The 52,845-nt window shown below is 60.1% G+C and carries 24 protein-coding genes and 2 tRNA genes; 9 read left to right on the forward strand and 17 right to left on the reverse strand.

The genetic code is table 11. The features are described 5' to 3' along the window. Positions 1–5: 5 nt before the first annotated feature. Positions 6–968, reverse strand: coding sequence for a zinc-binding dehydrogenase (locus H8S59_RS07000; protein WP_187520937.1), 963 nt, complete (start codon positions 966–968; stop codon positions 6–8). Positions 969–1,110: 142 nt separating this feature from the next. Here H8S59_RS07000 and H8S59_RS07005 point away from each other — a divergent pair, with 142 nt between their 5' ends. Both H8S59_RS07005 and H8S59_RS07010 read left to right on the forward strand, forming a co-directional pair. Then, positions 1,111–3,192 (forward strand): carboxy terminal-processing peptidase, encoded by a 2,082-nt coding sequence (locus tag H8S59_RS07005; RefSeq protein ID WP_176469791.1) that lies wholly within the window; start codon positions 1,111–1,113, stop codon positions 3,190–3,192. A 405-nt stretch (positions 3,193–3,597) separates the two neighbouring features. Further along, the gene (locus H8S59_RS07010; protein WP_187520938.1) at positions 3,598–5,373 is read left to right on the forward strand and encodes a bifunctional diguanylate cyclase/phosphodiesterase; all 1,776 of its coding nucleotides are present in this window, start codon (positions 3,598–3,600) and stop codon (positions 5,371–5,373) included. 185 nt (positions 5,374–5,558) lie between these two features. Here H8S59_RS07010 and H8S59_RS07015 read toward each other — a convergent pair whose 3' ends face one another. From H8S59_RS07015 to bamJ, 4 genes are all read right to left on the reverse strand, one after another. Then, positions 5,559–5,918, reverse strand: coding sequence for a hypothetical protein (locus H8S59_RS07015; protein WP_187520939.1), 360 nt, complete (start codon positions 5,916–5,918; stop codon positions 5,559–5,561). After that, complete coding sequence (locus H8S59_RS07020) at positions 5,915–6,262, reverse strand: helix-turn-helix domain-containing protein (protein ID WP_187520940.1); 348 nt, start codon at positions 6,260–6,262, stop codon at positions 5,915–5,917. The genes H8S59_RS07015 and H8S59_RS07020 overlap by 4 nt, the downstream gene beginning before the upstream one ends. A 135-nt stretch (positions 6,263–6,397) precedes the next feature. Then, entirely contained in the window at positions 6,398–6,850 is a 453-nt protein-coding gene (locus H8S59_RS07025; RefSeq protein ID WP_027899635.1) for a YkvA family protein, read from the reverse strand. 381 nt (positions 6,851–7,231) lie between these two features. Beyond that, entirely contained in the window at positions 7,232–7,981 is a 750-nt protein-coding gene (gene bamJ, locus H8S59_RS07030; RefSeq protein WP_087265420.1) for a BamJ family beta-barrel-assembly machinery protein, read from the reverse strand. Positions 7,982–8,508: 527 nt separating this feature from the next. Here bamJ and H8S59_RS07035 point away from each other — a divergent pair. Further along, positions 8,509–9,276, forward strand: a complete 768-nt coding sequence (locus H8S59_RS07035) for an ATP-binding cassette domain-containing protein (RefSeq protein ID WP_187520941.1) — start codon at positions 8,509–8,511, stop codon at positions 9,274–9,276. Between the two features lie 63 nt (positions 9,277–9,339). On the opposite strand, the gene fhuF is transcribed toward H8S59_RS07035, so the two are convergent. The 3 genes from fhuF to H8S59_RS07050 form a co-directional block, all read right to left on the reverse strand. Further along, positions 9,340–10,095 (reverse strand): siderophore-iron reductase FhuF, encoded by a 756-nt coding sequence (gene fhuF, locus H8S59_RS07040; RefSeq protein ID WP_187520942.1) that lies wholly within the window; start codon positions 10,093–10,095, stop codon positions 9,340–9,342. 55 nt (positions 10,096–10,150) lie between these two features. Next, complete coding sequence (locus H8S59_RS07045; protein ID WP_187520943.1) at positions 10,151–10,399, reverse strand: hypothetical protein; 249 nt, start codon at positions 10,397–10,399, stop codon at positions 10,151–10,153. A 122-nt stretch (positions 10,400–10,521) separates the two neighbouring features. Beyond that, entirely contained in the window at positions 10,522–11,856 is a 1,335-nt protein-coding gene (locus H8S59_RS07050; protein ID WP_095093471.1) for a lysine N(6)-hydroxylase/L-ornithine N(5)-oxygenase family protein, read from the reverse strand. A 619-nt stretch (positions 11,857–12,475) separates the two neighbouring features. Between H8S59_RS07050 and H8S59_RS07055 the strand changes: the two genes are divergently transcribed. From H8S59_RS07055 to fhuB, 4 genes are all read left to right on the forward strand, one after another. Further along, the gene (locus H8S59_RS07055) at positions 12,476–14,164 is read left to right on the forward strand and encodes a cyclic peptide export ABC transporter (RefSeq protein WP_187520944.1); all 1,689 of its coding nucleotides are present in this window, start codon (positions 12,476–12,478) and stop codon (positions 14,162–14,164) included. Between the two features lie 178 nt (positions 14,165–14,342). After that, the gene (locus tag H8S59_RS07060; RefSeq protein WP_214658232.1) at positions 14,343–16,682 is read left to right on the forward strand and encodes a TonB-dependent siderophore receptor; all 2,340 of its coding nucleotides are present in this window, start codon (positions 14,343–14,345) and stop codon (positions 16,680–16,682) included. A 182-nt stretch (positions 16,683–16,864) separates the two neighbouring features. Next, a complete protein-coding gene (locus H8S59_RS07065; RefSeq protein ID WP_187520945.1) occupies positions 16,865–17,776 on the forward strand; it encodes an ABC transporter substrate-binding protein in 912 nt (303 codons plus the stop codon). Beyond that, entirely contained in the window at positions 17,769–19,775 is a 2,007-nt protein-coding gene (gene fhuB, locus H8S59_RS07070; protein ID WP_187520946.1) for a Fe(3+)-hydroxamate ABC transporter permease FhuB, read from the forward strand. Before H8S59_RS07065 ends, fhuB begins: the two co-directional genes overlap by 8 nt. Positions 19,776–20,597: 822 nt before the next feature. On the opposite strand, the gene H8S59_RS07075 is transcribed toward fhuB, so the two are convergent. From H8S59_RS07075 to H8S59_RS07115, 9 genes are all read right to left on the reverse strand, one after another. Further along, positions 20,598–21,572: an alpha/beta hydrolase gene (locus tag H8S59_RS07075; protein WP_187520947.1), complete on the reverse strand. Its 975-nt coding sequence runs from the start codon at positions 21,570–21,572 to the stop codon at positions 20,598–20,600. Then, a complete protein-coding gene (locus tag H8S59_RS07080; RefSeq protein ID WP_187520948.1) occupies positions 21,569–33,946 on the reverse strand; it encodes a non-ribosomal peptide synthase/polyketide synthase in 12,378 nt (4,125 codons plus the stop codon). The genes H8S59_RS07075 and H8S59_RS07080 overlap by 4 nt, the downstream gene beginning before the upstream one ends. Beyond that, on the reverse strand, positions 33,946–46,782 hold the full coding sequence (locus H8S59_RS07085) for a non-ribosomal peptide synthase/polyketide synthase (RefSeq protein ID WP_187520949.1): 12,837 nt from the start codon (positions 46,780–46,782) through the stop codon (positions 33,946–33,948). Before H8S59_RS07085 ends, H8S59_RS07080 begins: the two co-directional genes overlap by 1 nt. Before the next feature lie 132 nt (positions 46,783–46,914). Continuing rightward, complete coding sequence (locus H8S59_RS07090) at positions 46,915–47,901, reverse strand: TauD/TfdA family dioxygenase (protein ID WP_187520950.1); 987 nt, start codon at positions 47,899–47,901, stop codon at positions 46,915–46,917. A gap of 14 nt (positions 47,902–47,915) precedes the next feature. Beyond that, a complete protein-coding gene (locus H8S59_RS07095) occupies positions 47,916–48,650 on the reverse strand; it encodes a thioesterase II family protein (RefSeq protein ID WP_095093479.1) in 735 nt (244 codons plus the stop codon). A 3-nt stretch (positions 48,651–48,653) separates the two neighbouring features. Next, complete coding sequence (locus H8S59_RS07100) at positions 48,654–48,872, reverse strand: MbtH family protein (RefSeq protein WP_095093480.1); 219 nt, start codon at positions 48,870–48,872, stop codon at positions 48,654–48,656. Between the two features lie 354 nt (positions 48,873–49,226). Then, on the reverse strand, positions 49,227–49,952 hold the full coding sequence (locus tag H8S59_RS07105) for a hypothetical protein (protein ID WP_187520951.1): 726 nt from the start codon (positions 49,950–49,952) through the stop codon (positions 49,227–49,229). A gap of 483 nt (positions 49,953–50,435) precedes the next feature. Beyond that, positions 50,436–50,512, reverse strand: a tRNA-Asp gene (locus tag H8S59_RS07110). A 20-nt stretch (positions 50,513–50,532) separates the two neighbouring features. Next, positions 50,533–50,608 (reverse strand) — tRNA-Val (locus H8S59_RS07115). 161 nt (positions 50,609–50,769) lie between these two features. Between H8S59_RS07115 and rdgC the strand changes: the two genes are divergently transcribed. Continuing rightward, positions 50,770–51,690 carry a recombination-associated protein RdgC gene (rdgC, locus tag H8S59_RS07120; protein ID WP_027901105.1) on the forward strand — a complete coding sequence of 307 codons (921 nt, stop codon included), beginning with the start codon at positions 50,770–50,772 and terminating at the stop codon, positions 51,688–51,690. A gap of 159 nt (positions 51,691–51,849) precedes the next feature. Then, positions 51,850–52,815 carry a bile acid:sodium symporter family protein gene (locus H8S59_RS07125; protein ID WP_187520952.1) on the forward strand — a complete coding sequence of 322 codons (966 nt, stop codon included), beginning with the start codon at positions 51,850–51,852 and terminating at the stop codon, positions 52,813–52,815. Positions 52,816–52,845: the final 30 nt, after the last annotated feature.

The following is a 52,845-nucleotide window of genomic DNA, read 5'->3' on the forward strand; positions in this document are numbered from 1 at the left end:
AGCCTTTAAACCAGACTCTCATCAATCACCAGCACCAGCTTGCCATTGACCTTATTGGTCGCCAGCTCGGCATAAGCCGCTTCTGCGTCCTTGATCGGGTAGCTGCGGGCCAGTTGCGGTTTGAGGCGGCCTTCGGTGAACAGTGGCCAGACGTGCTGCCCCAGATCATGCAACAGGTCAGCCTTGAACGTGTCATCACGGCTGCGCAGGGTCGAACCCAGCAACTGAATGCGTTTGCCCAGTATCTGCGCCATGTCCAGTTGCGCCTCGCGGCCGCCCATCAAGCCGATCAGCACCCAGCGACCATCGACACCCAGCAGTTTGACGTTCAGCTCGGCATAGTTCGCGCCCACGGGATCAAGGATCACATTGAACGGCGCGAAGTCCTTGAGGCTGTCCAGGCTTTCATTGCGCACCACGCCGCCCTGAGCCCCCAATTCTATGCAGTACTCCAGACGGTCTGCCGAACCCACACTGACCCAGACCGGATTGCCAAACGCTTTGCAAAGCTGAATACCAGCTGAACCAACTCCACTTGCACCGGCGTGCAACAACACTTTCTCGCCGGGCTTGAGACCCGCCAACTGAAACAGGTTAAGCCATGCAGTGGCATAGACTTCCGGAATAGCGGCGGCCTCGGCCAGTGACAGGCCTTCAGGGACCGGCAAGACATGCCGCCCATCGACCACCGCTTCTTCCGCCATCGCCCCGCCAGCCAGCAGCGCACAGACTCTGTCGCCCACTTGCCAGGAAGCGCCGGGCCCGACTTCAGCGATCACGCCAGAACACTCCATCCCGAGAATTTCGCTCGCCCCGGGCGGTGGCGGATAGAGCCCCGCACGCTGTAATAAATCGGCCCGATTCAATCCCGCAGCCGCAACTTTGATACGAACTTGCCCTACATCCAGAGCCGGACTTGGCTCATCGACCCATTCCACACGACCTTCAACGCCTTGCAATGCCTTCACAGTGCCTCCATAGTGAGTCTGGACTGAGCCCGAAGCTGAAACAGCACGGGCTTTCTTGCATTATGCGACCGGATCCGACGGAACCGGCGACTTCCAAAGACGGCCTAATATGCGTTATCAATTGTCCCCGCGTCGAATCAGCATGAAGCATTTCTTACCAAGTACCGCCCTTGCGCTGGTTGTGGGTCTCAGCATTTTGCCGATGTCCGCCAGCTCCTTTGCCGCCAACAGCTGGGATAATCTCCAGCCGGATCGCGACGAAGTGATCGCCAGTCTCAACGTGGTTGAGCTGCTCAAGCGTCACCATTACAGCAAACCGCCCCTGGACGACAAACGTTCGGTGATCATCTATGAAAGCTACCTCAAGCTTCTGGACCCGGCGCGCAGCTACTTCCTCGCCAGCGATGTCGCCGAGTTCGACAAGTGGCGTACCCAGTTCGACGATTTCCTGAAAAGCGGCGACCTGAATCCTGGTTTTACCATCTACAAGCGTTATCTGGACCGCATCAAGTCGCGTCTGGATTTCGCACTGGCTGAATTGAACAAAGGCGTCGACAAACTTGATTTCACCGCCAAGGAAAGCCTGCTGGTAGATCGCAAGGACGCCGCCTGGCCGAAAAACGAAGCTGAACTGGATGACCTGTGGCGCAAGCGCGTCAAGGACGAAGTCCTGCGCCTGAAGATCGCGGGTAAAGACCCGGCCAAGATTCAGGAGACGCTGACCAAGCGCTACAAGAATCAACTGGCACGTCTGAGTCAGACCCGCGCTGAAGATATCTTCCAGGCGTACATCAACACCTTCGCCATGTCTTACGATCCGCACACCAACTACCTGTCTCCGGACAGCGCGGAAAACTTTGACATCAACATGAGCCTGTCGCTGGAAGGCATTGGCGCCGTGTTGCAGAGCGACAACGACAACGTGAAGATCGTGCGTCTGGTACCGGCCGGCCCTGCCGCCAAAACCAAACAGGTTGCGCCTGCCGACAAGATCGTCGCCGTTGCTCAGGGCGACAAGGAAATGGTCGACGTGATCGGCTGGCGTCTGGATGAAGTCGTGAAGCTGATTCGCGGTCCGAAAGGCTCCGTTGTGCGCCTCGAAGTGATTCCGGCCAGCAATGCACCGAATGACCAGACCAGCAAAATCGTTGCTATCACTCGCGAAGCGGTGAAGCTGGAAGAACAGGCCGCGAAGAAATCCATCCTGCATCTGAAACAGGATGGCCGCGACTACAAGCTTGGCGTGATCGACATTCCGGCTTTCTATCTGGACTTCAAGGCTTACCGTGCGGGTGATCCGCAGTACAAGAGCACCACCCGTGACGTGAAGAAACTGCTGACCGAACTGCAGGCCGAAAAGGTCGATGGCGTGGTTCTGGATCTGCGTAACAACGGTGGCGGCTCGCTGCAGGAAGCGACCGAACTGACCAGCCTGTTCATCGACAAAGGCCCAACTGTTCTGGTGCGTAATGCCGACGGCAAGGTTGATGTACTTGAAGACGAAGACACCGGCGCTTTCTACAAAGGCCCGATGGCACTGTTGGTGAACCGCCTGTCTGCCTCGGCCTCGGAGATTTTCGCCGGCGCCATGCAGGACTACCACCGCGCGTTGATCATCGGCGGCCAGACCTTCGGTAAAGGTACCGTGCAGACCATTCAGCCGCTCAATCACGGTGAGCTGAAACTGACCCTGGCCAAGTTCTACCGGGTTTCCGGGCAGAGCACCCAGCATCAGGGCGTCGTGCCGGACATCAACTATCCGTCGATCATCGACACCAAGGAAATCGGCGAGAGTGCGCTGCCTGAGGCAATGCCATGGGACAGCATCAAACCGGCGATCAAACCGGCTGTTGATCCTTTCAAGCCGTTCCTGGCCCAGCTTCAGTCGCGACATGAAACCCGTTCGGCGAAGGATGCAGAATTCGTGTTCATCGAAAATCGGCTGGCCCTGGCCAAGCAATTGATGAATGAGAAAACGGTCAGCCTCAACGAAGCGGACCGTCGCGCCGAGCACGCCTCGATCGAAGCCAAGCAACTGGCGCTGGAAAACGCCCGTCGTAAGGCCAAAGGTGAAGAGCCGCTCAAAGAACTGAAGAAAGAAGATGAAGATGCCCTACCGGTAGAAGACGAGAACGCCAAACCGGAGGACGATGCATATCTGTCCGAAACCGGTCGTATTCTGATCGACTATCTGGGTTTAAGTGCTTCGGTCGCCAAGAAGTAAACAGGTCCTTGCAGGAGCGCACGGAGGTTACGACGCCCGCGATCGCGGTGTGTCAGGCGAATGTAATCGCTGCCTGGCGTTGCTCGTGAGCTCCTACAGGAATTTGCAAATTCTGTAGGAGCGAGCTTGCTCGCGATAGCTCCAGTACAGGCAATATATTTATCGCCTGACAGACCGAATCGCGAGCAATGTGGATCGCCACCCCGGTCACTTCTACATGTCCCATGTTTGTCGCGCAACAGCGCAGTGTCAGGAAAACTGAGTGACCTCGTACAAAAATTCGGATTGAATCCTGAGGAATGGCGATCTGATGGCAATCGTCATCAAACAGTCATGAAGCTGTCGTGAAATAAGGGGCTCAAGCGCACTGTCGTTTGGCCCCTTTTTTCTTGCCTCGAGATTGCCATGACCATGACAGAACAGCTGAGCGCACTGAGCTCGATTCTCGCTCACAGCGATCTGCACAGCCTGTTCCAGCCAATCGTGTCGCTGACCGAACGAAGAATTCTGGGTTATGAAGCCCTGACGCGGGGCCCCTCGAACAGCGCCCTGCACTCCCCTGTCAACCTGTTCGCGGTGGCCCGTCATGCCGGACGCTTGAGCGAGCTGGAGATGGCCTGTCGCGAAAGTGCCTGCCGTCGATTCAGTGAACAGCAACTTGAAGGCAAGCTGTTTCTTAACATCTCGCCGGAATCCCTGTTGGAGTCCGCGCATCCGCCCGGTCGCACGCTGGAGTTGCTGCAAAGGTATGGCATCGCGCCCAACAAGGTCGTGATCGAGCTGACCGAACAAACCCCGACGGAAGATTTCGAGCTGCTGTACACCGCTTTGCATCACTATCGAGACATGGGATTTTCCATCGCCATGGATGATCTCGGAGCTGGATACTCCAGCCTGCGCTTATGGTCAGAGTTGCGTCCCGAGTACGTAAAGATCGACCGGCACTTCATCGACGGCATTCATCAAGATGCCGTCAAACGTGAATTCGTCGGTTCAATGCTGCAAATGGCCAAGGCTTCACGCGCCTCGGTCATCGCCGAAGGCATCGAACTGCCGGAAGAACTCGCGGTATTGAGCGAGATGGGTGTAGATCTGGTGCAGGGTTACCTGCTGTGCCGCCCGCAGGAGCAACCTCCCCGCGACACCCGCACGCTGCTCCCGAAACTGGACGCTGTAGCCATGCCCACCTTGACCGATGAAGGCAGCGACCTGAGCGCTTTGCTCAATGAACAACCGGCCGTCGAGCAAAGCACTCCCACCGCTTCGGTGCTCGAAGTATTTCGCAAGCAGGCGGCGCTGAACTCCATGGCCGTTCTGGATGATCAGGGTCGACCGTGTGGCATCGTGCACCGGCATTCATTGTCAGAAGTCCTGCTCAAACCCTTCGGCACCGAGCTGTTCGCCCGCAAGCCTATCAGCCGTTTGATGAGCGATGACTTTCTCGCGGTTGAACTGAATCAGTCGCTGCAAAAGGTCAGTCGTTTATTGACCAGCCGCGCCCGACAGCGCATCGAAGAAGACTTCATCATCACCTTGAACGGCAGCTACCTGGGGCTTGGCCGAGTGATCGATGTACTCAAGTTGATTACCGAACTGAAGATTCAGCAGGCCCGTTATGCCAACCCGCTGACACTGTTGCCCGGCAACGTCCCGATCCAGCAATGCCTGACCCGCCTGCTACAGCAGGGCCGCGAGTCGATGATTTGCTACGTGGACATCGACAGCTTCAAACCCTTCAACGATATCTATGGTTACGGCCGTGGCGACGAAGTCTTGCTGTGCCTGGCGCAATGCCTGAATGACCGTATTGACCCTAGCCAGGACTTCGTCGGCCACATTGGCGGCGACGACTTCCTGATGGTGTTGGGCTCCGAGGACTGGCGGAAGCGCCTGAACATACTGCTGGAAGACTTCCAGAATCAGTGCCGCCGCTTCTATCGCGTCGAGCATCTGGAAGCGGGCTGCTTTATCGCCTCCAATCGTCAAGGCCAGCGCCAGGAATTCCCCTTGCTGTCGCTGTCGATTGGTGTGATTCACTTGCACAGCGAATCCTGCAGCGAGCTCGATGCAAGCCAGTTGGCCGAACTGGCGTCAGAGGCCAAGCATCATGCCAAGGACATTATTGGCGCGAGCGTGCATGTGATTGATACGCGGGAGTTGGGGTTGGCTCAGGTGGGGTGATGGGCTGTGCAATGCCAAGGCGGTGCGGTGGTTGTCGTGGGACCGGCTTTAGCCGGGAAGGCAATGTTTCGGTACAGGAGTTCTCATTGCCTTTACAGGCCTCTTCCCGGCTAAAGCCGGTCCCACGTCAGGAAAATTGCAGGCAGCCAGAGATCTCACACAGGAGATCTTATTCCAAGCCGCAGCTACTCGGGATAACTGAACTCAAACACCCGAACCACTTCCGATGCATGCCACGACGCGGCAGCAACGCCATCGGACGGCCCTGAAAACCGCCCCAAACGCTCAGCACACTCAAAAAACCCGGTACGCGGCAATCGACTCGCGCCCTGGCTGATCACCAGCGAACTACGCAACGGCTGCTCGGCCTTGGCATCAATGGCCGCGAGGTGTTCCAGGGCAGCAGTCAGGGTCTGCATCGCCGGAGTTGGAAATTGCAGACGCTCCAGCAATGCGCGATAGGTCAACAGATGGCGCTGGCGACGTGCCTGATCCAGCTCGGCCAGCAACCCGTCCCAATGCTGACGACTGATGCGCACACTCATGCCTCACCCCGCCAGCCCGTCAAACCCATTTCCCAGGCAAGGCTGCGAAGAATTGCGGCGTCAGGTTTACGATCGCCACGTTCGATCATTTCCAGATACGACGGACTGATCCCAACAGTTCTTGCCAATTGCGCGACTTCAAGCCCTTTGGCGGCACGTAGCGCCGCCAACTGATCAAGACCCGGCAGTTCGGCAACCTCACCAACAGACACGGCCGGTGCGGGATTTGGCTGAGCCTCTGAGTGACCAGAGATGCCGGCGGCCTTGAGCAACGCCTGATACTGGGCCCACGGCAGAACCGCGTACTCGGGCTCACCATCGCGAGAAATAACCTGCAGATCCATACAACCCCCATGTAGGACAACTACACACATCGAGTAGGTTTATTTCCATGGCCGCAGTTTAACAGCGGTCATGGGCTACTTGCCCACTCCAAGTGCGCTCCCCAGCCTCCTGATCGGGTTGAGAGGACTGATCCGTCAATCCTTGGCTTTTTCCTGCTCAAGCAAGGCAGCAGTGGCAGGCAGACGCTCGACTACAATCAGCTTTTCCGGTGATTGACGTGCACGCCACTCGCGGAACGCATTCAGCTCGCCATCGAGGCTTTTCATGATCCAGGCAAGAACGGCAATGTCGTCGAACATACCGAGCCCGGGTATCCAGTCGGGGATCGCGTCCAGCGGGCTCAGGAAGTACATCAGACCGGCCACGATCGACAGCAGCGCCTTGGGGCTGATCGATCGATACTCGCCCCGCCAGTAAGCCAGACACAACGCCTGCAACAGGCGCAGGTCGTCCTTTATCTTGCCAAGGCGACTGCCTTCAGCAGAACCTTTTCGCGCCACGGCGAATAACAAGGCTGGCAAGCGTCCGGCAGCGATCAATCGTCGCGCCATAGGCAGATATCGAAGCAAATTCCACGGTGCTTTCATGTCAACTCCCGTTGAACGACGTTTGTTGCCGATAAACACCGTCCCTACAAAGCCGGTGTCCGGTACTCAAAAAGGTTATCCACACAACTTGTGGATAACCTTGTGAACAGAGGCGTTTTTTCTGGCCACAACCCTTGTTTTACGGGGTCCGGAGTCAAATCGGGCGTTTTTTAGTCACATAAAAAAAGCTATAAAAATCGTTGACTTAAGCCTGCCCAGAAGTTACCCACAGCCACTGTCACAAAAATGTTGGATCGTCAGACAAAGCACATGGCTTCTGTCGTCGGTTCTGTTACTCCGACTGCGCCCATACGAATCCGTTCGACCAGAAACGACAACGCCCCGTCGAAACGGGGCGTTGTGGTCAAACCGGTGCGTCGCTTACTTGGAAGCGGGAGCCGCCGGCTCTTCTTCGGCGTCAGGTGCACCTGCGGCTGCAGGGTCCTTGATGCCCAGCAGTTCCAGGTCGAATACCAGAACCGAGTTGGCAGGGATCGTCGGGCTTGGGCTCTGTGCGCCGTAGGCCAGATCGCTCGGAATGTAGAGCTTGATCTTCTCGCCAACGTGCATCAGTTGCAGACCTTCGACCCAACCCGGGATCACGCCGCTAACCGGCAGATCAATCGGGCTGCCACGCTCAACAGAGCTGTCGAAAACCTTGCCGTCAGTCAGCTTGCCTTCGTAGTGAACAGTCACTACGTCAGTTGGCTTAGGCTGAGGGCCATCGGCTTTCTTGACGATTTCATACTGCAGGCCCGAAGCGGTAGTCACTACACCTGCCTTCTTGCCGTTTTCTTCGAGGAATTTCTTGCCGGCCGCTGCCGACTCTTCGCTCATTTTGGCCATACGCTCTTCGGCACGCTTTTGCAGCGCTGCGAAGGCTTCAACCAATTCTTCATCCTTGAGCTTTTGATCTTTCTTGCCGACGGCATCTTCGATACCAAGGGCTACTGCTTTGGAGTCAAGGTCATCCATGCCTTCCTGAGCCAGGCTTTTGCCCATGTTCAGACCAATGCCGTAAGACGCTTTTTGTGCCGGGGTTTTCAGCTCAACAGTGCTGGCTTGCTTATCACAACCTGCGAGTACCAGACCGACCAGGGCAATCGCCGCTGCCAACCGATGCTGTTTCATTCTGATTCCTTGTTCATGCGCCAATAGGGCAAACGAGTAAAGCCGCGAGCTTATCAGGGTGCCGCGATCAATGGCTACCGGCATGAGAGACAGAAAATGCAGATAAGTTCAGGTATCCAAAGGTTTTCTTGGCAAGAGCGTGGGATGTTCAGTTGGGGTTCAGGTCTGGGGGGCAATCGGGCTGGCATAGGCCCAACCTTCGTTTAGTGCATTTTGTGTACATATCCGTTTTTGTTGTAACGGCTGGTATTGGTTGCGCCCTTCGTTCAGACAGCGCACGCGCACAAGAAGGCCGCGATCAGTCGCTGATCATTTCAGTGTCGATGAGCGGCGTCGAAGGTCGGTGTGATCGACCCGGGATGCCGTTTCTCGCGCTCAGCAAGATAACAGCAGGCGAAAGACTGCGCGTTAACGGGCCGAGAATATGCAGGCTGCAAGAACCTGCCGACTACCATTCTCAACATTGATTATCATTAGCATTAAAACCTATACTCTTCCCCCGCGATTCAATCGGTCAGGGTGACTTAATGTTCGATCTGGAAAACGTCAGCCTCAACGTCACCGAGCGCACTCTGCTCCACCCCCTCAGCATGCAACTGCCCCATGGCGAGATGATCGGCCTGATCGGTCACAACGGCTCGGGCAAATCGACCCTGCTCAAACTGCTGGCCCGTCAGCTGCAACCTTCCTCAGGAACGATCAGCCTGGACGGCAAGCCGCTGAGCAGCTGGAACGGTCGCGATTTCGCCCGTCAGGTCGCTTACCTGCCCCAACAATTGCCGCAGACCGACAGCTTGAATGTCCGCGAACTGGTCGCTTTCGGGCGTTACCCCTGGCATGGGGCGCTGGGTCGCGTAACGCGCGAAGACAACATGCACATTGATCGTGCGCTGGAACTGACCGACACCGACACCTTTGCCGAACGGATGGTCGACCAGTTGTCCGGTGGCGAGCGCCAGCGGGTCTGGTTGGCCATGTTGCTGGCGCAAAACAGCCGTTTCCTGCTGCTCGACGAGCCGACGTCTGCACTGGACATCGCCCATCAGGTGGAAGTGCTCGGCAGGGTCAAGACCCTTAGCCGCGAACTCAACCTCGGGGTGCTGGTGGTCTTGCATGACGTCAATATGGCGGCTCGTTATTGCGACCATCTGCTGGCACTGCACGGTGGACGTTTGCTGGCCCAGGGCAGCCCAAGCCAACTGATGCGCAGTGAAATCCTGCAAGACATTTATGGCATTGCGATGGGCGTGCTGCCCAACCCTGTCGACGGCTCACCGATCAGCTACCCGATCTGACTGATTGAGGTGAATCATCGAGCGCAGCGCGGTGGCTTACCGCCCGGCAGCGCCTAAGGGCGGCTAGAGGGTAATCATTTCCGGCGGCGGCTCGTCGATCAAAGGACAGTTATCACAATGAGCCAGCGTGTCCAGACGATAGCGAATGCAGCAGACTCGCCGTTGACGCCAGCGTCCGTCTGCGCGCAGGTCACAGGACACGGGTTCGTAGCGAATCGGTAAAAACAGCGGATTGCGTGAACCGTCCGGGCGCCGTTCGGTTTCCAGCAGTGCCTTGCCATCCGCCAATAGATGCGGCGGCAGCGGCACTCGCGCCATTTCACCGATAAACCACTCGAAATAGTTACCAGCGTTGCTCCACAGCACTTTGGGTGAGAGCTTGACCTCACTGGCCAGGCCCTGCACAAAAGGCTGCAAATGGGTGTCGATCAGGTCGCTGAAACGTTGGAACGGATCGCTCGGAGGGCTACTGAACACCTCGCCGTCGCCCGTCAGCTTGAAGGCTTCAGGCAAGCCCTGTGCATCAAGCACCACCTCGACGTCAGCAAAGTCCAACGGCAGGCGACGGCCAAGTACCAGAGCAGCAGCCACCACCGGCGGAATCAGTTTGACCAGATAATACTTCGACCATTGTGACGCCAGGGCGCGACGATCCTGGCCCGCGTGTTCCGGTGAAAAACGCTGCAGCACAGGCTCCAGATACTCAGGCTGCAACAGCCGCGTGGAAGCAATCGAGGGCCGAGGGTCATCACGCGTTACCAGCACGTCGCGATAGCTTGCGAACTGCCCCATGAACAGCGGCGCAAGGGCAGCAATCATGCTTGCGCCCCGCGCTGCCTGGCGTCGGGAGTGATTACGCTCAGGTGAAATAACGTCAACATAACTGGCATTGCTCGAAGAACACTTCGCGGCTCAGCAGCATCAGCGCAGCCAATGCCCACAGTGCGAAATTCAGTTGTGACGGCTCGCGATCATGCGGCACCCGCCAGACGTCGCCGTCACCCGCCACTTCAAGCAGCGGCTTATCGTCGACCATCAACACAAGGAAGCGCTCGCCTGCATAGGCGAACAGTCGGCGCCCGTCGGGCAGTAACAGCGTTCCATTGGTAGAGTTGCAGGACATGGCAGGACCACCTCGGGCCGCGAAAAAGATGCGCATTGAAAACAGCGCCCCCGTCTCGTATGACGCGCAGGGGCGCTGCGGATTTAGTCCGGATGTGTAAATCACACCGCAGTCAGAGTCGCTCAGGCACTTTGTGCCGCCCGGCTCTTCGTATCGCGATTGATGCTTTTGCCACCCTGTGGCTGATCGAAAATCGATGCAGCGATTTCCGCAGCACGCATCGGCAACACCGACAGCAGCGTGTCGCTGAGGCCGTGGCTGTCCTGGCTGAAGCCCTGCATGTAGATGCTCGCACGCAGACGCGGATCGGTTTGCAAACGGTAATCGCGACCCACTTCATAGTCGCCAAGGTAATCCTTGAGCGGCGCGAGCAGCTCGCGATGGGAGCTGCGCTGATAACCGGTAGCCAGAATCACCACGTCATAACGGCGTTGCTCGGTCGCGCCGGTGGCGCTGTCGCGCAGGGTCAGTTCGATGCCGTTGCTGTCGGCACCGGCCAACTCGACAGTGCGCCGGCTGAGAAACGCATGACGCTGCTGATTGGCAACTTTCTGTCGGTAAAAAATCGAATAGATCGACTCGATCAGATTGAGGTCCACCACCGAATAGTTGGTGTTGTGGTATTCCTGGATCAACTTTTCACGCTCTGCCTGCGGCTCGTTGAACACCAGATCGGTATAGCTCGGCGCGAAGATTTCGTTGACGAAAGGGCTGTCATCCGCTGGTTTTAGCACCGCTGCACGCAGAATCATGTCGACCTGCGCTGACGGGTAGCTGTCATTCAGGTCAATGAACGCCTCGGCCGCACTCTGCCCGCCGCCAATCACCGCAATGCGCATCGACGGGTTCTTCAGGCATGGCTGTCTGGCGATACTTTCCAGGTAGCGCGAGTGGTGAAACACGCGCGCGTCGTTACGTAGATGACTGAACGCCGCCGGGATGCGCGGCGTCCCACCGGTACTGACGACTACGGAGCGCGTCAGACGGAAACGCTCCTGACCCCGCACATCGGTGGACAGCACTTTGAGCAGTTCTATGCCATCAGGACCTTGCACGGGCTCAACGCGGGAAACTTCTTCGCCATAGGCGCACTGCTCGGAAAATTGTCGGGCCACCCAGCACAAATAGTCGTTGTACTCCATACGGCACGGATAAAGTGTGCCCAGGTTTATGAAGTCGATCAGTCGGTCGTGCTTGTGCAGGTAATTCACGAAACTGAAAGGGCTGGTCGGGTTACGCAAGGTGACCAGATCCTTGAGGTAGGAAATCTGTAACTCGCTCTGGGTGACGAGGGTGTTGCCATGCCAGCGGTAGTCGTGCTGTTTGTCGAGGAAAAGCGCCTGATAATTGCGCCCCTGCTGCAGAGCCTGTTCCTGCAAAGCAATCGCCAGCGCCAGATTAGACGGACCAAAGCCAATGCCAAGTACGTCGTAGGTCGGTGAGATCAACTGAGTCATGATGCCAGTGTCCTGTTTCACGGTAGCTGTGGAGCACGACGCGGGCCGGAATAAATCTTCCTCACCCTGAGGGTGGCGTTACTCCGCCTTCACGGCGCAGCCTGCCTTTTCCAACACCTGCGCATCGGCCAGAAGAAGCGCTTTCAAAAGTGCATTCAAAGGTAGTGACGAGAGCGCTCAGAAAAACTTTAGTAATGTTTCTCATTTGCGTATCGGGCCGCAGAAGTGGCGCGCCAGGCTAAAGCGCAGTCGCCCCCCCTCGCAGGGAGTGTCGGAATGCCGCATTCCCGGATAAATTCGGTGCCGGTCAGGGCAGTGCCGACTGCGCTAGAGCGCGGTGTCAAAGACACCGCTGCCCCGCTTGAGAAACACCGCATAAACCTCTGAATTCATGCTGTTTTTTTGCAGCAGCGAGCCTGTTCGTGAAAGGTCTGACTCAGACGAAGAATCCCGCACCATAAAAGGCGAATTGCCAGCATGCAATTTTTCTTAAATTTTCCTTCGCTCGCTCGTCTTAACAAAAATGATTCGGCTTGGCTTCCACTCTCAGGGCCAACGCACCGATCAGCCCTTGAATTCCAGCGTGCCCGACGGTGGCCGCAGAGCCTAGGAAAAAATGATGCAGACTCCCCCACAAAGCACCCTTGGTGAGCTTTTCAAGCTACTGCGGCCGTTCTGGCCACAGTTGCTGATGGCGACGGTCCTCGGCATCATCGGCGGCGCCAGCATTACTGCGCTACTTGCCACCATCAACCACAGCCTGAATGCCGAAGGTGGCATGCAATCAGGCTTGCTGGCAGGGTTTGCCGGCCTCTGTGTGCTGGCGCTGGTGGGATCGATCATTTCTGACATCGGCACCAACTATGTCGGGCAGCACTCCATTGCACGGTTACGTAAAGAGCTGGGCAGCAAGATCATCTCCGCCCCTATCGAGCAGATCGAGCGCTATCGCAGTCATCGCCTGATCCCGGTACTGACGCACGACATCGATACCATCAGCGACTTTGTGTTCGCCTTTGCACCGCTGGCGGTATCGCTGACGGTCTGCCTGAGCTGCCTGGGCTACCTAGCGGTCTTGTCGCTGCCGATGTTCCTCACCACGGCGGTCGCCATCATCATTGGCAGCGCCATCCAGTTTCTGGTGCGCAGCCGTGGCATCCGTGGGTTCTTTCAGGCCCGCGAAGAAGAAGACGAACTGCAAAAGCACTACCGTGCCCTGGCTGAAGGCGCCAAGGAACTGCGTATCAGCCGCCCGCGCCGCTTCCAGCACTACAACGAGCGCCTGCAAGGCACCATTGATCGCATCTGCGATATCCAGGTTCGTTCGATCAACCTGTTTGTGGTCGCCAAAGGCTTCGGCTCCACCCTGTTCTTCATCGTCATAGGCCTGGCTCTGGCCTATGAGTCAATCTGGCCGAGCACCGATAGAGCCACCCTCAGCGGCTTTATTCTGGTGTTGCTGTACATGAAAGGTCCGCTTGAGCATCTGGTCGGCAACCTGCCCATCGTCAGTCGTGCCCAGGTTGCTTTCCGGCGCATTGCCGAGCTGTCGATTCGCTTCTCTTCTCCGGAGCCCAACCTGCTGTTGCGCGACGATGAGCGCAAGACCCTGGACATTGAGCAGATCGAACTGCGTGACCTGAGCTACCACTACCCTACCGAAGACGGCAGCACCGGTTTTGGTGTCGGTCCGCTCAACCTGACCATCCAGCGCGGTGAGATTCTGTTTATTGCGGGCGAAAACGGCTGCGGTAAAACCAGCATGATCAAACTGCTGTTGGGCCTTTATGTGCCACAGAGCGGCCAGGTATTGATTGATGGCAGACCTGTCGACGACAGCAACCGCGACGACTATCGCCAGCTGTTCACGACTATTTTTGCCGACTACTTCCTGTTCGAAGACCTGCTCAAGGACAGTGCTGAAATCCCCGCCGAAGCCAACCGCTATCTGGAGCGGCTGGAAATTGCCCACAAGGTCTCACTGAACGACCACAGCTATTCCACCACCGACCTGTCCACCGGTCAGCGCAAACGTCTCGCTCTGGTTCAAGCCTGGCTCGAGAAGCGCCCGGTGCTGGTGTTCGATGAATGGGCCGCAGACCAGGACCCTGAGTTCCGGCGCATTTTCTACACCGAGTTGCTGCCGGAGCTGCGCGCCCAGGGCAAGACCTTGATCGTGATTTCTCACGACGATCGCTACTTCGATGTCGCCGACCGATTACTGCGGATGAGCGCGGGAAACATCGTCGAGGTCCAGCGCAAGAACAAGGACACCTCGTCAACCAGCCCCGACGTCGCACTCACCTGATCCGTCACGGCGCCCCTGATTACAGTGGCGCCGTAGTTGTAAAAAGCTGTCTGTCATCGCCAACACCAAAAAACTAAAAAACTAAAAAAGTTTTATTAAAAACCAGTATCCAGGAGCGTAAAAATTGATTGGTAAAAGCAAGCCCCCAACCCTCAAACACCCAACCAGCCATCTGGCGATGTTGATCAGCAGCGCCGCCCTGGGTCTGGCATTGACCGCCACCGACGCAGTTGCCGCGCCGGTGCGCATCGATATTCCGGCGCAACCGCTGGGTTCGGCGCTGATCAGTCTCGGTACACAGTCTGACTTGCAAATCGTGTTCAACCCGGTTCAATTGCAGAACCTGCGCAGCCCCGAGCTGCACGGGGAAATTGAACCAACGCAAGCACTGAACTCGCTGCTCCGTGGGACGGGCATCCAGTATCAGATAGAAGGCAGCCGGGTCACCTTGCTTGCCGCGGCACCGACCAGCGGCCAGCTGACCATACCCGACCAGATCATTTCCGGTCGCGCGGCGGTGCCAGAGGGTTACGAGAGCTACGTTCCGAAAACCAGCAACAGCGCCAGCAAGACCAATACGCCGCTGATCGAGATCCCGCAGTCCATCTCCGTGGTCACCCGCAAGCAGATGGAAGACCAGGGCGCGCAAACCGTCACGGATGCGTTGCGTTACGTCCCGGGCGTCAAAGTCGAAGCCTATGGTCTGGATCCGAAAGGTTTCGACTGGCTGTACATTCGCGGCTTCAACGGTCAGTCCACCAGCGACTACCTCAATGGCCTGCGTCAGCAGAACAACAGCTATGCGTTCTTCCGCAGCGAACCTTATGCGTTTGACCGTATCGACGTGGTAAAAGGCCCCTCTTCGACCCTGTTCGGCCAAGGTGACGCTGGCGGTATCATCAACCGCGTCAGCAAGAAACCCGAAGTCAACCATGTCAACGAAGTACAGCTTTCAGTCGGCAACTATGACCGCCGACAAGGCCAGTTCGACCTCGGTGGCGCACTGGACGATCAGCAACACTTCCTTTATCGCGTCGTCGGTTCGGTAAGGGACAGCAACACGCAGGTGGAGTACGACGATGGCCACGAAGTCAAAGACGACCGCCTGTACATCGCGCCATCCTTCACCTGGGCACCGGACGAAGACACCAGCCTGACGTTCCTCAGCGACTTCCTGCGTGACCGTAACGGCGGCTCGCTGTTTGCTTACAGCACGCCGAACGGGCACACCACCAATACGTTGATGGGTGATCACAGCTTCAACCATCTGAATCAGGATCAGTACAGCTTCGGTTATGAGTTCCGTCATCGTTTCGATGACACCTGGGAATTCCGCCAGAACGCCCGCTATGGTCAGGTAGACGTGATCTTCCAGAACCTGCTGCCGTTCAGTGTTGATACCAGCACCGGAAACACCATTCGTGGCGCAGACCGTTTTGATCAGCACATGAACACTTTTGCGCTGGACAACCAGTTGCAGGCTGACTTCCAGACCGGCCCGTTCACGCACAAGCTGCTGACCGGCGTGGATTACACATGGCAGGACGCCGACGTCACTCGCTGGCGCGTTCGCGGCCCGGACCTGAACGTCTACAACCCGGTCTACGGCCAGCCGGTAACCCGCCCAACCCAGGCCAACAGCATCGGCTCGATCGACTATGACCAGACCATCGAGCAGATCGGTGGCTACATTCAGGACCAGATCAAGTTCGACGATCACTGGATCCTGACCGCAGGCGGTCGCTACGACTATGTGCGCAATGACCTGGATAACCACGTCGCTGACCCGACGAACCAGAAAGACAATGCCTTTACTGGCCGTCTGGGCCTGACCTACCTGACTGAGTTCGGCCTGGCGCCGTACGTCAGCTATTCCGAGTCTTTTGCGCCTAATACTGGCCTGGACAGCAGCGGCAGGGGCTTTGATTCGAGCGAAGCGCACCAGTGGGAAGCGGGTGTCAAATACCAGCCTACCGACGCTATCCTGATGACCCTGGCAGCCTACGACCTGACCAAGACCAACGTACTGACCCGGGATCTGGGCAATACCGCTTTCTCGGTCGCCAATGGCGAACAGCAGTCGCGCGGTATCGAAGCCGAGGTCAAGGCCAAACTGGACCAGAACTGGGACCTGATTGCGTCCTACACCTACACCAAGGCCGAGATCACCAAGAGCAACGCTGGCGACGAGGGTAATCGTCCGGCCAACGTGCCCAAACACATGGCTTCGGCCTGGCTGAACTACACCTTCAACGACACGATTCTCAATGGCCTCAGCCTGGGTGGCGGCGCACGTTATACCGGGGTGCTCTACGGCGATAACGCCAACACCTTCCACATCGACAACTACACCCTGTTCGACGCGGGCGCGAGCTACCCGCTCAATAAGAGCGTGACTGTCTCGGTCAATGCCCAAAACCTGCTGGACGAGAAATACTCAGCCACTTGCGATGACTCGTACGAGTGCTACCCGGGCATGCGCCGCACCTTGCTGACCAGCGTGAAATACAAATGGTGATAAACGCCTGATCTTTCACGGGTATATGTCTGTCCGCGCAGCACCATGCTGCGTCGGGCAGGCAGCGCCTGTCCAGACTGTGTCAGTGCGTTGCTGAACCCTCAGCCGGGCTCCTTTGATCAAGGGGCCCGGTGTCGTTTTTGGAGGATCACGATGAGCCGTTACCACCGAGGAGAACGAACATGCCTCTGACCCGCCGTCACCTGCTTAAGCGATTTGCCGTGGGCGGCCTTGCGCTGACCAGCGGTCTACCCTCCATGAGCCTTTTCGCCGCCCCGCTGCAACGTATCATCGCCATCAACTGGGCTGCCGCCGAAACGCTGTTGACGCTGGGAGTCACGCCACTGGCGATCTCCGACGGCAGTTATTACAGCCGACGCATGCCCACTGCGCCACTGCCTCACGAAGTCCTCGACGTGGGCCCTTACTGGGAACCCAATCTTGAATTGATCAAAGAACTCTCCCCGCAATTGATCCTCAGCGATCAAATGCCGCCTGCCATCGCCCGCTCGCTGCAGGGCATTGCGCCCACCGAAGTGGTCGATGTCTACCCCAGCGCCCGTAGCGTCTGGACCAGCGCCACGGGCTTCATGACCCGGCTGGCAGCCCGTATCGACCGCCAGCAACAGGCTACAAGCTGGATCGCGGCAGGTGAAACCCGTCTCGCTCAACTGCGCGCACAACTGGCGCAACGCCCTCAGCCGCCGATCTGTGTGGCAGTGCTCAATCAGGACGGTCGCCATGCGACGGTCTACGGCAAGAACAGCATGATTCAGGACGTGCTCGACCGGCTCGGTCTGGTCAATGCCTGGCAAGGCCCAAGCAGCGCCATGGGAATTTCCCTGATTGGCGTCGAACGACTCGCCGAAACCCCGGACGCGCATCTGCTGTACATCGAAATTCCGACGACATCGGCGCGCCTGCAGAGCCTGCGCCAGACCAACGCGCTGTGGGAAAACCTGCCCGCAGTGCGACGTGGCAACACCCTGGCGCTGGGTAAATTCTTCCCTTACGGCGCGGCTGCCTCGGCACTCAACCTGGCCGAATTGATTGGCGCGTACCTGAGCCATCGCGGAGAACAAGAGCATGCTTGAACCGGCTATCGGCCTGGCGGCCCCTCGCCCTGCGCTGTTCCAGGGACCTCTGCCCTGGGTTCTGATGCTGGCCTTGCTGGCGATGCTGATCGCGGTGCATGGGTTACAGGCCCTGCTGCCCAGCGCGCTGTGGTGGCAGGCACTGTGGACCCCAGACCTGGACGACGGCCGTCAGGTCCTGCTGCATTTCAGCTTCGCACCACGCATGCTGGTCAGCCTGATGGTAGGGGCTGCGTTAGGGCTGGCGGGGACGCTGTTTCAGCAGATTCTGCGCAACCCGCTGGCCGAGCCGGTCACGCTCGGCGTGGCGGCCGGAGCCAATCTGGCCCTGTCGATTGCCACTATCGCAGCACCTGCCCTGCTGCTGCATGGCCTGGAGGGAGTGACGCTGGTCGGTGCCGGACTGGCCACGCTGGCGCTGTTCGCCTTCGCGTGGAGCCGCACGATGTCTTCGCTGCGCTTTATCCTCGCGGGCATGGTGATCAGCCTGTATTGCAACGCCATCAATTCACTGCTGGTGTTGTTCAACCATGACTACCTCGTCGACCTGCTGCTCTGGCAAGCCGGTTCACTCAACCAGAGTGGCTGGGAAGGCGTGACTTATCTGGCGCCTCGTCTGGCCGTCGCCGCACTGATCGCCGGTTTGCTCGCCAGACCTCTGGCCGTGCTGGGGCTTGAGGACCAGAGCGCGGCCAGCCTTGGGGTTTCTCTGCGGACCACGCGCACCCTGGGGCTAGTAGTCGCCGTGGCACTCAGCGCCTTCGTTACCAGCGCCGTCGGCATCATCGGTTTTGTCGGTCTCGCAGCGCCAGCCATCGCCCGCCTCAGCGGCGCGCGCACCTTGCGCCAACGGCTGATATGGGCACCGTTGATGGGCGCAGCGCTGCTGTGTCTGGTGGACCAGTGCGCGCGTGAGCTTTCACGATTTGTCGGTGAAGTGCCGGCCGGCATTCTCACCGCCGTGTTCAGCGTGCCGCTGTTGCTCTGGCTGCTCAAGCGTCAGCGCAGCGGCGGCATCGTCGCGCAGCAGAGCAGCACGTGGCGCAGGCTGCACAACCCTGGCCGGTACATCAGCGTCGGTGCAGTACTGCTCGTGTTGCTGGTCATACCGGCAATCAGCCTGGGCATCGGCGTGCACGGCTGGCACTGGAGCGGCCCGGAGCAATTCGACGGCGCGTTGCAATGGCGATTGCCACGGGTAATGGGTTCGCTCAGCGCCGGAGTCATGTTGGCGGTGGCCGGTTTGCTGATCCAGCGCCTGACCGGCAACCCGATGGCCAGCCCGGAAGTACTGGGTGCCAGCTCCGGTGCAGCGCTGGGGGTGATGGTGCTGTTCCTGTTGGTGCCCCAGCCACAGGCCTTGATGGTGCCTGCAGCCTGCGCCGGTACCCTGCTCACACTCGGCGCACTGTTCTGGTTCAACTGGCGCAGCGCCTTGAGCCCGGAGCGCCTGTTACTGACCGGGGTCTGCCTGACCACGCTGATGGGGGCATTGAGCACGCTGTTGATGGCCAGCGGAGACCCGCGCATGACCTTGCTGTTGAGCTGGATGACCGGTTCGACCTATCACGTCGACGGTCCGGCCGCGTTGACGGCGCTGGTGATCGCTGGCGTCATGCTGCTGGTCAGTCTGTTGCTTTCGCGGCCGCTGGACTTGCTGACCCTGGGTGGCGGCACAGCCTCGGCCCTCGGCTTGCCATTGCGTCTCAGCCACCTGGCGATTCTCGGCGTGGCAGCAGTGCTGACCGCGACCGCCACGCTGATCGTCGGCCCGCTGAGCTTCGTTGGTTTGATCGCGCCGCACATCGCCCGCCAGCTCGGCGTGCACCGTACTGCGCCGCAGATCTTGCTGAGTGCAATCATCGGCGGACTGATCATGCTCGTAGCCGACTGGCTGGGACGTAATATCGCTTACCCGTGGCCGGTTTCTGCAGGGTTGCTGGCAGCCTTTATCGGTTGCCCGTACTTCCTCTGGCTGATGCACCGCCAGCGGCGCTGATCGGTTGCGCTGCCAATCGTGGCATAGGTATCTACACATCTTTTCCATGCAGGGATTTTTGCGTACATATCCGTTACCGCGTTAAGGGCTTCTATTGGTTGCGCTTTTACAGCGCCTCACTTTTGAAAGAGCCCAAAAGTAAGCAAAAGGCTCATACCCCACCACTCGGCCCCTCGCTGTCGCTCGGTGTACCCGCCCGCAGATCCTGAACCGTGGGCCGCTGCAATGGGCCATCCATGGCCCGGTGCAGCTAACCCGGCGTCCTGCCGGGTTGCCCACGCTTCAGAATCTCCGTTCGGCCAGCGTGGTTTAACGGGGCGCCCCAGATCAAAAACACGGCGGCCTGAAAGCCGACCTGATGTGTGAACTTACCGCGCTATAAGCGCTGGTTTGCTGGCGATAGTCATCAACGATGAGTCGGGCAGCACCTGATACCACGCTTTGGCTTTTGATCTGCTTTAGATTTTGACCTTAGGCGCCCCGTTAAACCACGACGGCCGGAATTCGACATTGCTGCGTGGGGCAAACCGGCAGGGATGCCGGTTTAGCTGCTTCAGGCCATGGATGGCCGGTGGCAGCGGCCCCACGCAGCAATGTCGGATTACGGGTATGCCGAGCGACAGCGAGGGACCCAGTGGTGGGGCAAGAGCCTTTTGCTTACTTTTGGGCCCCAAAAGTGAGGCGCCGTAAGGGCGCAACCAATATCAACCCATAACGCGGTAACGGATATGTACACAAGAATTTCTGCATGAAAGTTGTGTAGATACCTATGCCAATCGTGGTGAAGCCTGAACAGAGGCCTGTTCAGGCTTCACTCGATATTTACCAGTGACGCGAGAGAAACTGCGCCGCTTGCCGGAAGTAGCTGCCCACTTCGGGCACCAGCCCGCCCATCCTCAGAAAGTCATGGGTCATGCCATGACACAGCTGCGCGTGCACCGAGACGCCCTGTTCACGTAACGCCTCGGCATAGGCCAGGCCCTCGTCCAGCAGCGGGTCGTATTCCGCGGCATACAGCAAGGCAGGCGCACTGCCGCGCAATGCATCAGCCGCATACAGCGGTGAACAACGCCAGTCATGACGCTGTGCCAGATCCGCTGCGTAGTGCTGATAGAACCAGTCCAGGCTGGCGGTTTCCAGCAAATAACCTTCCGCAAACAGCTCTTGAGATTCGCTGCGCCGGGTTGCGTCAGTTGCCGGATAGAACAGCAACTGCGCTCGCGGCTGCGGCCCGCCCTCGCTGGCCAATTGGGCGGCCAGCACACTGGCCAGAGTGGCCCCGGCACTGTCACCGGCGACAGCAATGCGCTTCACGTCGAGGCCGTAAGACGCGGCATTCTTTTGCAGCCAGTCCCAGGCGTCGCGGGTGTCATCCAGCGCTGCCGGGAATGGCGCTTGAGGCGCCAGCCGGTAACCCAGTGCAAGCACCGCACAGCCACAGGCCTGGGCCAGCGAACGGCACAGACCATCGTGAGAATCCAGACTGCCCACCGTGTAACCGCCCCCATGCAGATACAGCAACACCGGCCTGGGTGCCGACGCGTCGGATACCGGTTGGTACAGACGCGCTGGCAATTCATGCCCTTGCCGCCCAGGCAACAGCAAATGCTCGACCGGCATCAGCGGCGCACTGGCCTTGAGCGCCTGCGAAGAGGCTTCGAACTCTTCACGCGCCTGCGCGACGCTCAGCTCATGAAGCGCCGGACGTCCGGCCTGGCGGCCTTCGTCAACCATATCGAGAAAGGCAGAAATATCCGGGTGCAACATACTCACCTCGTTAACTAGTGTTCGGCTCATACCGGCATCTGCTCGCGTTCAGCGACCTGTGCGCAACAGTGCTGGATCAGGCCTTGCAGTTCCTGGCGGTACAACGCCATCAGTTGTTCGACGGTCGTGGTGCGGAACACTCGACTACTGAACAGACAACGTAATGCCAGCTCACCGTCGTAAACCTGACCGATGATCTCCAGCCAGTTGTTCAGCGGTGCACTGGCCGCATACGCATCGCCGGGACGCTCCTGCAGCGGCGCAAACAGCGCCTTGTCATCAAAGCTCTGGTCGAATTGCCCCAGGTAGTTGAAGGTCACACGCGGTTGCACCCTGCCTGCCAGCAAGCGGCGCGTCTGGGCATCACCCAGGTAACGCAGCACGCCATGCCCGATACCTTTATCAGGCACCGCACGCAGTTGCTCGCGAGTGGCAACAACCGACTCGGCATAACCGCCCTGCCCCGGCGTCAGGCGCAACGGGAACAGACTGGTGAACCAGCCAAGCGTGCGACTGTGATCCAGGCCTTCGAAAATGTCCTCGCGGCCATGGCCCTCAAGACCGAGCAACACCGACTCGCTGTCACTGAAGCGACACAGCACGCGGCCCAGCGCCGTGAGCAGCAAATCGTTGATCTGCGTGCGGTACGCCTCGGGTGCAACTTTCAGTAATTGCGCCGTCAAGTCGCGGTCCAGGCGTAACTGCACCTGTTGCATATGCGCTACGCGCTGGCTGCCACGCGGGTTGTCCGGCGACGGTTCGCCCAGGCCCGCAGGCTCGGTCTGTTCCAACCAGTACGGCAGCTCGGCCAGCAGACGCGGATGCGCAGCATACTCGCGCAGACTTTGCGCCCAGGCCCGATAGCTGCTGGTACGCGCACTGAAGCGCGGCTCCTGGCCGTTACACAGCTGCGTATAAGCCTGTTGCAGGTCTTCAAGCAGAATCCGCCACGAGACACCGTCGATACCCAAGTGGTGAGCCACCAGCAACAGTCGTTGACTGCCGTCGGCCAACTCACTGTAAACCGCCCGCAGCAAACGTCCGTTGGTAATGTCCAGACTGCGCTGGGCCTGGTTGGCAATCGCCAGCGCGGCCTCGCTGTCCAGTGCGTCACGCAGCCACAACACCGGGTCGGCGCGCAGTCCGTCCTGCAGTTCGCTCAGCTCGCAGTAGCGCTGGCGCCACTGGCCATCGTTGCCGCGAACAAACGCCAGGCGCAGGCTGGCGTGCTCGCTGAGTATCGCTTGCAACGCCGCAGCCAGATGCACCACGTCCAGCGGTTCTCGGCACTGCAAGAGGATCGCCTGGTTGAAGTGCTCAGGTGCTTGCAGGTCCTGCTCGAACAACCATTGCTGAATCGGGATCAGCCCGAACGCTTCATCACCGACACTTTCGGCCACCGCCTGTGGCTCGGCAGCACCCGCTTCGGTGCTCTCTTGGGCACGTTCCAACAGACCGGCAATGGTCTGGTATTGCAGAAGATCACGCAGACGGATCTCAAGCCCAAGGCCTTCGGCCTGACGCACCCGGGAAATCACTTGCAGACTGAGAATCGAGTCGCCACCCAGATCGAAGAAGTTATCGTGAATGCCGACTTGCTCAACCTGCAGCACCTCTTGCCAGATCGCGGCCAGAACCTGCTCGGTGGCATTACGCGGTGCAACATACGAGCTGCCGCTGTTCCATTGCGGCTCCGGAAGCGCTTTGCGGTCGAGCTTGCCGGCAGGCGACAACGGCATGCGCTCCAGCAGCATGACCTGCACCGGCACCATGTAGTCCGGCAGCCGTGCGCGCAGGTAACTGCGCAAGTCGTCGCCACTCAGCGCAACGCCTGGGTGGTTGACCACATAGCCGATCAGTTGCTTGCCGCTATGGCCGTCGCGGGCGACGACCAGCGCTTCACGAACCTGCGGGTGCTCCTGCAAACGCGCTTCGATTTCCCCGAGTTCGATACGGAACCCGCGAATTTTCACCTGATGATCGATACGCCCGACATAGTCGATCACGCCATCGACGCGGCCACGCACCAGATCGCCTGTGCGGTACAAGCGGCCGCCGTCTGTGCTGAACGGGTCAGCCACGAAACGCTCGGCAGTCAAGTCCGGACGCTGATGGTAACCGCGAGCGAGACCTTCGCCACCGATGTACAGCTCACCCGCCACACCTAATGGCACCGGGCGCAGGTCCGGATCGAGGATATGCAGTTGACGTGCACCTACGCTTTTACCAATCGGCGCGTACGCCGCATCGCAAGCCGTGTTTGCGTCGGCTTTCCAGAGCAGCGGGGTCACCACCGTTTCGGTTGGCCCGTAACCGTTGGTGATGCACTGTGGACGCAGCGCCTTTTTGGCCAGTTCAAAGCTGGCGTTTGGCACAGCATCACCACCGAAGCAGTAGATCCGGACCGGCGGCGGATTACCGTCACGCAGGGCGTGCTCGGCCAGTTGTTGCAGATAGGCCGGAGGGAAGGCAACCACATCAATGCGCTGTTCGTGCAACACCGTGTAGACCTGCTCCGGTGTCCACAACTCTTCACCACGCAGCACCAGACTGCCACCGTGTACCAGCGTGGTCAGCCAGCGCTCGTGAGCACCGTCGAACGCGAACGACATGAAGTGCAGCTCGCGGGTCGAGCTGTCCATTTCGTATAGCTCGCCAATCGCGGCACAATGCATCGCCAACGGTCCATGGGCCACGCTGACGCCCTTCGGCTGCCCCGTGGAGCCTGAGGTGTAAATGATGTAAGCGAGGTTTTCAGGCTCCAGTTTTACCGACGGCAGATCACTGCGTTCGGTGCTCAGATCCAGCGTGTCGAGCTCCAGACACAGCACGCCGTCGGGCAGCGGCAAGCGCTCACGCAGTCGGCTGTCGGTAATCAGCAACGCAATTCCGGCATCGGCCATCTGGAACGCCAGACGCTCACGCGGGTAATCCGCGTCGAGCGGCACGTAAGCCCCGCCCGATTTGAGCACCGCCAGCAGTGCCAGCGGAATCGCAACCCCGCGAGGCAGCACCACGCCGACCCGCACTTCCGGCCCGATACCCAGGCTGATCAAATGATGCGCCAATTGATTGGAGCCAAGCTCCAGCGCGGCGTACTCGAGCTGTTCTGTGCCACACAGCAAGGCAGTTGACGACGGACGCAGGCGCGCCTGATCTGCAATCGCCAGATGCACCGGCGGCGCCGGCAAGCGAGCCTGATGCGGGCCACAGCAATTGCTCAGAGCACTGCGATCAGCCTCGGACAGGCATTGTGGATCGCCAATGAAGCGCGCTTGACCAGCGACCATGGCGTCGAGTATCTGCTCCATGTTGCCGCGAATCCGCTCGACCGCCACCGCATCGAAATGGCTGCGCAGGTACTGGTACTCAATCTCCAGGCCTTCACCCACACGTATGGCCAAATCCATCGGCACATTGGTTACGTCTTTCAGGCTCAGCTCGCCAAAGCGCGGGCCGTTACCGGCACCACGGCGCAGAGCCTCGTCTACCGGATAGTTCTCGAACACGATGATGCTGTCAAACAAGGCCTGACCGCTGTGTCCGGCCCAACGCTGAATGTCATACAGCGGCGTGTGTTCAAACTCGCGTACCTCTGCGTTGTAAGCCTGCAACTGACGCAGCCATTCGCCCAAATCATCCTGAGCCTGGGGGGCCTGGGCAATCGGCAAGGTATTGATGAACAGCCCGAGCAGGCTGTCGATACCCGGCAATTGTGCCGGACGCCCGGCCACCGTGGCACCGAAGACCACCTGTTGCTGCCCGGTATAACGCTGCAACAGCAGCAGCCAGGCACTTTGCAGCAAGGTATTGAGGGTGATGCGCTGGCTGCGCGCATAGGTTTTCAAGCGCTCGGTGGCCGTCGCATCGTAGTGGCTGTAACTCAGGCCGTGCCCCTCACCTTCGGCCGGGCGCGACAGACTGTCGGCAAGCAGTGTCGGCTGCTGCACCTGGGCCAGGCGGGCACGCCAGAACGCTTCGGCTGCCACCCCATCCTGGCGTTGCAGCCAGCCGATGTAGTCCGCATAGCGCGCACTGACGGCTGGCAATTCAGCGCCTGCATACAGTTGCAGCACCTCTTTGATCAGTTGCGCGCCACTCCAGCCGTCCATCAGCAAGTGATGAGTGGTCCAGATCAAATGCTGGCGACCCTCGCCCAGATCAATCAGCGTCAGGCGTTGCAGTGGCGGCCGAGCCAGGTCGAAACCTTCCAGACGATCCGCTTCGGCAAAGGCGACGATATCCTGCACATCGTCACGCAGGCGCAACTGCGCCGGGGCCGTGGCATACACCACCTGCAACGGTTCACGCAGGCCGCTTTGCCAGATGAAGCCACTGCGCAGCGTGTCATGGCGAGCCACGGCGCGGCGCCAGGCCTGGGCGAAACGTGTGCTGTCGAGCCCCTCGACCGGTACGCTGATCTGATTGACGTACAGCCCTGATCCAGGATTGTCCAGCGCATGGAACAGCATGCCCTGCTGCATGGGTGACAGCGGATAGAGGTTCTCGACCTGAGTCAGGTCCAGTCCCAGCTTCTCGATCTGCCCAGCGTCCAGACGCGCCAGCGGGAAGTGCCCCGTTTGTGCAGCGGTCGAGTCGCTGACGCTGCTAGTTACAGGCGCGCCCACAGCAGTGATCACCTGCGCCAGCTGCGCGACGGTTGGGTGCCCAAACAGTTGTCGCGGGCTGAGTTGCAGCCCGGCCTGACGTGCGCGGCCAGCCAACTGGATAGACATGATGGAGTCGCCGCCCAGCTCGAAGAAGTTGTCGTCGATGCCGACCTGTTGCAGCCCCAGCACCTGCTGCCACAGCTGGGCCAAATGCTGTTCCAGCTCGCTGCGCGGCGCCTGATAACGCTTTTGCAAACTGCTGAAATCCGGGTCTGGCAAGGCCTTGCGGTCGAGCTTGCCATTCGGCGTCAGTGGCATGCGCGCCAACACCGTTACCTGCGCAGGCACCATGTAATCCGGCAGTTGAGCCTGCAACGCAGCGCGCAGCGCCTCCGGCCCAGGAGCGGCTTCGCCGTCAGCGACAACGTAGCCCAGCAGTTGCTTGCCCAATGAGGTTTCGCGGGCAATCACTACCGCTTCACGCACACCGTCGCACGCCAACAGGCACGATTCGATTTCGCCCAGTTCGATACGGAAACCACGCACCTTGACCTGATGGTCGATACGCCCGAAATACTCCAGCACACCGTCCTGACTCCAGCGCGCCAGATCACCAGTGCGGTACATGCAACCGCCCTGCGCATTGAACGGATCTGCTACAAAGCGCTCGGCAGTCAGCCCCGGCCGTGCGTGATAACCACGCGCCAGGCCGTCACCGGCGATGTAGAGCTCCCCGGCGACACCCGCTGGCAGCGGTTGCAGTGCAGCGTCCAGGACGTAGAGCTGGGTGTTGGCAATCGGCTTGCCGAGCAACGCCCGACCGCCATGAGGGATACGCCAGGCCGCAGACCAGATGGTGGTTTCGGTCGGGCCATAAAGGTTCCACAGCTCATCCGCCTGGGCACTGAGCACTGCTGCCAACTCGACCGACAGCGCCTCACCACCGCAGAAGAAACGACAGCCCTGCAGGCGCGAGAAATCCTCATGGGCGCTGAGCAGCGTCCAGGTCGACGGCGTCGCCTGAATCACCGTCACACCTTTTTCCAGCACAGTGGCCAACAGCCGCGCCGGGTCTCGGGCGCAATCACGGTCCACCAGTTGCACGCTGCCACCGACCAGCAACGGCAGGTACAGCTCCAGGGCGAAAATGTCGAAGGACAGCGAAGTCAGCGCCAGCACCCGGTCGCGGGCCGTCAGGCCCGGTTCCCGAGCCATGCTTGACATAAAGTTGACCACCCCGCCATGACGCACGGCCACGCCTTTGGGCTTGCCGGTGGAGCCGGAGGTGTAGATCACATACGCCAGGTCGTCGATGTTCACTGGCCGTTGCAATTCATCCGGGCGCAGATCGTGCTCGGCCAGACTGCCCAACTGCGACCAGTCGCGGTCCAGGCAGAACACCTGCGCCTGGCGGTCCGGCAGTTCGCTCAATAAATGCTCTTGGGTCAACAGCAAGCGCACTTGGCTATCGGCCAGCATGTGCGCCAGACGCTCGGCAGGGAACTCAGGATCCAGCGGCACATACGCAGCGCCAGCCTTGAGCACCGCCAGCAACGCCACCGGCAACTGCACGCTACGTTCCAGTGCAACGCCGACCGCACAATCAGGGCCTGCACCCTGAGCACGCAACCAGCGGGCCAGACGATTGGCGCGGGCGTTCAACTGCGCGTGGCTAAGCCGGGTACTGCCATCGTCCAGTGCCAGCGCCTGGGGATTGAGCGCAGCCTGTTGCTCGATCAACTGATGCAGACAGGCCTGACGCGGGTAGTCCATGGCGCTGGCGTTGAAATCACGCAGCACGCGCTGACGTACGCTGCTGTCCAGCAAGCCGATTTCGCCCAGCGGCTGGCGACCGTCGGCACAGAACTGCCAGAGCAGGTGCAACAGTTGGTCGCCGATGCTCTGCACGGTGTCCGCGTGGAAATGGCTGCAACGGTAGTCAAAGTTCAAGCGCAGTCGCTCGCCCTGAGCAACCATCAGCGTCAACGGGTAGTTGGTGTTTTCCTGCGCCTGCATGCCGGAAAAACTCAAACCACCAGGAGCCTGACGCAAGGCCTCGGCAACCGGATAGTTTTCGAACACCAACAGGCTGTCGAACAGCGCTTCGCCGCCTTGAGCAAATGCGCGCTGGATGCTGCTCAGCGGCGTATGTTCGTGTTCGCGCAGTTGCAGGTTCTGCACCTGCAAAGCTTGCAGGAAATCTGCCAGTGGCTGTTCGTCGCACAGGCTGACCACCACCGGCAGGCTGTTGATGAACAGGCCCAACTGTTGCTCGATCCCGGCCAGCTCAGCCGGACGCCCGGCCACGGTCGCGCCGAAAACCACGGTGGCCTGGCCACTGTAGCGCTGCAGCAGCAACGCCCAGGCCGCCTGCAACACGGTGTTGACGGTGACTTTATGCTGACGGGCAAACGCACTCAAGCGTGCGCCCTGCGCAACGGTCAACAAGTGCTGTACCTGACCAAAACCGTCCTGCGCAGGGCTCTGCGGCACACATTCTGCCAAGCGGGTCGGCGCGTCCAGCACCGCCAGTTGCGTCTGCCAGAAAGCCTCGCTGGCGGCCACATCACGGCCTTGCAGCCACTGAATGTAATCGCGGTAATGACCACTGGGTGCGACGGTTTGCCCGGCGTAGCGCTGCAACACTTCGGCAAACAGCTGCGCGTTGCTCCAGCCGTCCATGAGGATGTGGTGATGGGTATAGATCAACTGGTGACGCCGCTCGTCACAACGCACCAGCACCAGCCGTAACAGTGGCGGTTGATCAAGGGCAAAACCTGCGGCGCGTTGCGCTTCAGCCAGCGCATCGAGGGCGCTGGCCTGATCGTCGCGATGGCGCCAGTCGAGTACTTCCAGCGGCAGTTTGAGTTGCCGATGAATCAATTGCAGCGGTTGCGCCAGACCTTCCCAAAGGAAGCTCGCACGCAAATTGTCGTGGCTGTCCAGCGCAGCCTGCCAGGCCGTACGGAAGCGCTCGGCATCAACACCGTCGATGTCGACGCGTAACTGGTTGACGTAAACCCCACCCTCGTTTTCATACAAGGCATGGAACAGCATGCCCTGTTGCATCGGTGCCAGCGGATAAAGGTCTTCGATTTGCCGAGCGGCCAGCGGCAAGGCATCAAGCTGCGTTTGCTCCACGCCTGCCAACGGGAAGTCAGACGGTGTCACACCGCCCGCGCCTTCCTCCAGGCACAGTGCAATCAAACCCTGCAATTGCTCGACATAAGACTGGGCCAGCGCCTCGATGGCTGTGTCATCGAACATCGCTGTGCTGTACGTCCAGCGCAGGCTCAACTTGCCGCCAAAGACTTGGCCGTCAACGCTCAACCAGTTGCTCAGCGCACCCTCGGCATCACGGTTGGCGCCCGATTTTTCGCTGGCAGGCTGGAACAAGGCATCGCTGCCAAAACTGTGGTCAAACTGCCCCAGATAGTTGAACGTAACCCGCGCCTGCGGCAGTGCGGCAAAGCTTTGCCCTTCGCCACCCAGGTAACGCAGCAGACCATAGCCCAGGCCACGCTGCGGTACGCCACGCAGTTGTTCCTTGACCGACTTCAGCGTTGCTATCGGCTCACCACCGTCGTGCAGGCGCAGGGCAAACAGGCTGGTGAACCAGCCGACCGTGCGGCTTAGATCGAGGTCGTCGAACAGTGCTTCGCGGCCATGTCCTTCGAGCTGCACCAGCGCCGAGGTTTCGCCCGTCCAGGCGCACAGACTGCGGGTCAGGGCGGTGAGCAGCAGATCGTTGACTTGCGTGCGAAACACCGCAGGGGCCTGCTGCAACAAGGCGGCGGTGGTCGCGGCGTCCAGTTCGACACTGTGCGTGCGCGCATGGCGGCCGCTCAGGCTGGCCTGTGGGTCACGCGCTGGTAAATCACCGCTCGGACCTTGCAGGCTGGTCTGCCAGTATTTCAGTTCGGCGCTCATTTCGGCGCTGTGGGCATGGGCCGCCAGTCGCTCGGCCCATTGCTGGAACGAGCTGCTGCGCGGTGGCAGTTGCACGCTGACTCCGCTCGCCAGTTGCCGGTAAGCCGTCTGCAGGTCTTCAAGCAATATTCGCCAGGAAACGCCATCCACCACCAGGTGATGAATCGCCAACAGCAAGCGCTGGCTGCCATCGGCCAAGTCCACCAACAGCGCACGCAACAGTGGGCCCTGGCTCAAATCCAGGCTGCGCTGGGCCGCCTCGCAGTGCATCAGCAATTCGTCGGCATCTGCGGCCTGACGAATCCACAGCAACTCGGGATCCTGTTCGTAGACGGCATATTCGGCACTGCTCGGCTCATCGCCGAAACGCAGGCGCAAACCATCATGCAGTTGGCAGACGTGCCCGAGGGCGCGCGCCAGCACGGCGCTGTCCAATGGTTGCTGGCAACCGAGCAATACCGACTGGTTCCAGTGTGCGCGGTGTGGCAGTTGCTGTTCGAAGAACCAGTGCTGGATCGGCAGTAACGGCGTGCGGCCGCTGGCCGGTGCGTTGACCACGGCCACACTGTCACCCTGACGCGCAACAGCGGCCAGGGCTTTCAGGGTCTGGTGCAGGAACAGGTCTTTCGGGCTCAGTTGCAAGCCGGCCTGGCGGGCACGGCTGACCACCTGAATCGAGACAATCGAATCGCCGCCCAACTCGAAGAAATTGTCGTCGATACCGACCCGTTCAATGCCCAGAACCGACTGCCAGATCTCTGCCAGCAGGGTCTCGCGCTCATCACGCGGGGCCTGGTATTGCTTCTGTTGCTGGCTGAAGTCAGGCTCCGGCAAGGCCTTGCGGTCCAGCTTGCCGTTAGGCGACAGCGGCATGGCGGGCAGCACTAGAATCTGCGCAGGCACCATGTATTCCGGCAGGTGCTCCAGCAGTTCACGGCGCAGGCTTTCGCTGTCATTGCCTTCAGTGCCATGAGCCACCACATAGCCCACCAGTTGCTTGCCTTGCGGCGTGTCGCGGGCAATCACCACGGCCTCTTCGACCGATTCCAGCCCTTGCAGGCGGGCTTCGATTTCACCCAGTTCGATACGCAATCCGCGGATCTTCACTTGATGATCAATACGCCCGACGTATTCGATGGCGCCGTCTGCACGCCAGCGAGCCAGGTCGCCGGTGCGATACAGCCGTTCGCCCGCGGTGAAGGGGTCGGCCACGAAACGCTCGGCGGTCAGCCCCGGACGCAGGTGATAACCCCGCGCCAGGCCCACGCCACCGATGTACAACTCGCCCGCTACACCTTGCGGCACGGGTTCCAGGAACGCATCAAGGATGTACAGCCGCAGGTTGTCGATAGGTCGGCCAATCGGCACCTGATGCCGATCATTTTCTTCGTCGCACGCCCAGTAGCTGACGTCGATGGCCGCTTCGGTCGGGCCATAGAGATTGTGCAGCCGTGCACTGTGGCGTTGACGGAACTGCTGTTGCAGCTCGTAAGGCAGAGCTTCGCCGCTGCACATCACCTGTTTCAGTGATGGGCAGTGTTCCAGCTCGCCGGAGATGACAAAGGCTTGCAGCATCGACGGCACGAAGTGCAGCACGCTGACCTGACCTTCGTTGATCACACGACGCAATTCCAATGGGTCACGATGAGCACCCGGCTCTGCAACCACTAGCGCAGCGCCGGTCAGCAACGGCCAGAAGAACTCCCAGACCGACACGTCGAAACTGAACGGGGTCTTTTGCAGGATGCGGTCGGTGTGATCCAACTGATACGCCTTCTGCATCCAGTGCAGACGGTTGATCAGCGCCGCATGGCTGTTGCCTGCACCCTTGGGTTTGCCGGTGGAGCCGGAGGTGTAAATCAGATACGCCAGGTTCTGCGGGCTGCCCAGGGTTGGCAGATCGCTGGCGTCCAGCGCCTGCAACTCAGACCACTGGCTGTCCAGGCAGAAGGTCTGCGCGGCACTGGCGGGCAATTGCTCAAGCAGGTGCTGCTGGGTCAGCAACAGTTGCACACCGCTGTCGCCGAGCATGTGTTCCAGACGTTCACGCGGGTAGTCCGGGTCCATCGGCACGTAAGCACCACCGGCCTTGACGATGGCCAGCAAGGCCAGCACCAGTTCCAGCGAACGTTCCGCGCACACACCGACCAGCACATCCGGGCCTACACCCTGCTCACGCAGCCAACGAGCCAGTTGGTTAGCGCGTGCGTTGAGTTCGCGGTAGCTCAGTTGCTGATTGCCGAACTGCACCGCCAGGGCATCCGGCGTTGCAGCGACTTGCTGTTCGATCAGGCTTTGCAACTGCACCTGATCAGGGAAGTCAGTGGTGGTGTCGTTCCAGCCGTGCAGCAACTGTTCGCGATCATTGCCCGAGAGCATGGGCAAGCGGCCGACTGCCTGGCGTGGATCATTGAGCAGCGCCTGCAACAGGTGCAGGAAATGCTCGCGCATCTGCGCAATGCTCGCAGTATTGAACAAATCGGTAGCGTAGCTAAGCTGACCGCGCACCCGGCCATCACGGCTCTCTTCGGTGCTCAGCATCAGGTCGAACTTGGCGATGCCAACGTCCAGTTCGAGGCTTTCCAGGGTCAGCCCGCGACCATCGGCTGAAGGCAGTTCGCGCAAGCCGTCGCGCTGACTCGGCAAATGGTTGTAGGCCACCTGAAACAAAGGGTTGTAGCTGAGGCTGCGCTCTGGCTGCAAAACCTCCACCAGACGCTCGAACGGCAAGTCCTGATGGGCCTGGGCCCCGAGTACCGCCTGACGGGTGCGGTCCAGAAACGCGACGAAGGTTTCGTGCTCATTCATCTCCGTGCCCAACACCTGAGTGTTGACGAAGAAACCGATCAGCCGTTCGCTCTCCCCCCGACCACGGTTGGCCACAGGCACACCGACCCGCAGCTCACGCTGGCCGCTGTAACGAAACAGCAGCACCTGATACGCCGCCAACAACAGCATGAACAGCGTTGCGCCCTGGCTGCGAGCCAGTTCGCGCAGGCCGCTGCTCAAGGCTGCCGGCAACTGGAAGTCCAGCGCCGCACCTTGGTAGCTCTGCACTGCCGGGCGTGGGCGGTCACTGGGCAGGGTCAGCACCAGCGCTTCGCCGCCCAATTGCCGGGTCCAGTATTCCAGTTGACGGTCGCCCTCACCAGCAGCCATCCACAAGCGCTGCCATCGCGCATAGTCGGCGTACTGAACCGGCAAGGCTTCCAGTTGCGCCGCCGCACCGCTGACGTGCGCGGTATACAGGCTGGCGAACTCGTCGGTCAGCACCCCCATCGACCAGCCGTCAGAGACGATATGGTGCAGTGTCAGCAGCAGGATGTGTTCGCGGGCATCGAGCCGAATCAGCGCCAGACGCAGCAGCGGCCCAGTGCTCAGATCAAAGGGTTGCCGCGCCGCGTGCTCCAGTTGTTCACGGGCACGTGCCTCGCGCTGTTCAACGGGCAGCGTGCTCAGATCAAAACGTTGCAGCTGCGGTTCAAGGCTCGGCAGTATCACTTGGACAGCTTGCGAGCCATGCTCCCCCTCTACTTCGCGAAACAGCGTGCGCAGGCTTTCGTGGCGGGCGATCAGGGCCGCAAAACTGTGTTGCAGCGCCCCTTCGTCCAGCTCACCGCGCAGCCGCACCGCCGCCGGGATGTTGTAGGCCGCGCTGTGCGGTTCCATCTGCCACAGAAACCACAAGCGGCTTTGCGCAGCCGACAACGGTGCCTGCTCACAGGGCTGACGCACAATCGGCAGGCGCTCCAGGCGCACACCTTTTTCGCCCAGTTGACGCAGGAAAATCAGCTGGCGGTCTTCCGGCAGAGCGGCCAGGCGTTCGGCAACTTGCTGCAACTTCTGTTGTTCGGTGTTACTCATCAAAAATTCTCCAACTCGCCCAGCAACTCGTCCATCAGGTCCAGATCAACCTGTTTATTTTGCGCAGCGTCAGGTTGAGCCTGCAGGTGAGCGGCCAACGCCTGGATGGAACTCAATTCGAACAATCGGTGCAGCGGCAACTCCACGTTCAGACGCTTGCGCAGGGTCATGCCGACCTGAGTGAGGAGCAGCGAGTGCCCGCCCAGTTCGAAGAAGTCGTCAGTGATGCCGACCTTTTCGATCCCCAGCACGCTCTGCCAGATCTCGACCAGTTGCTGCTCAAGTTCAGTGCCCGGCGCGACATAACCACGCGGACTGGAAGCGAACTCCGGTGCAGGCAAGGCCTTGCGGTCCAGCTTGCCGTTAGGCGACAGCGGCATGGCGGGCAGCACTAGAATCTGCGCAGGCACCATGTATTCCGGCAGGTGCTCCAGCAGTTCACGGCGCAGGCTTTCGCTGTCGCTGCCTTCAGTGCCATGAACCACCACATAGCCCACCAGTTGCTTGCCTTGCGGCGTGTCGCGGGCAATCACCACGGCCTCTTCGACCGATTCCAGTCCTTGCAGGCGGGCTTCGATTTCACCCAGTTCGATACGCAATCCGCGGATCTTCACTTGATGATCGATACGCCCGACGTATTCGATGGCGCCGTCTGCGCGCCAGCGAGCCAGGTCGCCGGTGCGATACAGCCGTTCGCCCGCCGTGAAGGGGTCGGCCACGAAACGCTCGGCGGTCAGCCCCGGACGCAGATGGTAGCCCCGCGCCAGGCCCACGCCACCGATGTACAACTCGCCCGCAACACCTTGCGGCACGGGTTCCAGGAACGCATCAAGGATGTACAGCCGCAGGTTGTCGATAGGTCGGCCAATCGGCACCTGATGCCGATCATTTTCTTCATCGCAGGCCCAGTAGCTGACGTCGATGGCCGCCTCGGTCGGGCCATACAGATTGTGCAGCTGTGCACTGTGGCGTTGACGGAACTGCTGTTGCAGCTCGTAAGGCAGCGCTTCGCCGCTGCACATCACCTGTTTCAATGATGGGCAGTGTTCCAGCTCGCCGGAGATGACAAAGGCTTGCAGCATCGACGGCACGAAGTGCAGCACACTGACCTGACCGTCGTTGATCACCCGACGCAATTCCAGCGGGTCGCGATGCGCGCCAGGCTCTGCCACCACCAGCGCAGCGCCGGTCAGCAACGGCCAGAAGAACTCCCAGACCGACACGTCGAAACTGAACGGGGTCTTTTGCAGGATGCGGTCGGTGTGATCCAACTGATACGCCTTCTGCATCCAGTGCAAACGGTTGATCAGCGCCGCATGGCTGTTGCCTGCACCCTTGGGTTTGCCGGTGGAGCCGGAGGTGTAAATCAGATACGCCAGGTTCTGCGGGCTGCCCAGGGTTGGCAGATCGCTGGCATCCAGCGCCTGCAACTCAGGCCACTGGCTGTCCAGGCAGAAGGTCTGCGCGGCACTGGCGGGCAGTTGCTCAAGCAAGTGCTGCTGAGTCAGCAACAGTTGCACACCGCTGTCGCCGAGCATGTGTTCCAGACGTTCACGCGGGTAGTCCGGATCCATCGGCACGTAAGCACCACCGGCCTTGACGATGGCCAGCAAGGCCAGCACCAGTTCCAGTGAACGCTCTGCGCACACACCAACCAGCACATCCGGGCCTACACCCTGCTCCCGCAGCCAACGAGCCAGTTGGTTGGCGCGTGCGTTGAGTTCGCGGTAGCTGAGTTGCTGATTGCCGAACTGCACGGCCAAGGCGTCAGGTGTGGCGGTGACTTGCTGTTCGATCAGGGTTTGCAGTTGCACCTGATCGGGGAAGTCAGTGGTGGTGTCGTTCCAGCCATGCAGCAACTGCTCGCGCTCAGACGCGGCCAGCATCGGCAAGTGCGCCAGTGCTTTCTCGGCGCTGTCACAGAAGCTCAGCAGCAGGCACTCGAAATGCTCGCGCAGACGCTCGACCTGGCTGGCGCAGAAGCGCTCGGAACGATAACCGTAACGCACATCCAGGCACTCACCGGCACTGGCGACCAGGGTCAGCGCGTAGTTGGTGGAGTCCACCGGTTGGTGACCGAGGATACGCAGGCCGTCTTCGCCTGACGCCGAATGCGTGAGCGCGGCATCCATCGGGAAATTCTCAAACACCAGAATGCTGTCGAACAATGCCTGACCACCACGCCCGGCCCAGCGCTGGATGTCGTACAGCGGGCTGTGTTCGAACTCGCGCACTTCCAGGTTGTAGGCCTGCAATTCACGCAGCCAGTCACCCAGTCCTTGAGCGGCCTGCGGTTGCTGAACGATGGGCAGGGTATTGATGAACAGCCCGAGCATGTCCTCGGCACCCGGCAAGTTGCCCGGACGCCCGGCCACGGTGGCCCCGAAGGCTACACGCGACTGACCGCTGTAGCGTTGCAGCAGCAACAGCCACGCCCCTTGCAACAGGGTATTGAGGGTCACGCGCTGTTGCTGGGCAAACTGCTGCAAACGCTGGCTGGCTGCAGCATCGAACTGGCTGCGCACCTCGCGAGTCGGTTCGACGACATAGCTGCCCGCGCAGGCGGTTGCCAACAGCGTCGGCTCGTCGAAATCAGCCAGACGCTGACGCCAGAAGTGCTCACCGAGGCTAGCATCCTGCGCTTGCAACCAGGCGATGTAATCACGGTAGCGGCCCGCAACCGGCGGCAGGCTGCTGCCCTGATAAGCGGCCAGCACTTCACCGATCAAACGTGCACTGCTCCAGCCGTCCAGCAACAGGTGATGACAGGTCCACAGCAAGTGAAAGCGCTGCTCACCGAGGCGTACCAGTGCCAGACGCTGCAAGGGCGGACGCGCCAGGTCGAAACCGCGTTGGCGCTGACTGTCGGCCAATGCGTCTAGCGCTACCCGGTCGGTACTGCGCTCGCGCCAATCGAAATGCTCCACCGGCAGTTCGGCGTGGCGCAATACGAACTGCAAAGGCACTTCAAGGCCTTCAGTCAGAAAGCCACTGCGCAGCGTGGCATGGCGGCTCAGCACCTGCTGCCAGGCAGCCACGAAGCGGGCTTCGTCGAGGTTGTCCAGGTCCACGCGCAGTTGGTTGACGTAGAGCGCCGAGCCCGGCACATCAAGGGCATGGAACAGCATGCCCTGCTGCATCGGCGCCAGCGGATACAAGTCTTCGAGGTTACTGGCGTCCACCGGCAAGCTGTCCAGCGTGGCCTGACCAAGGCCCGCCAGTGGCAGGTCACTTGGGGTCAGCGCCGGAGCGGCTTGCAGACAGTGCTGCAACAAACCTTGAAGCTCGGCCTGCAGCACGCTCAACAATTGGTCAATCAGTGCGGCGTCGAACATCTCGCGGCTGTAATGCAACTCCAACTGCAGACAACCGCCGAGCACTTTGCCGTTGAACACCAGCCAGTTGCCCAATTGCGCGTCATCGGCATGGCTGCGGCCGACCGACTCACTGGCCGGAAGGAATGCCGAATCAGTGAACTGCTGATCGAACTGTCCCAGATAATTGAAGGTCACTCGCGCTGGCGGCAGCTCTTGTAACTGGGCACCCAATGGACTGAGGTAGCGCAGCAAGCCGTACCCGATACCGGCACGCGGCACGCCACGCAACTGCTCTTTGATGGCTTTCAAAGAAGCACCGGCATCGCCTTGAGGACTCAGGCGCACAGGGTAAAGACTGGTGAACCAGCCCACGCTTCGGCTCAGGTCCAGTGCCGCCCCCTGATCAAAAGCATCGCGGCCATGGCCTTCCAGTTCGATCAGCGCCTGTTCGGCACCGCTCCAACTGCACAGCGCGCGGGCCAGTGCGGTGAGTAACAGGTCGTTGATCTGGGTGCGGTACGCCTGCTGAGCCGGGCCGAGCAGTTGCCGGGTAGCTTCGCTGTCCAGGCTGAAGCCTGAGTGTGCGGCTTCGCGCCAGGTGGTGCGAGCATCACTGCGCGACTGTGGCAAAGCCGGGGCGTCTTGCAGCTGCGCCTGCCAGTAACCCAGTTCGGCGTGCAACTCGGCGCTGTTGGCGAAGGCATGCTGACGCTGGGCCCAGGCCTGATAGCTGTCACTTTTAATCCGTGGCGTCGCAGTCTTGCCCGCCAACAATTGACGGTAGGCGCTTTCGAGGTCTTCCAGCAGCACCCGCCACGACACACCGTCTACCGCCAGGTGATGAATAACCAGTAACAGGCGCTCGCTGCCATCTTCCAGTCTGACATGCATCGCTCGCAGCAACGGACCTGCGTTCAGGTCAAGGCTGCGTTGCGCCTCGTCACACAGGCGTTCCAGAGTCTGCTCATCACTGGCACGGCGACGCCACAGCAGCGTCAGGTCCAGCAAACCCGGCTCGGCATAGACCTGCCGCACAGGCTGGGTGCGGCTGTCGAAGCGCAAGCGCAGGCTGTCGTGCTGACCGAGCAACCAGTGCAGCGCACGCTCCAGGCTGTCCAGATCTAGCGGCGACTTGGGTTGCAGCAAAATTGCCTGGTTCCAGTGATTGCGCTGGTCACTCTGGACCCGCTCGAAGAACCGCGCCTGCACCGGCGCCAACGGCAACTCGCCACTGACCGCCACGGCAGCTGCGGCGGCTGTCGCCACCGGTTTGGCCGGGCCGCGACTTTCCAGCCACTGCGCCAGTTGGCGAACACTCTGACGCTCGAAGAGCTGTTTGGGGCTGAGTTTGTAACCCAGCTTGCGGATACGCGAGATGATTTGCAGGCTGAGAATCGAGTCGCCACCCAGTTCGAAGAAGTTGTCTTCGGCACGCACCGTTTCAACCTTCAGCACGGCCTGCCAGATGGCGGCCAACTGGCTTTCCAGTTCGTTCATCGCCGCTTCCGGCGCACTGCCAGCCTCCACCACCGGGCCACGAGGCAGTGCCTGGCGATCAACCTTGCCGTTGGCAGTCAATGGAATGCTCGGCAGCAGCATCAACTGTGCAGGCAGCATGTATTCCGGAACTTGCTCCGCCAGTGCCTGACGCAGGCTTTCAGCGTCGCCGGCACTGCTGACGCACCATGCCAACAGGCGCAATGGCCCCTCGGCTTCGCGCTCGGCCAGTACCAGCGCAGCACTGACGCCGGGCAGCGCTTTCAGGGCTTGGGTAATTTCCCCCAGCTCAACCCGGTAACCACGAATCTTGACCTGCTCATCGAGACGTCCGAGGAACTCGATCAGGCCGTCATGGCGCAGGCGCACGCGGTCACCGCTGCGGTACAGACGCTCACCGTCGATGTGCACGAAATACTCGGCGCTCAACTCAGGCTGGCTAAGGTAGCCATCAGCCAGCCCGGCACCTCCAATCAACAGCTCACCCGGCACGCCAACCGGCAACGGGTTGCGGTACTCGTCGACAATCCGCACGTGGCAGTTGGGCAATGGCCGACCGATTGCCAGCGCGCCCAACGGCAGTTCGGCGTCCTGCAACAGCTCATGGGTCAGGACACCGACTGTCGCTTCGCTCGGACCATAGTGGTTGACGATGCGGCAAGCCGGTGCCAGTTCGCGCACCTGCTGCAGCAGGCTGCGGTCGCATGCCTCGCCCCCTACTACCAACAGTTGACGCGGCAGCAGCCGGGCTTCGGGCAGTGCGGCGAGCAAGCCACTGAGATGACCGGGAACAATCTTCAGTACATCCACCGCATGCTGTTGCATGAAGGCGGCAAAACATTCGGCATCCGCTACATCATCCTGGCTCGCCAGACACAGTCGGCCACCGGAGCACAACGCCCCGAACAGCGTGGTGTTGCCCAAGTCGGCGGCCACCGACGAGACCATCGCCATGCCCTGCCCGGCGCACAGATCCAAACGTGCCTGAATGCCTTGAACGTAGTTGGCCAAGGCGCCGTGGCTGACCACCACGCCCTTGGGTTGCCCGGTCGAACCGGAGGTGAAAATCACGTAGGCTGCGTTGGTAACATCGACAGGCAGTGACAGTGCGGCGTCGGAGAAACCGTCCTCGCTGCCAGCATCGACCAACAGTGCCGCATCACCGAAGCTGGTTAGCCATGCCGGATCACCCAGCAACACACAACGGGCGCCACTTTCGACCACGATACGTTGCAGCCGCGCCAACGGCAGCGCCGGGTCCAGTGGCACGTAAGCCGCCCCCGCCTTCATGACGCTCAACAACATCAGCACCCACTGGCTGCTGCGCGCCTGACACAGCGCCACGCGGTCGCCCGGTTGCACACCGGCGGCCTGCAAGCGTCGCGCCAGTCGATTGGTTGCAGCGTCAAGCTGGGCATAACTCAACTGACCATCCCAGGCCTGCACGGCAATCGCCTCTGGCCGTGTCACGACTTGAGCGGCGAACCCGGCCAGCACATCGCTGAACGGCCACTGCTGCAGTTCGCCGCGCAACTCGGCAGCCTCGCCCAATGCCGCCAGCGGCAGCTCGGACAACGGACCTGCCGGTGCTTCACAGAGACGAGCAAGCAGCTGGCGGAAGGTCTGCGCCATGGCCGTCACGCTCGGTGCATCAAACAAGTCGCTGGCATAGACAAAACTGCCGCGCAGCACGTTGTCCTGCCCTTCGGCCATGTCCAGCGCGAGGTCGAACCGTGCGCCGTATTGCTCTTCACTGAACAGCTCAAGCCGCAGGTCGCCGGCATTCGGCAGCACACTGACATCAAAGCCGAAGTTGAATTTCACCTGCACCAAAGGGTTATGCGCCAGGCTGCGCTCGGGCTGTAAGGCTTCTACCAGTTGTTCGAACGGCAAGTCCTGGTTGGCCTGGGCGCCGAGTGCCAGTTGACGGGTTTCGGCGAGCAGCGCAGCAAAGCTGGCTGAGTCGTCTATGTGGCACGGCATGACCTGAGTGTTGACGAAGAAGCCGATGAGGCCTTCGGTTTCCATCTGCTGCCGACTGGCCACCGGCACCGCAATACGCAGGTCACGCTGACCGCTGTAGCCCCTGAGCAAGACACCGTAAGCGGCCAGCAGCAGCATGAACAACGTCACGTCATGCGCTTTGGCCAACGCCTTGAGGCGAGTACCAAGCTCGCCGTCCAGTTCGAAGCCCAGGCTCGCGCCACGGTAGCTTTGTACGGCAGGACGCGGACGATCGGTCGCCAGTTCGAGCACGGTCTGGTCGGTGCCCAGACGCTCCTTCCACCAGGCAAGCTGCCGCGCGCCCTCGGCGCTGGCCAACAGTTCGCGTTGCCACTGGGCATAGTCAGCGTATTGCACCGACAGCGGAGCCAGAACCGGTTCGCGCTGCGCCGTGAATGCGCCATAAAGCTCACTGAACTCATTGACCAGTACCCGGATCGACCAGCCGTCGGAGACCATGTGGTGCATGGTCAACAGCAGCACGTGGTGATCGTCACCCAAACGAATGAGGCTTAGACGCAGCAACGGTCCCTCGCGTAAATCGAAGGGTTGCAGCGCTTCGGTTGCCGCCAATTGTCGTGCCTGCTGCTCAGCATCAACGACGCCAGACAGGTCATGTTCGACCAGAGGCAATGGTTGCGCGGACTCGATGACCTGGCATGGGTGGCCGTCGATTTCGTCGAAACGAGTACGCAAGGTTTCGTGGCGCTGTACCAGCGCATTGAAAGCGCGACGCAGCGCGGCAAGATCCAGCGCACCGCGCAAACGCAGCGCACCGGGCACGTTGTAGGCCGCGCTTTGCGGTTCCATCTGCCAGAAGAACCACAGGCGGCTCTGGGCGGGTGACAGCGGCATCGTGCCATTGCGCGGCAGGGCCCGTAGCTCTGGGTGAGTGCTGGTCGAGACGTCCTGGGCAGCCAGTCGCGCCGCGAACTCGTTCAACCGTGAGCATTCGAACAGGGTACGCAATGGGCATTCCAGGCCCAGGTCACGCTTGATCCGCGAAACCACCTGAGTCGCCAGCAGCGAGTGCCCGCCCAGATCAAAGAAATCATCCTGACGACCGACACGCGCCACGCCGAGCACTTCACTCCAGATCGCCGCTACCTGGCTTTCGAGGCCGTCCAGTGGTGCAACAAACTCGGCACCCTGCCCTTGGGGCTCGGGCAGCGCGTTGCGGTCCAGCTTGCCGTTGATGTTCAGCGGCAGGCTGTCGAGCAGCAGAATGTGTGCAGGCACCATGTAGTCCGGCACCTGATCGCGCAGTGCTGCTTTCAAGCTGTCGGTGCTCAATGACTGACCGCTGACGGCAGCCACGTAGCCTACCAGTTGCAGACCCTGTGCCGACTCACGGGCGCATACCGCCGCCGCATGAACGCCCGGCAACGCTTGCAGGCGCGCTTCTATTTCCCCGGGTTCGATCCGGAAGCCACGAATTTTTACCTGTTGGTCAACACGCCCCAGATAGTCCATGGCGTTGTCTTCACGCAGGCGAACCCGGTCACCGGTCCGGTACAAACGGCCGCCAGCAGCGCTGAACGGATCAGCAATAAAACGCTCGGCGGTCATTGCCGGACGCTGGTGATAACCCCGCGCCAAGCCTTCACCGCCGATGTAGAGCTCACCCGCGACGCCACGTGGCAGAGGCTGCAACTGGTCATCGAGAACGTACAGGCGACGAGCGCCGACCACTTCGCCAATCGGCGCATACGCCGCGCCGCACTTGGCGCTGGCATCGGCTTTCCACAAGAGAGGCGTGACCACTGTTTCGGTCGGGCCGTAGCCGTTGATCAGATGTTCGGCCTTGAGGTGCCACCGGGCCAGTTCGAAACTGGCTTCGGGCACGGCGTCGCCGCCAAAGCAATAGATCCGCATGCTCGGCACAGGGCCTTGGCGCGCGGCCTCCTCGGCCAACTGCAACAGGTAAGCCGGCGGGAAAGCCGCCACGCTGACCGAATGTTCACGCAGTTGATTCAGGGTTTGCTCGGCGGTCCACAGCTCGTCACCGCGAATCAGCACACTGGCCCCGTGCGACAGCGCCGTCAGCCAGCGCTCGTGAGCACCGTCGAACGCAAAGGACATGAAAATCAGCTCACGGTCGGCAGCGCTCATCGCATAACGCTGACCAATCGCCTGGCAATGCATGGCGATTTCGCCGTGGGCGACCGCCACCCCTTTGGGCTGGCCAGTCGAACCCGAGGTGTAGATCAGGTACGCGAGGTTTTGCGCCTCGACAGTCACTGCCGGGCGCTGCGTAGATTCGCGACTCAGGTCCAGTTGATCAAGCTCCAGACTCAGCACACCGTCCGGCAGAGACAACCGGTCGCGCAAGCTGCTGTGGGTCAGTACCCGGTGAATACCGGCGTCCTGTATCAACCACGTCAGACGCTCGCGCGGGTAATCGATATCCAGCGGTACATAGGCGCCACCGGCTTTCATGATCGCCAGCAGGGCGAGAGGGATTTCCACTCCACGCGGCAGGGCCACACCGACTAGCACTTCGGCGCCAATGCCTTGGGCGATGAGGTGATTCGCCAGTGCGTTGGAACGCGTTTCCAACTGGGTAAAGCTGAGCTGATGCTGCTGGTCAATCAGGGCTGGGCGGTCGCCCAGCGCCAGACACTGCTCGGCAATCCGCTCGCTCAGCGGAGTAAAAGCCTGCACTGGCCAATCGGCGGTGTCACGCCATTCGCTTTCAGGCAGCCAGGCCGAGGCCTGCAGTGGCTGATCAGCAGGCTGTTGCAGCAGGGTTTGCAGCAAGCGCCGGAAGTTACTCGCCAGACGGTTCATGCCGGCAGCGGCATAGCCCTCGCTGGCATAGCAGAAGTTCAGATGCAGGCCGTCCTGGCTTTCACGCACACGCAACACCAGATCGAACGGCGTTTGCAGGTCGATCTGCTCCAGCGCTTCGACCTGCAAGCCGCTGAGGTTGTCGGCGGCACGGGTTTGCCACTGATAATCGAAGGCCACCTGGCACAGCGGATGACGGCCGTGACCACGCTCCGGGTGCAAGGCCTCCACCAATTGTTCGAACGGCAAAGACTGATGCGCCTGCGCCTGCAGCACGTTGTCTCGCACCTGATGCAGCAGGTCTGCCAGGGTAAGACCTGCAGGCAGTTCGCAACGCAGAACCAGCAGATTAACGAAGAAACCTACCAACGCTTCGCTGTCCAGACTTTCGCGTCCCGCCTGGGTCAGGCCCACGCGCAAGTCGTGGGTTGCGCTATAGCGTTGCAGCAGCAGATTGAACGCCGCCAGCAACAGCATCGCCGGGGTGACGCCATGGCGCAGTGCCAACTGGCCGAGTTGCGCGCTCAGCTCAGCGCCCAGTTTGTCGTCTATAAACGCAGCACGTCGGCTTTGCTGTGGGTTGTAAGGCAGCGCATAAGGCAGCTCCAGCGGCACATGCCGGGTGCCGAGACGCTCTTTCCACCAGTGCAACTGACGCTCGCCCTCACCCGCTTGCAGTTGCTGGCGCTGGGCCTCGGCTACGTCCAGGTATTGGCGTGACAATGGCGCGATAGCGGCTACACGACCTTGCAGTCGCGCACTGTACAGCTCGGCGAACTCCCCGAGCAGCAGGTTCAGGGACCAGCCATCGGCCACGATGTGATGCACACACAGCAACAGCTGTTGCCGGTCAGTGTCCAGTTGCTGCACACGCAGACGCAGCAATGGGCCGCTGGCCAGATCGAACGGCTCAGCGATAAAGCGCTCGGTATCGGCACGGGCTTCGATTTCACGCTCGGCGTCGGCCAGGGAACCGAGGTTGACCTCGCTGAGCGGGACCGCACCGGGCGCGGCAAACTGCAGCGTTACCTCGCCGTCTTCAGACTCGATAAAACGGCTGCGCAGCACTTCATGCCGTTGCAACAAGGCCGCGAAAACCTCCTGCAACACGGTCAGATTGAGCTGACCACGCAGCCGCAAACGGCCGCCAATGTTGTACACCGCGCTGTGCGGCTCGAGCTTCCACAGGAACCACAAACGCTGCTGGGCAGCAGATGGCAGCAATAGGCCCTGACGGTCGAGCAGCACGACGGGTGCGACCGAGTGCTGCGGCTGGTTGCCCAGCGCGGCGACGAAAGCGTCCAGTTGTGGCGCCTCGAACAATAGGCGCAACTCCACTGCGTGACCTTGGCGTTCACGCAGTCGAGCCATCAGTTGCGCTGCCTTGATCGAGTTACCGCCCAAGGCAAAAAAGTTGGCTTCACGCTGCGTCACAGACGCATCCAGCACCTGCGTCCACAACTCGGCCATGGCCTGTTCGGCAGCACTGAGCGGTGCATTGTCCTGCTTTGCGTCGTCGAGCATCCGCCCGGCACGCTGTATGGCATAGCTGGCGACACTGCCGTCGGCCAGGCCCTGGCGACAGGCTGAACGTTGCAGTTTGCCGCTGGACGTTTTTGGCAAGGCACCCGGCTCAAGCAGCGCGATCAACACAGGGACTTCCTGAAAACGCTCTGCCACGGCCTCACTGATGGCCTTGATCAACGACTCTGCAGGCACCAGCTTGCGCACGCTACGGCCGATTTCTGCAGCGATGCCAATCCCTTCATTGCCATCATGTTCAATGGCGAACGCCGAAACACGACCCTTGCGCACCACGTCCACTTCTTCTTCAACGCAGCGTTCGAGATCCTGCGGGTACAGATTCTGGCCACGAATAATGATCATGTCTTTCAGGCGACCGGTGATAAACAACTCACCGCCGTGCATGAAACCCAGGTCGCCGGTGCGCAGCCAGACACGGCCGTCACGCTCGATGAAGCTCTTGGCAGTGGCTTGTGGGTTGCGCCAGTAGCCGCTGGCCACGCTCGGGCCAGAGCTCCAGACTTCGCCGACACCGCCCTCGGCTACCGGCTCAGTGCTGACCGGATCAACCAGCATCAACGGATGCTGTGGCTGGCCCCAGCCACAGCTGACCAGACGACTGCCGGAGCCCGGGCGACCGAGGTTATCGGCCAGCGCGTGGGTATCCACCTCAATCTGGGCAATACCTTGACCACGCCGACTGCCGCTGACGAACAACGTGGCTTCCGCCAGGCCGTAACTGGCGAACCAGGCGTTTTCGTCGAATCCGGCCACGGCAAACTGGTTGGCAAAGCGTTCCAGCGTGTCGGGACGGATCGGCTCGGAGCCGGAATACGCCAGTCGCCAGCAGCTCAGGTCGAGGCCTTTGAACGCGGATTCCTTGAGTCGCTCGCAGCACAGACGATAGGCAAAGTCAGGGCCGCCGCTGATGGTCCCCCGGTACTTGCTGATCGCTTCGAGCCAGCGCTGCGGCCGTTCGAGAAAGTAACGGGGCGACATCAATACGCAGGGAACGCCGCTGTAGATCGGTTGCAGCAGACCGCCAATCAAGCCCATGTCATGGAACAGTGGCAGCCAGCTGACCATCACATCGTCATCGCCAATCGACAGCCCGTGACGAATCAGCCGCTCATTGGCCAACAAGTTGCCCTGAGTGACCTGTACCCCTTTGGGAGTCGACGTGGAGCCAGAGGTGTATTGCAGAAAGGCAATGTCGTCGTCATGCAGCGTCGGTAGTTGCCATTGTTCGGCCAGCGCGCTCGGCACCTGATCGACCGCCAGCAGCAGTGACGACTCACCGTTGCTACGCTCGCAGGCTGGGCGCAGAGCCTCGATCAGAGTCGAATCGGTCAGTACCAGGCTCGGCTCGGCATCGTCGAGAATAGCGCGCAGGCGCATCAAATGCTGCGGGCGTACCGATTCTGGCGGATAGGCCGGAACGGCAATAATGTTCGCATACAGACAAGCGAAAAAGGCGGTGACGTAATCTGGACCACTCGGCAGCAACAACACCGCACGCGCTCCCGAAGCGGCATGCTGGCGCATCTGTACAGCCAGGGCTCGTGCACGCTCGTCCAGCTCCCGGTAACTGAGTGGTTGATCGCCGTCTTCGGCGATGAAACGCAGTGCGATCTTTTCAGGTGTCTGGCAGGCACGCTGCTGCAACACCTCAACCAGGTTGACGGCTTCGTAGGGGTCATTCATGGCATCACCTGTTATGGACGACGGGCAGTGGCTCGCCCGCCGGGGCAGTTCTGAAAAAAGAAAAAAGCCGCGTCAGCCTTGCCTCAGGCGCTAAAGAGCCAGAGCTAAAAAGCTGACGCGGTAATCAACGCTTCAGGAAAGCGTGCTGACTTGATGACCTTCAGCCATAGCCACCACTACTTTGCGCGGTCCGCTGAACGGCGAGCGGGCGTGGGCAGCCAGCATGTTGTCGAGCATCAGGACGTCGCCGCTGTACCACGGGAAAACCACTTTGGTTTCCTCCAGCACACCGCGCACTTCATCGAGCAGCGAATCTTCGATAGGGCTGCCGTCGCCGTAGTACACATTGCGCGGCAAGTCCTCCTCGTCGACCACCTCCAGCAGGTTTTCCCGTACTTCCTGTGGCAGGTTGGAGATGTGAAACAGGTGCGCCTGGTTGAACCAGACCCACTCCGCAGTGCGCGGATGACGCGCCACCGCCTGGCAGAGCTGGCGCGTGCGTAGTTCGCCGTCGTCTTTCCACTCGCACTCGATAGAGTGCAGACGGCAGTAGGCTTCGACTTCCTGCTGGTTATCGGTGTTGAACACTTGTTCCCACGCAACATCCAGACCGTTGCCGAAATTGCGCACGTACATCAGGCCGCGTTCGGTGAAGCGCTCGCGAATAGCCTGCGGCACGCGCCGATAGACCTCGCGGCTGTCCGCCACCGGGGTTTCGCCGCCGACCAGCGCGGCCTGCACACAATAGAACCAGATTCTCATCGGCCATTCGCGGGTGTAGGCCTGCTCGTTGTGCAGCGGAATGTGCTGATGGGCCGGATACTCGGTGGACGTATAAACACCGGAGGTCACATTGCTGCGCGGCGTTGAACCGAACTCGTAGTTGAGTAGCGGATGACCAAAGCCTGCCGCGAACTCTCTGAAGCGCTCGGCACCGCCGACGTGAAAACCACGCAGCAACAGGCCGCCGCACTTTTCCAGGCGCTCGGCGCTCAACACACGCAACTCGGCGAGCGCATCCTGCAGATCAATGCCTTCGTGGCGCGCCTGGACCAACAACGGCAGGTCGCCGCGAACGCCGGGCAACGTATCAAAGGTAAACAGTTGACTGGAATCCATCGCGCATTCTCCGCTCAAGCCGTGACCGGCTGTTGCACTGGCCCGACTGGCTGCAGTCGCTCGACCATCAGCTCGAGCAGGTGCGCTTCATGGGCATTGATAAAAAAGTGGTCGCCGTCAAACATCTCCAGGGAGAAGCCTTCAGCGGTTTCGTTCTGCCACGCCGACAAAGCCTCTACCGACATGCGGTCCTGCTTGCCGCCAAATACATGAATCGGGCTACTGAGCAATGCCCGGCGGTCATAGCGATAACGGCCACACAAGAGGAAGTCGGCACGCAGTACCGGCAGAGTCAGGAGCAGCATTTCCGGGTCCGCGAACACCGCCTCGTCGGTTCCGCCCAATTGACGCAAACGGGCCAGCAACTGCTCATCGCTCTGCTCTGCCTGCAAGTCAGTGTGGTATTCACGGTGGGCGGGAGCCGGTGCGCCGGAGACGAACAGCATGCGCGCAGGTGGTGCCCCCTTGCGCCGCAAGGCGTGGGCCAACTCAAAGGCGAGCAACGCTCCCAGACTGTGACCGAACAGGACGTAAGGCAGATCAAGGCGACCTTCCAGTTCGACGGCAAGCTGCGCCACCAGCGCTGGCATATCGGTTTGCAGCGGCTCGTTAAAACGTCGGCCACGACCGGGCAACTCAAGCGGACAGACTTCGATCCATGCTGGCAGCGAGCGACGCCAGCGCAGATAAACCATGGCGCTGGCACCGGAGTAAGGCAGACAGAACAGTCGCAGGGCAGGACGCTGCATGGCTCAACGCGCCTCCGTCTGCCCGTCCATCTTTTGCCGCAGGCTCAGGGGCCGCATGTCGGTCCAGACCTGCTCGACGTAGGCCAGGCAGTCAGCCTTGTTGCCCTGCTTGCCCGCCTCACGCCAGCCTGCCGGCACGGCCTTGTAGTCGGGCCACAATGAATACTGCTCTTGCTGATTGATCAGAACCTTGTACAGCGCGTCTTCGCGATCAAATGCCATTGGACTTACTCTCCTGTCGCCAGCGAATAGATCGGTAGAAGGCCTTTTACGTCGGCCTTTTTACCTGCTTTCCAATAAGACGAAGGGAGGATGAGAATAATTATGATTAAGTGAGAGATTGTTTCAGCCTGTGCCGCAGCCGGCATTGCACCGTGCTGCGGGTGTTGCGGGTGTTGTTGCGAAGGACGGTCAGCGCAGCGTGCCGCGCAAGCGTGCGACCTGCTCCCGAGCCAGGCGGGCTTTCTGTTACTTCAAGGAGTTCAAGGGCCTGGAGGAGGTGGAACCTGAACGCAGGCATCGCCCCCAACAATCAAGTTCGACTTTGCTTCCGACCCTATGTCATCAACAGCTCAACTAAAGCTCGGAGAACTCGGCTATCTTTTTCACAAGCTCGGAAAAATTCAATGGCGTCTCAGCCTCATCATCACAACGATTTCTTATCAACGTATACGCATCGATAGCCGGTGACAAGACTTCTATCACATCGCCCTTATAGTTCGTTATTTCAATAAAACCACTGACGACACCATTTAGATTTTCAATTTCCAAAACCAATGTCGAAAATTTAAACAGCGCACCCTCTTCATCCGTCCCTGCCCCTGTCGAGGGATTATCAAAGTAAACATTTAACTTAGGAAAAACATCTCTATTCCATTCGAAAATCGGCAACATACGTACCCATTGTTTGAATTCAACTTCATTCTCCCTCCCGGAAAATTCACACTTGAAAATCGGAACACAGAGAAATAGTCCATCACGTTTATCCCGCAAATCCCCTTTCAAATGCCCGTGATATTCCTTTGGAACCGCTATCGCATGAGTAAAGCCATAACTGTTTTCTTGCAGACTATATAGGGTAGGCTTAACGGGAGACAGAAAATCTGGCAATTGATCCAGTACAGCAGATGCAAACTGGCGGTCATCTACATTTTCAGACCCCACGACAGCATAATGATGAGCATAGCTTTTCAAACAGTATCGAAAAGTTTTCTTTGGAAAATCATACTGAAAAAAAAGATGCCCAGAACTGTCCTCATCGACTACATCAAAAGACTCTAATAAATCCTGCCTGGCAAACATAGTAGATTCTCCTTGTCCTGCTCAGGACCTACGTCCTGCCTTTATCCAATACCGTTCGCCGACATAACCTGGTGGGCCGGCACTAAGGCGCTGGGACGTTTAATCGTGTCGTCAGGACGAGCCGCGCCATTCTCTTGAGAGCAACACTGGTCGACGACTTTCTGTTCAGCTGCGGTGTTCAGGCTACACGGATCCAGCGTTTGCACCAAGGAGGGGGACACAATCCAGCAATAGACGAACCCATACGAAAATTGACGCGCGAAGAATCGTAAAAGACTGTACCTGCTGTTTACTTTGTAGGAGCTGCCGAAGGCTGCGAAGCATTCATCCTGACACACCGCCATCGCAGCCTTCAGCAGCTCCTACAGATTCCCGGGCTGACGCCTGATCAAATCGCAGGAGCATAAAACCCAGACAACAAAAAGCCCGCACTAGGCGGGCTTTCTGTTGCTTCAAGGAGTTCAAGGGCCTTGAAGCGAAATATGGCGCAGCGGACGGGACTCGAACCCGCGACCCCCGGCGTGACAGGCCGGTATTCTAACCGACTGAACTACCGCTGCGCGTAACACTTAGAGCGAGTTGGTGGGTGATGACGGGATCGAACCGCCGACCCGCTGCTTGTAAGGCAGCTGCTCTCCCAGCTGAGCTAATCACCCTTCACTCTCGGTGTGGCGCGCATTCTACGGAGCGACCTAACCTCTGGCAAGCACTTTTTTAAATAATTTTTATAATCCTTCCAAAGGCTTAGCTCAGGGTTGGCCGCAGGGTAATAGCAGCGAATAATGCCCCACTTTTTACAGAAGGAGAGATTCACCTCATGTGGTTCAAAAACCTGCTTGTCTACCGCCTGACCCAGGATCTGCCTTTTGACGCCGAAGCACTGGAAACCGCTTTGGCCACCAAACCGGCCCGTGCCTGTGCCAGCCAGGAGCTGACCACTTACGGTTTCGTCGCCCCTTTCGGCAAAGGCGAAGACGCACCCTTGGTGCACGTCAGCGGCGACTTCCTGCTGATCTCGGCCCGTAAAGAAGAACGCATCCTGCCGGGCAGCGTTGTGCGCGACGCATTGAAGGAAAAGGTCGACGAGATCGAAGCCGAGCAAATGCGCAAGGTCTATAAGAAGGAACGCGAGCAGATCAAGGATGAAATCATCCAGGCGTTCCTGCCGCGTGCCTTTATTCGTCGTTCGTCGACCTTCGCTGCCATCGCGCCGAAACAGGGACTGATTCTGGTCAACTCGGCGAGCCCGAAGCGCGCTGAGGATTTGCTGTCGACCCTGCGTGAAGTAATCGGCACCCTGCCCGTACGTCCGCTGACCGTGAAGACCGCGCCTACCGCTGTGATGACCGATTGGGTCACCACGCAGAAGGCTGCCGACAACTTCTTCGTGCTGGATGAATGCGAACTGCGCGACACCCACGAAGATGGCGGGATCGTGCGCTGCAAACGTCAGGACCTGACCAGCGATGAAATTCAGCTGCACCTGAGCACTGGAAAGGTTGTGACCCAATTGTCCCTGGCATGGCAGGACAAGCTGTCCTTCGTGCTGGACGACAAGATGACGGTCAAGCGTCTGAAGTTCGAAGACCTGCTGCAGGATCAAGCAGAACAGGACGGCGGCGACGAAGCACTGGGCCAACTGGACGCCAGCTTCACCCTGATGATGCTGACTTTCGGTGAGTTCCTGCCAGAGCTGTTTGAAGCGCTGGGCGGTGAAGAGATTCCGCAGGGGATTTAAACACCGTACAAATCTGTAGGAGTGAGCTTGCTCGCGATGGCGTTTCTCCAGACGCCATTTCTGGAACTGACAGAATGCTATCGCGAGCAAGCTCACTCCTACAGTTCCAGTGCTCGCTGGACTACTACAACCTCCCTCCTAATAAGAAAGGAACCCGCCATGCGTGCATTGGCAGCCTTGAGTCGTTTTGTCGGTAATACCTTTGCGTACTGGGTGCTTCTGTTCGCCATATTGGCCTTCGTCTTCCCCCAAGCGTTCATCGGGCTCAAGCCCCTCATCGTGCCGTTGCTGGGTCTGGTGATGTTCGGCATGGGCCTGACCCTGAAGCTTGAAGACTTTTCCGAAGTCGCCCGCAATCCATGGCGTGTTGCCTTGGGTGTGGTTGCGCACTTCGTGATCATGCCCGGCGTGGCGTGGTTGTTGTGCCAAGTGTTCCAACTGCCGCCGGAAATCGCCGTCGGTGTGATTCTGGTTGGTTGCTGCCCGAGCGGTACCTCGTCCAACGTCATGGCGTGGCTGGCCAAGGGCGATCTGGCGCTGGCCGTTGCCATTGCAGCGGTCACCACCCTGCTCGCTCCGCTGCTGACGCCAACACTGATCTGGTTCCTGGCGTCGGCCTGGTTGCCGGTGTCCTTTATGGATATGTTCTGGTCGATTCTGCAACTGGTCATGCTGCCCATCGTGCTTGGCGTTTTGGCCCAGCGCCTGCTGGGTGCCCGGGTCACTTACGCGATCGACGTGCTGCCGCTGATTTCGGTGGTGAGCATCGTGATGATCGTCTGCGCCGTCGTTGCCGCCAGCCAGGCGAAAATCGCTGAATCAGGCTTGCTGATCATGGCAGTAGTGATCCTGCACAACACCTTCGGCTTCCTGCTGGGTTACTTCACCGGCAAGGTGTTCAAACTGCCGCTGCCTCAGCGTAAGTCATTGGCACTGGAAGTCGGCATGCAGAACTCCGGCTTGGGTGCCGCCCTGGCCAGCGCCCACTTCTCACCACTGGCGGCCGTGCCAAGTGCGCTGTTCAGCGTGTGGCACAACATTTCCGGGGCACTGCTTTCGACCTACTTCCGCAAGATGAAGGATGACGATGAGCCGGTGAAGGCTGGGTCGGCTGCGGTTGATTGATTAAAACTCCTGTGGATTGAAACGCAATCC

Source organism: Pseudomonas folii (assembly GCF_014357575.1).
Lineage (GTDB): Bacteria > Pseudomonadota > Gammaproteobacteria > Pseudomonadales > Pseudomonadaceae > Aquipseudomonas > Aquipseudomonas folii.

Bases quoted from the DNA above. Each gene is read 5' to 3' on its own strand.
- H8S59_RS07010 (WP_187520938.1), top strand. From the start codon at position 3,598: ATGACCATGACAGAACAGCTGAGCGCACTGAGCTCGATTCTCGCTCAC.
- H8S59_RS07020 (WP_187520940.1), bottom strand. From the start codon at position 6,262: ATGGATCTGCAGGTTATTTCTCGCGATGGTGAGCCCGAGTACGCGGTT.
- H8S59_RS07065 (WP_187520945.1), top strand. From the start codon at position 16,865: ATGCCTCTGACCCGCCGTCACCTGCTTAAGCGATTTGCCGTGGGCGGC.
- H8S59_RS07055 (WP_187520944.1), top strand. From the start codon at position 12,476: ATGCAGACTCCCCCACAAAGCACCCTTGGTGAGCTTTTCAAGCTACTG.
- H8S59_RS07080 (WP_187520948.1), bottom strand. From the start codon at position 33,946: ATGAGTAACACCGAACAACAGAAGTTGCAGCAAGTTGCCGAACGCCTG.
- H8S59_RS07085 (WP_187520949.1), bottom strand. From the start codon at position 46,782: ATGAATGACCCCTACGAAGCCGTCAACCTGGTTGAGGTGTTGCAGCAG.
- H8S59_RS07060 (WP_214658232.1), top strand. From the start codon at position 14,343: ATGTTGATCAGCAGCGCCGCCCTGGGTCTGGCATTGACCGCCACCGAC.
- fhuF (WP_187520942.1), bottom strand. From the start codon at position 10,095: ATGATTGCTGCCCTTGCGCCGCTGTTCATGGGGCAGTTCGCAAGCTAT.
- H8S59_RS07095 (WP_095093479.1), bottom strand. From the start codon at position 48,650: ATGCAGCGTCCTGCCCTGCGACTGTTCTGTCTGCCTTACTCCGGTGCC.
- rdgC (WP_027901105.1), top strand. From the start codon at position 50,770: ATGTGGTTCAAAAACCTGCTTGTCTACCGCCTGACCCAGGATCTGCCT.
- H8S59_RS07075 (WP_187520947.1), bottom strand. From the start codon at position 21,572: ATGAGCCGAACACTAGTTAACGAGGTGAGTATGTTGCACCCGGATATT.
- bamJ (WP_087265420.1), bottom strand. From the start codon at position 7,981: ATGAAACAGCATCGGTTGGCAGCGGCGATTGCCCTGGTCGGTCTGGTA.
- H8S59_RS07105 (WP_187520951.1), bottom strand. From the start codon at position 49,952: ATGTTTGCCAGGCAGGATTTATTAGAGTCTTTTGATGTAGTCGATGAG.
- H8S59_RS07125 (WP_187520952.1), top strand. From the start codon at position 51,850: ATGCGTGCATTGGCAGCCTTGAGTCGTTTTGTCGGTAATACCTTTGCG.
- H8S59_RS07005 (WP_176469791.1), top strand. From the start codon at position 1,111: ATGAAGCATTTCTTACCAAGTACCGCCCTTGCGCTGGTTGTGGGTCTC.
- fhuB (WP_187520946.1), top strand. From the start codon at position 17,769: ATGCTTGAACCGGCTATCGGCCTGGCGGCCCCTCGCCCTGCGCTGTTC.
- H8S59_RS07100 (WP_095093480.1), bottom strand. From the start codon at position 48,872: ATGGCATTTGATCGCGAAGACGCGCTGTACAAGGTTCTGATCAATCAG.
- H8S59_RS07090 (WP_187520950.1), bottom strand. From the start codon at position 47,901: ATGGATTCCAGTCAACTGTTTACCTTTGATACGTTGCCCGGCGTTCGC.
- H8S59_RS07015 (WP_187520939.1), bottom strand. From the start codon at position 5,918: ATGAGTGTGCGCATCAGTCGTCAGCATTGGGACGGGTTGCTGGCCGAG.
- H8S59_RS07050 (WP_095093471.1), bottom strand. From the start codon at position 11,856: ATGACTCAGTTGATCTCACCGACCTACGACGTACTTGGCATTGGCTTT.
- H8S59_RS07025 (WP_027899635.1), bottom strand. From the start codon at position 6,850: ATGAAAGCACCGTGGAATTTGCTTCGATATCTGCCTATGGCGCGACGA.
- H8S59_RS07035 (WP_187520941.1), top strand. From the start codon at position 8,509: ATGTTCGATCTGGAAAACGTCAGCCTCAACGTCACCGAGCGCACTCTG.
- H8S59_RS07045 (WP_187520943.1), bottom strand. From the start codon at position 10,399: ATGTCCTGCAACTCTACCAATGGAACGCTGTTACTGCCCGACGGGCGC.